Genomic DNA, 41,143 nt, shown 5'->3' with positions numbered 1-41,143 from the left:
GGGGTGAGCGGGAAGGGGGGGGCTGGTGCCCCGAAGACTCAGATCGGGCTCAGTTGTAGGCACGCATCTGCCGCGAGCCAGAACAATTGTTCGCGCACTGTTGTTGCCTTGGTCCAGCCGCGGTGATCCCAGTCGGCGGCGAGGGAGTCGCCGGCGTACAGCAGTTGCGCGAATCGCACTCCACGGAATCGGGCCACGGCGCAGAAGGCCGAGGCCTCCATGTCGACGGTTCGGCAGCCTTCTTCGACTCGGCGGGAGACGCGGGCACGGGTCTCGCGGTAGAGCGCATCGGTCGTCCAGGAACGCCCGGTGACGAAGTCGACTCCGGCGTCGGTCAGTACGGATTGCAGCACGGCCACGCCTGCCGGGTCGGCGTCGACCACGCGGCCCGGCGGCAGGTAGTGGAACGAGGTGCCCTCGTCGCGGACGGCGCTGTCGACCACCATCACATGTCCCATGCCCAGGTCATCGGACAGTGCTCCCGCGCCGCCGACGGCCACGAACTGGGTGCATCCCATCGCGATGGCCTCTTCGAGGAACAGTGCCGCCAACGGCGCACCGACGCCGGGGTGGAACACGGCGAGCTTCTCACCGTGTCGTTCGATCTCGTAGACGGGGTGTTCGCCGTGCTCGGAGCGCATGACCGACACGACTCGGGCGTCGCCCTTCGCGCAGATGCTCTCGATCACCTCGGAGAAGAAACAGACGACGGCTTTCGGCGGAACGTCGACTCCCTTGGCCACCATCGACGGGTCGATGACGCCCGTTTCGTCCAGATCGTTCTCGGTCAGCGCGATGTCCATCAGGTGATGTTCGCACGAGGCGACGCTCGGCCCTGCACGACCGATGCCGTACATGTCTGCGGGTCCCGATAGACTCTCCCTGGCATTTCGCTCCATCGAAGGGACCTATTCCTCGTGTCCGCTAGCTCTGTACCCACAGACACCGTCTCCAACGCCGTCGCCACCCCCGACGTTGCGCAGCCGTACAAAGAACTCGGACTCAAGGACGACGAATACGTCCGCATCAAGGAAATCCTCGGCCGTCGGCCCACCGACGCCGAATTGGCGATGTATTCCGTCATGTGGAGCGAGCACTGCTCGTACAAGTCCTCGAAGGTGCACCTGAAGTACTTCGGCGAGACCACCACCGACGAGATGCGCAAGCCGATGCTCGCGGGTATCGGTGAGAACGCGGGCGTCGTCGACGTCGGCGACGGTTGGGCCGTCACATTCAAGGTCGAGAGCCACAATCACCCGTCGTACGTCGAGCCCTACCAGGGTGCAGCGACCGGCGTCGGCGGCATCGTCCGCGACATCATGGCCATGGGTGCCCGCCCGATCGCCGTCATGGACCAGCTGCGATTCGGTGCCGCCGATGCACCCGACACGCGCCGTGTCCTGAGCGGGATCGTCGCAGGCGTCGGCGGCTACGGAAACTCCCTCGGCCTGCCGAACATCGGCGGCGAGACGGTGTTCGACGCCTCCTACGCCGGTAACCCCCTGCTCAACGCTCTGTGTGCCGGCGTCATGCGCGTCGAGGACATGCATCTGGCGTTCGCGTCGGGCCTGGGCAACAAGATCATTCTGTTCGGCGCACGAACCGGTCTCGACGGCATCGGCGGCGTGTCCGTCCTCGCGTCGGAGACCTTCGATGGGGATGAGACCGGCGGGGGCCGCAAGAAGCTCCCGGCCGTGCAGGTCGGCGATCCGTTCACCGAGAAGGTGCTCATCGAGGCCTGCCTCGAGCTGTACTCCAACAAGTTGGTCGTCGGCATCCAGGATCTCGGCGGTGCCGGATTGTCCTGTGCCACTTCCGAACTCGCGTCCGCGGGCAGCGGCGGCATGCACATCGAGCTGGAGAAGGTGCCGATGCGCGCCACCGGCATGACGCCCGCCGAGGTGCTCTCGAGCGAATCCCAGGAGCGCATGTGCGCGGTGGTGACGCCCGAGAACGTCGACGCGTTCATGGCCGTCTGCCGCAAGTGGGACGTCCTGGCCACCGTGATCGGTGAGGTCACCGACGGTGAGCATCTGCAGATCACGTGGCACGGCGAGACCGTGGTCGACGTTCCGCCGAAGACCGTTGCGCACGAGGGACCGGTGTACAACCGTCCCGTGCAGCGACCCGCCACCCAGGACGATCTGGTCGCGAACACCACGGCGTCGCTGAAGCGTCCGGAAACCGGTGACGAGCTGCGGGCGACGCTGCTGAAGATGATCGGCTCGCCGCAGCTGTGCAGCCGTCGATTCATCACCGAGCAATACGACCGCTACGTGCGCGGAAACACCGTCCTCGCCGAGAACGCCGACGCAGGCGTCATCCGAATCGACGAGAAGACCGGTCGTGGAATCGCTTTGGCCACCGACGCGTCGGGCCGCTACACCGCACTCGATCCTTACCAGGGCGCGCAGCTCGCGCTCGCCGAGGCGTTCCGCAACGTCGCTGTCACCGGCTCGACGCCCAAGGCCGTCACCAACTGCCTGAACTTCGGCTCGCCCGAGGACCCGGGCGTCATGTGGCAGTTCCAGCAGGCCGTGCGCGGACTGGCCGACGGCTGCGTCACCCTCGGTATTCCCGTGACCGGCGGCAACGTCAGCTTCTACAACCAGACCGGTGCAGAGCCGATCCTGCCGACGCCCGTCGTCGGTGTACTCGGCGTCATCGACGACGTGCATCGCCGCATCCCCACCGGCCTCGGACTCGAGCCCGGCGAGACGCTGATCCTGCTCGGTGACACCCACGACGAGTTCGACGGGTCCATCTGGGCGCAGGTCGAGCACGACCACCTCGGCGGCGTGCCGCCCAAGGTCGATCTCGCCCGTGAGCAACTGCTGGCAGACATCTTGCTCTCGTCCTCGCGTGACGGACTGGTCTCGGCAGCCCACGATCTGTCCGAGGGTGGCCTCGCGCAGGCCGTCGTCGAAGCTGCTCTGGCCGGTGAAACCGGTTGCCGCATCATCGTTCCCGAGGGTGCCGATCCGTTCGTGACACTGTTCTCCGAGTCCTCGGGCCGCGTACTGGTCGCCGTACCGCGCACGGAAGAGACTCGCTTCACCGGCATGTGCACCGCCCGCGGTCTGCCGTGGGTGCGCATCGGCGTCGTCGACGAGGGCTCGGATTCGATCGAGGTGCAAGGGCAGTTCTCCGTCCCGATGACGGAACTGCGCGAGACGTTCGAGAGCACTCTTCCCAGACTCTTCGGCTGACCGAGGTGGGGGGACACACATCGGAGCAGCCGCTCGCCGAGCCCGACTCCGCGCTCGAGCAGAACGAGCATCACCGCTACCACCTGCCGACGGTCGAGTTCTCGGTCCCCTCACCGGACAAGCACCCGTTCGTCATGTGGGCCTGGGGCCTGCTGCGCCTGGACTTCACCGGAATTGCGTTCGGCGCGTTGTTCTTCTGCTGGTCGTTGACTCCGTCGCTGCTCCCGCGGGGATGGTTGTTCCAGGGCATCATCGGCGGTATCAACGCGGCCATCGGCTACGCATTCGGCGTGGCGGTGGGATGGGCCGTCACCCGTTGGTGGCTCTCGTCCCGATCGTGGTGGCCGTTGCCGCGCAAGATCGAACTCGCCGTCAAGGTCGCCGTACCCGTCCTCGCGATCGCAGCGTCGATGATCATGTTGGCGATCTCGGCGGAATGGCAGCGTGAGCTGGCCGCACTGATGGACGCCGAGGGCACCACCACCACGGGATACTTCCGAACCGGTGCACTCAGTATCGCCGTTGCGGCGCTGTTGATTTCGGTGTGGCGGGTGTTGCGCGACCTCGTTCGGCTGCTCGCCCGGCAGATAAACCGCGTCGTGAAGATGCCACGCGAAGTTGCCAACGCGCTCGGAGTCGTCGTCCTCGTCGTGCTGTCCGTAGCGCTGGTTCAGGGCGTCCTGCTCCGGGCCGTCTCCGAGGTCACCAACTCGGCCTTCAGCCTGCAGAACGACGAAACCCGCGACGGCGCAGAACAACCCGTGGCCGACGAACGCTCCGGTAGTCCGAACTCGTTGGCACCGTGGGACACCCTTGGATTCGAGGGCCGCAACTTCGTCTCCAGCGGACTGCGCGCCGACGAGATGGAGCGGGCGACCGGCCGTCCCAGCCTCGAGCCGATCAGGGCGTACGCCGGCCTGGAAACCGCCGAGACCCAGGACGAGCGACTGAACATCGTGGTCGCAGAACTCGAACGTACCGGGGCATTCCAGCGCGCGGCTCTCGTCGTCGTTCCGACCACCGGAACCGGATGGGTCAATCCCACCGCCATCGAAGCCGAAGAGCTCATGTTCGACGGCGATGTCGCCACCGTCGCATCCCAGTACTCCTACCTGCCGAGTTGGATCTCCTTCATCGCGGAGGGCGACAAGGCCGCGCAGGCGGGCAGAGGTCTGATCGACAAGGTGCACGACCGCTGGCTGCAGGAACCGGAGGCCACCCGCCCCAAGTTCTACGTCTACGGCGAGAGCCTCGGCACCCAGGCGGGCGAGGGCGCGTTCGACGGGTTGGCCGACATCCGGGACACCACCGACGGCGTGCTGTGGGTGGGGCCACCGAACAACAACCGCATCTGGAGTCAGTTCGTCAGCCGACGCGACCCGGGAAGCCCCGAGGTTCGGCCGGTCTACTCCGAGGGACTGACGGTCCGATTCGCCGACAACTCGTCGGGCATCCCGCCGGAGGATCAGCCCTGGTACGAACCGAGAATCCTCTACGTCCAGCACGCGTCGGATCCGGTGGTCTGGTGGTCACCCGATCTGCTGTTCGAGCGTCCCGACTGGTTGTCCGAGCCACCCGGTCCGGACCGGCTGCCGAGTATGCGGTGGTTCCCGGTCGTCACCTTCTGGCAGGTGGCCGCCGACCTGACCAACGCTGCGGGCGTTCCCGACGGGCACGGCCACAACTACGGAACCCTCGTGCTCGACGGCTGGGTTGCCGTCGCCGCGCCGGAGGGGTGGACCGACCGCGACACCGAACGAGTCCGCGGAGTCATGGAGGAATTCGCCGGCCGAGACGGTCCCGAGAAGTGACCACCGAGGCGTTGGCGATCGGTGCCGCGACGACGGCGTGGAGCACGGTCGTGCTGCCCTCGACAGGCCTCGGTGCCCGTGGACGGGCGGTGGCCAATGCCTCGTTCGCAGTGGCCGTTGCGGCGGTCTCGGGCCGCAGCGCCGCGCAACTGGGATTGCGCAATACGGTTGCAGGCGTGAAGTGGGGCGCGGCGGCATCGGCCGTTCCGGTACTCGGATCGGCCGTCGTGGCCGCGATTCCTGCGTTGCGACGCCGGGTTCGGCCGTCCGAGGACGAGCTGGCCGAGTGGGTTCTGTTTCGGATTCCGGTGGGGACGGTCCTCACCGAGGAGTTGCTCTTTCGCGGCGTGCTCGACGCTGCATCGCCCGCTCTGTCGCCGATCTTCTTCGGGCTCTGGCACATTCACCCGGCCCGGGCGGCGGGTGACACCGTGGTCGGGACGGTCGTGGCGACGGCCGCGGCCGGGGTGGTGTTCTCGTGGCTGCGAGCCCGCAGCGGCAGTGTGCTCGCGCCGGCCTTGCTGCATTACTTCCTCAACGCCAGCGGCGCCGTTCTGGCGCATCTCGCTGCGAACGACAGGAGTTCGACGTAGTGCCACCACACAAGGAAGTCGGCCCCGCCGAGGTACGCGACGCCGTGCTGGCCGTCGAGGACTGGATCAAGGGCGAGGCGGACAAGCCTGCGCGGGCGCAGATCGCCGCAGCGGTACGAACCACTGCCCGAACCCTCGGCCAGAACGCGCCGGGATCCTCGGTGGAGGTGCGGGTGCCGCCGTTCGTCGCGGTGCAGTGCATCGTGGGGCCGCGCCACACCCGCGGAACTCCGCCGAACGTGGTCGAGACCGATGCGCTGACGTGGCTGCAGGTGGTGACCGGAATCCGGAATTTCGCCGACGCACTCGCCGACGGCTCGATCGATGCGTCGGGCAGTAGGGCGGCCGAGGTGGGGCGCTGGCTGCCACTGATGTCCATCAGGTGATCGGCTCCAATTCGGACACGCGTTCACCTGCTGGGAATCTCCCGTCCACACGATGCGTTGACTCGGGCCGTGTGCCCGTAGACTCGGGCATGGCCCCCCGCCCCGTACCCCCAAGGGAGCAATGCCCGTGACCAACGCCGATTTGTCGGTCGACAGTCCGAATCTTCTGGTAGGCAAACCGCTCGACGAACCGGAGAACGAGCCGCGCGAGGAGTGCGGAGTCTTCGGAGTGTGGGCACCGGGCGAGGATGTGGCCAAGCTCTCGTATTACGGCCTCTATGCGCTGCAACACCGTGGTCAGGAAGCTGCCGGCATCGCCGTCTCCGACGGTTCCCAGGTGTTGGTGTTCAAGGATCTCGGGCTCGTCAGCCAGGTGTTCGACGAGCAGACACTCGGTGCCATGCCCGGGCACGTCGCCATCGGACACTGCCGCTACTCCACCAGTGGATCGGTCACGTGGGAGAACGCGCAACCGATCTTCCGCACCACCACCGCCGGGACCGGGATTGCGCTCGGCCACAACGGAAATCTGGTGAACTTCGCCGAGCTCGCCACCAAGGCACGCGACGCAGGGCTGATCAGCGACCGGCTGCAGGGCAACGGCACGTCGGATTCCGACGTGGTGACCGCGCTGCTGGCCCACAAGGCCGCCGACTGCACCATCGAGCAGGCTGCGATGGAGTTGCTGCCGCAGCTCCAGGGTGCCTTCTGCCTGACGTTCATGGACGAGCACACCCTCTACGCCGCGCGCGACCCGCACGGCGTCCGTCCGTTGTGCCTCGGCCGCCTCGATCGCGGCTGGGTGGTGGCCAGCGAGACGGCAGCACTCGACATCGTCGGTGCCGCGTTCGTCCGCGACATCGAACCCGGTGAGCTCCTCGCTATCGATGCCGACGGCGTTCGGTCCTCACGATTCGCGGCCCCCGAGCCCAAGGGCTGCGTGTTCGAGTACGTCTACCTCGCTCGGCCGGACAGCGTCATCGGTGGCCGTTCGGTGCACTCGACGCGTGTCGAGATCGGACGACGCCTCGCCAAGGAGCATCCGGCCGACGGCGACCTGGTGATTCCGGTGCCCGAGAGCGGAACTCCCGCTGCGGTCGGTTTCGCGCAGGGCTCAGGCATTCCGTACGGCCAGGGCCTGATGAAGAACGCCTACGTGGGCCGCACGTTCATTCAACCGTCGCAGACCATCCGCCAGCTCGGTATCCGACTCAAGCTCAATCCTCTCAAAGAGGTCATACGGGGCAAAAGACTGGTGGTGGTGGACGATTCGATCGTTCGCGGCAACACCCAGCGAGCCCTGATCAGGATGCTGCGCGAGGCCGGTGCGCTGGAGATTCACGTGCGTATCGCGTCGCCGCCGGTGCGCTGGCCCTGCTTCTACGGCATCGACTTCGCTTCTCCCGCAGAGCTGATCGCCAACGGTGTCGACTCCGAGGACGGGATCCTCGAAGGCGTCCGCCAGGCCATCGGTGCCGACTCGCTGGGGTACATCTCCATCGACGGCATGATCGCCGCGTCGGAGCAGCCCGAATCACGCTTGTGCGCAGCTTGTTTCACGGGCAAGTACCCCATCGATCTGCCTGCGGACAATGCGCTCGGCAAGCACGTACTCGAAGGTCTGTTGTCCTCGGCGGCCGGGCAGCCGGTGGACAACGACGCGAATGTGAGCGCTCTTAGTCGTCCGTGAGCTGGGCGTTCCTGCAAGGGAACAGCGGGGTTTTCTCAATGCCACATATTGGAAACAGTCCGTCGGTACTGTCCCGAGTTACATAGGACACACCGATTTGGATAGAGGCATTCAGATGACCCTGTCGCCCGACGACGGACGCATGCAGCGCTACAGCGCGGCATCGAAGACTGCAGTGCGCAAGCACGGCAGGAAGACCGCTGCAGTGGCAGCACTGTCGGTACTCGCACTGACGGCCGCAGCCTGCGGCTCGGGACGCACCGACGCCGGAGGATCCGGCGACAGCGGCGGCGAGACCATCACGGTCGGCACCACCGATCAGGTGACATCGCTCGACCCGGCCGGCTCGTACGACAACGGTTCGTTCATGGTGATGAACCAGACGTATCCGTTCTTGATGAACTTCGCGCCCGGTAGCTCCGAACTCGAGCCCGACGCGGCCGAGAGCTGCGACTTCACCGAGCCGACCGTCTACACGTGCACGTTGAAGGACGACCTGAAGTTCGCCAACGGCAACCCGCTGACGAGCGAGAGCGTGAAGTACTCGTTCGATCGGATCGTCGCGATCAACGACCCCAACGGCCCCGCGTCGTTGCTCACCAATCTCGACAGCATCGCCACGCCCGACGAGAAGACCGTCGAATTCACCCTGAAGGCTGCGAACGACCAGACCTTCCCGCAGATTCTGGCGACCCCGGCAGGACCGATCGTCGATCAGACCGTCTTCCCGGCCGATTCGATTCTCGACGACGACGCCATCGTGGCGGGTACTCCGTTCGCGGGCCCGTACTCGATCTCGAGCTACGCCAAGAACTCCCTCGTCAGCTTCGCCGCGAACGGTGACTACAACGGCATTCTCGGAACGCCGAAGACGTCCTCGATCAACGTCAAATACTACACCAGCTCCGACAACCTCAAGCTCGACGTGCAGAACAAAGCCATCGATGTCGCGTGGCGCTCGCTGACCCCGACGGACGTCGAATCGCTCGGCAGTGTGGACGGACTGACGGTGCACGAGGGACCCGGCGGCGAATCGCGCTACATGGTGTTCAACATGAACACGATGCCCGGCGACACCCCGGAGCAGAAGTTGGCCGTGCGCAAGGCAATTGCGTCCTCGGTCGATCGTCAGGCGCTGTCCGACGGCGTCTACAAGGGCACCTACACCCCGCTGTACTCCGTGGTTCCCACCGGACTGGCCGGCGCGAACACCGCCTACGGCGATGTCTACGGCACCACGCCGAACCGCGACGAGGCGGCTGGATTCCTCTCCGCCGCAGGCATTGCCACTCCCGTTCAGCTCAACCTGCAGTACAACCCGGATCACTACGGTTCGAGCTCGAGCGAGGAATACGCCGCGATCAAGAGCCAGCTCGACGCGACGGGCCTGTTCAACGTGAACCTGCAGTCCACCGAGTGGAGCACCTACACCAAGGAACGCGTCGCCGACGCCTACCCGGTGTACCAGCTGGGCTGGTTCCCGGACTATCCCGATGCAGACAACTACCTGACGCCGTTCTTCGCGCCGGACAACTTCCTGCAGTCGCACTTCGAGAGCCCGGCCATCACCTCGCTGCTCGATCTCGAACGCACGACCGCCGACGAGGACGCTCGGATGCAGATCATCGGTCAGATTCAGACCGAGCTCGCGACGAACTACCTGCCGACGCTTCCGTTGTTGGAGGGCAAGCAGATCGCCGTCGCCACCGACGAGATCAGCGGTGTGGACGAGACTCTCGACGCCTCGTTCAAGTTCCGTTTCGTCACTCTCGCCAAGAGCTGACCGGTGCCCACTACCGCGGACGCGCCGGTAGGGGAGAAGCAAGCGCAGCAGGCGAGCGCGCCGTCACGGTACGGCGCGCTCGCCCGCTATCTCGGGGTCAGATTTCTGCTGATCATTCCGACTGCCTGGATTCTCGTCACCGTCGTCTTCTTTCTCATGCGTGTGATCGGTGATCCGATCACCGCCGCCCTCGGCGGCCGCCTACCCGCCGAACAGATCGCCCAGCGCAAGGCCGAAGCCGGCTACGACCGGCCGATCCTGACGCAGTACTGGGAGTACCTGACCGGATTGCTGCGCGGCGATTTCGGCCGCTCGGCCACCGACAATCGCGCGATCAGTGACGTTCTGCTCGTCAACGGTGCTGCGACACTGGAATTGGCGTTCTGGGCACTGCTGGTCGCCTTCGCGGTCGGCATCCCGCTCGGCTTCTTCGCCGCCACCCATCGGGACCGATTCGGTGACGCCTCGCTGCGCATCTTCGCGATCCTGGCGTATGCGGCACCGGTGTTCTTCGTCGGCATGCTGCTCAAGCTGCTGTTCGCGGTCAAGCTCGGCTGGCTGCCGGTGGCTGGACGAGCCAGCACGAACGTGGAACTGGCACTGCAGAACGTCTCGCCCAAGACCAACATCCTCATCGTCGATTCGTTCCTCTACGGAGAGACGAGCTACACCGTGGACGTGCTCGAGCATGCGGTACTTCCCGCACTCGCTCTGGGTCTGCTGACGGCCGGAGTGTTCCTGAGGCTGGTGCGCGTCAACCTGATCCAGACCCTGCAGGCACCCTTCGTCGACGCCGCACGCGCTCGCGGATTGAGCGAGGGCACGGTGACGCGACGGCATGCGTTCCGTAACGCCATGATTCCCATCGTCACCGTCATCGGCCTGCAGATCGCCGTACTGCTCGGCGGGGCGGTGCTGACCGAGACAACCTTCGAGTGGCAGGGCCTGGGCTACGAACTCGCCCGGTACCTGCAGGCCCGCGATTTCGTTGCGGTGCAGGGCATCGTGACGTTCCTGGCCGTGGTGGTCGCCGTCGTCAGCTTCGTCACCGACGCGATCGTCGCACTCATCGACCCGAGAGTGAGGTTCTGATGAGCACCGAAGTCGTGCTGTCCGACGTCCCTCCCACCCGTCCGCACCGCCGAGGATTTCCGGGCGTCGCGTTCGTCAAGTCCACGTCGGGGTTGCAACGCGTCACCCTGATCGTCGGGTTGGCCCTGATGGTCGGGTTCGTTGTCGCCGCAGTGTTCGCTCCGCTCCTCGCGCCGTACGGGTTCTCGCAGACCAGCGACGCCGGGCAGGATTTCGCCCGCCAGGCGGCTCCGTCCGCGCAGCATTGGTTCGGCACGTCGGTCCGCGGCGAGGACGTGTTCTCCCGCGTGATCTACGGTGCGAGAACAGCATTGATGGTGATCGCATCGTCGTTGGTGCTCTCGCTGATCATCGGTGTTCCGCTCGGCCTGGCCTCGGGCTACATCGGCCGTTGGTTCGATCGCGTCCTCGTACTGTTCATGGACGCGATGTACGCCTTTCCGTCGCTGCTCCTCGCGGTGGTCATCTCGATCGTCGTCGCAGGCGGACAGTCGTCCAGTTTCGGCGGTATCGCGTCCGCGGCAATCGCCATCACGGCGATCTTCGTGCCGCAGTACTTCCGCGTGGTACGCAACGCCACGGTGGCGGTCAAGACCGAACCGTACGTGGACGCCGCCCGGGTCACCGGGGCCGGTACTCCACGAATCCTGTTCCGGCACATCCTCGCCAACGTGGTGCAGACACTGCCGGTCATCATCACCCTCAACGGTGCCGAGGCCATCCTGACCCTCGCCGGGCTCGGATTCCTCGGCTTCGGTATCGAACCCACCTCCGCCTCGGAGTGGGGCTACGACATCAACAAGGCGCTGCCGGACATCTCCAACGGCATCTGGTGGACGTCGGTGTTCCCCGGCCTGGGCATCGTGCTCGTGGTGCTCGGCCTGACCATGGTGGGCGAAAGCGCAAGCGAGACACTCAATCCGCTGCTGCGCACCCGCAAGAAGTTCAAGAAGGCGGTGAAGGTATGACATCGAGCGTTGTGACTCCACGCGAGTCCGCACTGTCGGTGAAGTCGCTGTCCGTCACGTTCGCCACCGATGCCGGCGAAGTCGACGCCGTCACCGAGGTCTCGTTCGAGGTGTATCCCGGAGAGGTCCTGGCTGTGGTGGGTGAGTCCGGATCGGGCAAATCCGTCAGCGTCCGGTCCGCCATCGGACTGCTACCCGACACCGCACGCGTCGAGGGCCACGTGGTTCTCGGTGGCCAGGACGTGACGACGCTGAGCAACAAGGCGTGGGCGCAGTTGCGCGGCAACAAGATTTCGATGGTGTTCCAGGAACCGGGTAGCGCCCTCGATCCGCTGTTCACCATCGGATATCAGATCGTCGAGGCGCTGCGTGCGCACACAGGCGCGGACGGTAAGCGGATGTCGGCCAAGGACGCCAAGTCGCGAGCCGTCGAACTGCTGTCGATGGTGGGTCTGCCCAGTCCCGAGCAGCGGTTCTCGTACTACCCGCACGAGCTCTCGGGCGGGCAGAAGCAACGCGTCATGATCGAGATCGCCATCTCGTGCGAGGCGAAGGTCATCATCGCCGACGAGCCGACCACCGCCCTCGATGTCACGGTGCAGGCCGAGATCCTGGAGTTGCTCCGCGATCTCAAGGACCGGCTCGGCTGCGCCATCGTGCTGATCACCCACAGCATGGGCGTCGTCTCGGATCTGGCGGACCGCGTCGTCGTCATGCAGAACGGTCGCGTCGTAGAGGAAGCCCCGGTGGCGCAGCTCTTCGACGCACCCGCGGACGACTACACCAAGAAGCTGCTGGCCGCGGTGCCCACACTGGCCGCGGTGGAGTCCGACAAGACGGTCGACACCTCGGGTGAACCGGTACTCGACGTCTCGCGTCTGGTGGTGCAGTTCTCCGGCGGCGTCGGCTCACCTGCGTTCAGGGCCGTCGACGACGTCTCGCTCACCATCCACCGCGGCGAAACCCTCGGACTGGTGGGAGAATCCGGCTCGGGCAAGTCCACGATCGGCAGATGTGTTGCAGCACTGCAGAAGCCGACGAGTGGCAGCGTGACGGTGATGGGACAGAACATCGCAGGCGTGAGCGAACGCAAGCTCAAGCCGCTGCGCAAGCGATTCGGCTTCGTCTTCCAGGACCCGTCGGCGTCATTGAATCCGCGACTGACCGTCGGGCAATGCATCGCCGAGCCGATGATCGTGCACAAGTACGGCTCCACGGATGCGATCGCCGCGAGGACCACCGAACTGCTCGACGCCGTACAACTGCCGTCGGGCACCGACAAGCGCTACCCACACGAGCTCTCCGGTGGGCAGCGGCAACGCGTCAGCCTGGCGCGGGCACTGGTGCTCGGTCCGGATCTGGTGGTGGCGGACGAGCCGACCAGTGCCCTCGACGTCTCGGTGCAGGCAGCGGTGCTGGACCTGTTCGAGGCGCTACAGCAGGAATTCGGTTTCGCGTGCCTGTTCATCAGTCACGATCTCGCCGTGGTGGACCGCGTCGCGCATCGGGTGGTGGTGCTGCGCAACGGGGGAATCGTCGAAGAGGGAACACCGTGGAAGATTCTGCGATCCCCGGAGGCGGACTACACGAAGAAGCTGTTGGCTGCGATTCCCGGCAAGCGCCTGCACACGTGAGTTCTTCTCCTGACCGGGCACTCCGGTACCGTTGGGGCCGCGCCGCACCGGGCGCTGACATGAACTAGTACACAGGCTGGAGCCGAATGACCGAGGAATCCCAACCCACGAGCGCAACTCACTCGGGCGGTGCCTCCTACGCGGCGGCCGGGGTCGACATCGCCGCAGGAGACCGAGCAGTGCAGCTGTTCGCGCCGCTCGCCAAGAAGGCCAGTAGGCCCGAGGTGATGGGCGGTCTCGGCGGTTTCGCCGGTCTCTTCGCACTCAAGGGCGACTACCGCGAGCCTGTCCTGGCGGCCTCGACCGACGGCGTCGGCACCAAGGTCGCCGTCGCGCAGGCCCTCGGCAAGCACGACACCCTCGGCCTCGACCTCGTGGCCATGGTCGTGGACGATCTCGTCGTCTGTGGTGCCGAGCCGTTGTTCCTGCAGGACTACATCGCCGTGGGCCGCGTCGTTCCCGAGCAGGTCGCCGAGCTGGTCAAGGGCATCGCAGAAGGCTGCATCATCGCCGGCTGCGCATTGCTCGGCGGCGAGACGGCCGAGCACCCGGGACTGATGGCCGACGGCGATTACGACCTCTCGGCAACCGGCATCGGCGTCGTCGAGGCGGATTCGATCCTCGGACCCGAGCGGGTGCGTCCCGGTGACGTCGTCATCGGCATGGGATCGTCGGGTCTGCACTCCAACGGCTACTCCCTCGCCCGCAAGGTGCTGCTCGAGATCAACCACATGGATCTCGGCGGACACGTCGAGGAATTCGGCCGCACGCTCGGTGAAGAACTGCTCGAACCCACCAAGATCTACGCCAAGGACTGCCTCGCGCTCGCAGCCGAGACCGACGTCCGCACGTTCTGCCACGTGACCGGCGGCGGACTGGCGAACAACCTCTCACGGGTCATGCCCGAGGGTCTTGTCGCCGAACTCGACCGCACCACCTGGAGCCCGGCTCCGATCTTCTCGCTGATCGCTCAGCGCGGACGCGTCGAGCGGGCCGAGATGGAGCAGACGTTCAACATGGGTGTCGGCATGGTGGCCATCGTGGCACCCGAGGACGTCGACCGAGCACTTGCAGTGCTGACCGCACGCCACATCGACTGCTGGACTCTCGGCACGGTGAAGAAGGCGACCGGTAAGGACGTCGCCGACGAGCGTGCGTTGCTGCTGGGTAACCATCCGCGGTTCTGACCGCGGCAAGGTTCTGATCGTCCGAACATCGGGCGAACAAGTGAGGGGGAGCCGCTGTGCGGCTCCCCCTCAGTCGTTGTCGTGCACAGTACTAGCGTCGCCAGTCCTCGTACTCGTCTTCCTCGACTCGGGAATGCACATCCGAGTCAGAGTGGATGCCACGATGGGAGTTGGACGAACCACCGGAGAGCTCTCTTTGCAGACTCTCCAAGTCCGTTGTCGGCGAGCTGTACTTGAGCTCACGAGCGACCTTTGTCTGCTTTGCCTTAGCCCTGCCTCGGCCCATGGCGGTGCCCCCTCGCGGACTTGCGGGGCGGCCTGGGGAAATTTGGCGGCCCCGTTAGAGTTGGTATTTCTTCCTGGCACACACTCTAGCGCGCGAATCGCTGCGATGCGCATACGGCACCACGTGTTGGGGGCGCGCATGGTGATGCGACACGCCCGGGCCGGGGGTCGATGCCGCCTGTACCTGCGCATATCCGTGCAGAGGCAAACTATCTTCGTTCTGCGACACGAAATCGGTAGTGCTGCGCGTCATGGTCGCCGCAACGATTCGAGCGCTGCAGCGGCGTCGCGGTACACCTTCGGTGCCAATCCCGGCGCGTCCAGCAGAGTCTGCATCGCTGCGTGATCCCTCCCCTCGAACAGCATCCGCACCGTCACCCCGTGCTCGGGGACCGACGTCACGCTCACGGCGTCACCGCCGCCGAAGACCCCGGGTTCGAGCACTCGGAGATACGCACCCACATCACCGCGCGCGGTGAAGCGACGGATCCAACCGGGCTCGCCCATCCACCGTGCGAACGTTCCGCAGGGCTTGCGGGCGATCGTCACCTCCAGCTCCACACTGCCCACTCGCCACCGCGAGCCGATCACCGCATCGGTCACCGGGACACCGGTGGTCCGCAGGTTCTCACCGAAACGTCCGGGAGGAACGGGCGTGCCCAGCTGATCGGCCCAGTACCTCGCCTCGTCCTCGTCGTAGGCATAGACGGCCTGATCGAGTCCGCCGTGGAACTTCGTGTCGCGGCAGTGATCACCACCGATGCCGAGCTCGTGGACGTCCACCGGCCCGTCGACGGGCCGTTTGTCGATGCCACTGTCGACCACCGCGCGGCGTCCGAACGGAACATCGGCGTGCACAACGCAGACAGCGAGAACGGTGCCGATCACCGGCCGCGCAGGCGGTCCACCGCAGCGCGACCGGCCTGGACGTCGTCGTACGACGGGATCGAATCGGGATCGATCGACGCCGCACACGGACCCGCCTCGAGGGCGGTATCGACCGGAACGGTCCGCTTGAGCAGAGCCAGTGCGATCGGCCCCAGCTCGAAGTGATCGATGACGGTACCGAGGCGGCCGACGGAGCGTCCGCCCGCGGTGACCGGATCGCCGGTGCCGGGCCGACCGTCCGCAGAACCGTCGAGATGCAGCAGCACCAGGTGCCGCGGCGGGCGACCGAGATTGTGCACGCGGGAGACGGTCTCCTGCCCGCGGTAGCAGCCCTTCTCCAGATGCACCGCGCCGAACTCGGCGGCGCTGCCGATCCAGCGAACCTCGTGCGGGATGGTCTTCTCGTCGGTGTCCACTCCTACGCGCGGACGCAACGATTCCACGCGCAACGCGTCGAACGCCCAGGTTCCGGCGGGAGCGGCTCCGGCGTCGCGCAGCCGGACGAACCAGTCGGTGATGTTCTCGCGGGGGATCACCACGTCGTACGAATTCTTTCCCGGCCAGGGCATACGCCGAACGAAACCGCCGCCGTCGATCGGCGAAGCACCGTACATCTCGGTCGGAGCAGGCAGGTCGGCCTTGCCGAGCACCGACGACGAGTCGGATCCGAGGACGGTGAGAACGGCGAGTTCGTCGGCCTGGCGGGGTTCGGCCTTGGCCCAGAACACCATCTTCTTCAGAAACGAGAGCAGATCCGGGCCGGCTGCGCGCTCGGTGTCGATGTACGTGACGCCGGCCAGGTCGGTCTGCACGAAGTGATGCTCGATGCGGCCGTTGACGTCGAGACTGAGATTCTCGGCCGAGCTGCCGTCGGCCAGGTTCGTCACGAGTTGGCTCGAGATGGTGTTCAACCAACTCAGGCGCTCGTCTCCGCTGATGGCGAGGACGAAGCGGTGGGACCGATCGATGACGGCAGCGCCGCTGACCGCGTCGCGTTGTTCACCGAACGGATTGCCGTAGTGCCAGGCCACCCCGGCATCGACGCTGTCGTCGGGGGAGGGCACTGCGCCGGGAAGTGTCAGAAGTGGACTCGGGCTGATCGTGACTGTGTCGGACACAGCTCCATAGTAGGAGCCCGTCGGCGAGGCAACTCGATGACCGGTCCCTTTACACCCCCGAAACGGCGACGACACGGCACCGCGACGACGCCTACCTACCGTGTCGATCCATGAAGAAACTGGCGCATCCAGCCGCGCAGATCGGCCTCGCCGCGATCGGCGGCATCGTGTTCGGGTTGGTGGTCGGCGAATGGGCCGCGAACCTGAAGTTCATCGGCGATCTGTTCATCCGACTGATCCAGATGTCGATCGTCCCGCTGGTGATGGCCTCGGTCATCGTCGCCACCGGATCGATGGCAGGAGCGGGAACCGGCAGGATCGCCTTCCGCACCTTCAAGTGGATGATCGGGTTCTCGGTGGTTGCGGCCGTGCTGGCCTGGGTGCTGAGCAGCATCGTCCGCCCGGGCGCGGGCATGGTGTTCACCCAGCAGCTCGATCCGTCGCTCGAGGAATCGGCGGGAGAGGCGCTCGGCTGGCAGGACACCTTGCTCAACTTCGTCAGCACCAACGTGTTCGACGCCATGTCGACGGCGACGATGGTGCCGATCATCGTCTTCTCGCTGCTCTTCGGTATCGCGCTGCGCAGTCAGATCACCAAGACCGGCAACACCCAGGTGCTCTCGTTCATGGACCAGATTCAGCAGATCGTCCTGACGATGATCCGGCTCGTCATGGTCATCGCCCCGGTCGGTGTGTTCTGTCTGCTCGCCGCGCTGGCCGGAGACGTCGGGTTCTCCGTGGTCTCCACCGCACTGAGCTACCTCGGCACCACGCTCCTCGGGGTGCTGATTCTGTTCGCGCTCTTCGTCGTGGTCGTGACGATGCGAACCCGATTGAACCCGTGGAAGCTGCCCAGCAAGCTCACCGAGCAGACGGCCGTCGCAGTGACGACCACGAGCTCGGCCGTCACCTTCCCCACGGTGCTGCGCAACACCGTCGAGAAGGTCGGCGTCAGCCAGAAGGTCGCCAACTTCACGCTGTCGATCGGGCTCACCATGGGCTCCTACGGTGCCGTTCTCAACTATATGATCGTGGTGATGTTCCTCGCGCAGGCAGGCAACATCGAGTTGAGTCTCGGGCAGATCGTGCTCGGCATGGGCCTGGCGGTTCTGCTCAACATGGGCACCATCACCGTGCCCGGCGGATTCCCCGTCGTCGCGATGTTCCTCGCGACCTCGCTCGACCTACCGTTCGAGGCCGTCGGCCTGTTGATCGCCGTCGACTGGTTCGCCGGAATCTTCCGTACGTTCCTCAACGTCAACGGAGACACGTTCGTCGCCATGCTCGTCGCCAACGCCGACGACGAGATCGACCGCGAGGTCTACAACGGCACCAAGGTCGTCGTCGCCGAGGATCTCGACCTCGACGAGTACGCCGACGCGATGGCGGCGGCCGACCGAGCGGATTGATCGAACGCGTCCGCTCCCCTCTAGGGTGACGGGCATGTCGGAGTCGGTAGTGGTGACGTTGGACGGCCGGGTGCACGACGCGAATCGGCCGTTGCTGTTCGCCGACGATCTGGCCGCGGTGCGCGGCGACGGGGTGTTTGAGACGCTGCTCGTGCGCGACGGCACGGCGTGTGCGGTCGAGTTGCATCTGGCCCGACTGGTGGTGTCAGCGAAGGCACTGGACCTGCCCGTTCCCGATCTCGACCAGTGGCGCGCCGTCGTCGAACAGTCCGTCGAACTGTGGGCACGAGAGTCCGAGGACGAGGCAGTCCTGCGTCTGGTTCTCAGCCGCGGACGCGAGGGCGGCGGTGACCCCACCGCGTACGTGACGGTGGGAGCGCTGCCCGAGCGAGTGCGAGCCGCGCGCACCGACGGGGTGTCGGTGATCACGCTCGACCGCGGCTACTCGGTGGACTTCTCGTCCCGAGCGCCGTGGCAGCTCGCGGGGGCCAAGACGTTGTCGTATGCCACCAACATGGCCGCGCTCCGGCACGCGTCCGCTCAGGGCGTCGACGACGTCATCTATCTCAGCAGCGAGGGGCGGGTGCTCGAAGGTCCGCGCTCGACGGTGGTGCTCGCGCGCGGTAAGACTCTCGTCACACCGTCGGTCGAACAGGGCATCCTGGCCGGAACCACGGTCGCCGGGTTGTTCTCCGTAGCCGAGTCCGCCGGTTGGACTTGCGAACGCGGACACCTGTATCCGGCGGATCTCATTGCCGCAGATGGTGTTTGGCTGGTCTCGAGCGTCACTCTCGCCGCGCGGGTCACGACGATGAACGGCGTCCCGCTCGGCACTCGGCGGCACATCGACGACGTTCGATCGATGGTCGATGCCGCCGTGGAGACGGACGAAACTCGGTAGGAGTCCAACGACTCTGCCTAAGGACTCTTCCCTACTACTACTCGTAGTAGTACTGTCGAATTCGTCGCGGGCCAACGCCCTGACCTGCGGTGTTACCCGTCACAGTACGGGTGGAAGAGTTCGGAGCCCTGATGGACGCCTTGGATGTCTCACGTTGGCAGTTCGGTATCACCACCGTCTACCACTTCATACTCGTTCCCCTCACGATCGGCCTCGCTCCGATGGTGGCTGCCATGCAGACCATGTGGGTGATCACCGGCAAGGACTCCTGGTACCGACTGACCAAGTTCTTCGGCAAGCTCTTCCTCATCAACTTCGCCCTCGGCGTCGCCACCGGCATCGTCCAGGAATTCCAATTCGGCATGAACTGGAGCGAATACTCCCGCTTCGTCGGTGACGTGTTCGGCGCTCCGCTCGCACTCGAAGGCCTCGTCGCCTTCTTCCTCGAATCCACTTTCCTCGGACTGTGGATATTCGGATGGAGCAGACTCCCCAAACTCGTTCACCTGGCCACGATCTGGCTCGTCGCCATCGGCGTCAACGCCTCGGCGTACTTCATCATCGCCGCCAATTCCTGGATGCAGCATCCCGTCGGCGCGATCTACAACGAAGAGACCGGCCGCGCCGAACTGACCGACATCTGGGCACTGCTCACCAACAACACTGCACTGGCAGCATTTCCGCACGCCGTGGCCGGAGCCTTCCTCACCGCCGCGACCTTCGTCGCAGGCATCTCCGGCTGGTGGATGGTCCGCGAGGCTCGTAAAGCGAAGACCGAGAACGAGTTCGACACGCTCCCGGCCCCGGCCACCGGGGTCGCTGCGCAGGCTCCGCTCCCGGCCGATGGGGTCACTGCGCAGGCTCCGCTCCCGGCCACCGACTCGCGTTCGATGTTCAGGTCGGCAGCGCGCATGTCCTTCATCGTCATGATCGTCGCGGGCGGCGCCCTCGCCATCACCGGAGACATCCAGGGCAAGCTCATGTTCGAGCAACAACCGATGAAGATGGCATCCGCAGAATCGTTGTGCGACACCGAGACCGGAGCCAGTTTCTCGCTCCTGACCGTGGGCACCCACAACAACTGCGAGTCCGTGGTCCACCTCATCTCGATCCCCGGCCTCACCTCGTTCCTGGCGGAGAACGACTTCGGTGCCACCGTGCAGGGAGTCAACCAACTGCAGGAGCAGTACGAGCAGCAGTTCGGCCCGGGCAACTACAAGCCCAACCTGTTCGTCACCTACTGGGCATTCAGGATGATGATCGGACTGGCCGCAGGCTCGGCACTGCTCGCGATCGCGGGACTGTGGGTCACTCGGGGTGGCCGGATTCCCGACCAGAAGTGGTTCTCGCGGTTGTCACTGCTGGCCATTCCGACGCCGTTCCTGGCGAACAGCGCCGGTTGGATCTTCACCGAAATGGGCCGCCAGCCATGGGTCGTCGCACCCAACCTGTCCGGCGTCGATCAGATTCGGCTCACCGTCGACCAAGGTGTCTCGGACCACCCCGTCGGCCTCGTTCTCGCCTCACTGGTGACGTTCACACTGCTCTATGCCGCTCTCGGTGGTGTGTGGTTCTACCTGCTCCGACGCTACGTGGTCGAAGGGCCTCTCGAACACGACGCGCATCCGCACGTCGACCCACCGGAATCGGAAGACGAAGAGCCCAAACAGCTCTCGTTCGCCTACTAGGGGATAGCAATGTCACTGCCCGAATTCTGGTTCTTCGTCATCGGCTTCTTCTTCGTCGGCTACTTCGTGCTCGAAGGGTTCGACTTCGGCGTCGGAATGCTCATGCCCATTCTCGGGCGGCACCCCGATTCCGCCACGGGGGAGAAGCGTCGACGCACCGTACTGAACACGATCGGCCCGGTCTGGGACGGCAACGAAGTCTGGCTCATCACCGCAGGCGGCGCGCTGTTCGCAGCGTTCCCCGAGTGGTACGCAACATTGTTCTCCGGCTTCTACCTCCCGCTGCTGCTGATCCTGGTGGCACTGATCCTGCGCATCTGCGCCATCGAATGGCGTGGCAAGATCGACGATCCGGTGTGGCGCAGGCGCTGCGACATCGGCATCGGTATCGGCTCGTGGGTACCGGCGGTGCTGTGGGGCGTTGCCTTCGCCAACATCGTGCGCGGCGTAGCCATCGACGAGAACAAGAAGGTCACCGCCGGCTTCTTCGATCTGCTCAACCCCTATGCACTGCTCGGCGGAGCCACGATGGCACTGGTGTTCGCGCTGCACGGCGCGGTGTTCATCGCACTCAAGACCTCGGGAGACGTGCACGAGGACTCGGTGAAAATCGCAGCGCGATTGGCAATTCCGGCAGTTATCGTCGGCGGATCATTCGCTGTGTGGACCCAACTCGCCCACGGCAAGACATGGACCTGGGTACTCGTCGGCGTGGCAGCGGTGGCCCTGCTCCTCGTCGTCGCGCTGACGGCGAGAGTGCGCGAAGGCTGGGCCTTCGTGTTCACCAGCATTGCCATCGTTGCGGTTGTGGTGCTGCTGTTCGCCTCCCTGTTCCCGAACGTCATGCCGTCGAGCACGGATGCCGCCTTCGATCTCACCATCGCGAACGCGTCGTCCAGCCCGTACACACTGAAAGTGATGACCTGGGCCGCAGCGTTCGCCGCACCCGTCGTCATCGGATACCAGGGGTGGACGTACTGGGTCTTCCGCCAACGCATTTCGAGTGCCCACATCCCGGACTCGATCGGACTGACGGTGAAATCGTGACCGCCTCCGCTCGCACGCGGGGACCGGTCGATCCCCGACTGTGGAAATACTCTCGATCCGCGCGGGGCTACCTGATCGTCACGGTTGCACTGTCGACCGTCGTCACGCTCTGCATCATCGTGAGCGCGTTGACAATCGGAACTGTGCTGGCAGGGGTCATCACCGAACCGACGGCCAGATCACTGTCCGCCTGGACGACGGAACTGGCGGTGCTGGCGGGCGCAGTGGCCGTCCGTGTGCTTGCAACCGGAGCTCAGTCCCGCTACGCGCACCGGTCGGCGTCACGTGTGGTGGCCGAGCTGGAAGTGGAGGTGCTCACTGCAGCAACGCGATTCGAGCCTCGCGAGCTCGACCGCGAGCGGGAAGAATTGGTCGTCGTCGTGACCCGAGCAATCGGGGGTCTGCGGGCGTACCTGACCGGATACCTGCCGGCGCTGGTGTCCGCGGCCATCGTCACTCCGCTGGTTCTGATCGTCATCGTCACCCAGGACGTGACGTCGGCGGTGGTCATCGCGGTGACCTTGCCGCTCATTCCGATCTTCATGATTCTGATCGGGTTGCTGACCAAGGGCCGAGCCGCGGCGACGCTGACCACGATGACCAGGCTGTCTGCGCAGTTGCTCGATCTTCTGGCCGGCCTGCCGACCTTGCGCGCGCTGCGTCGCGAACACGGACCGGCCGCTCGCATCCGCGCACTGGGCGACGCGCACCGACAAACCACCATGCGCGCGTTGAAGATCGCCTTCCTGTCGTCGATGGTGCTCGAGTTGCTCGCGACCCTGTGTGTCGCGCTCGTGGCCGTCGGCATCGGATTGCGCTTGGTCTTCGGCGAGATGACTCTCGAATCGGGCATCATCGCGTTGATCCTGGCCCCCGAGGTGTACTTCCCGCTGCGCGCCGTGGGGACCCAGTTCCACGCAGCAGAGGACGGCGTCGAGGCCGCGGAGCGCGCCTTCCGAGTCCTGGACAGGCGTACGACACAGCCGACCGGCCGCCGGACCGTCGACGGTGCGACCGCGGACATCGAACTCGCCGGACTCACCGTCGCGAGCCGGGACGGCGACGCTCCGGCCCAGTTGAGTGCGCTGTGCCGCCCGGGCACCATCACGGTACTGACCGGGCCCAACGGCTCGGGTAAATCGACTGCACTGCACGCGGTTCTGGGACTCACGACGCCCACGAGCGGCGCGGTTCTGGTCGGCGGTGTGCCCGTGGTCGATCTCGATCTCGACCGATGGTGGGCACAGGTTGCCTGGCTTCCGCAGCGGCCGATACTGCTTCCCGGCACGCTCCACGAGAACGTCACCCTCCACGGCATGCCCGACGCCGCCGCACTGGACGCGGCCTGCCGCGCTTCGGGATTCGATGCCGTACTGCGAGAGCACCCGAACGGCTGGAACACTCGCGTCGGTCAGGGTGGAGTCGGTCTGTCGCTCGGCGAGCTGCAACGTCTGGCCCTGACCCGAACGTTCGTCTCCGCTGCTCCGGTGATGGTGCTGGACGAGCCCACGGCGCACCTGGATGCGGCGAGCGAACGGACTGTGCTGCAGGCCCTTCGAGATGCGGCCGATCGCGGCGTCACCGTGGTGATGGTCGGTCACCGGCGCTCGGTACTGCACGCCGCAGACCGCGTCGTCGAGGTGCGAAGCAGCTCAGAGGTGGCACGGGAGTTCGATCATGTCTGATCTACGACGCGCGCTGACCCTGTTCGAGCTCTCCCCACGGCGGGTGGCACTGGCCGTGGCCGCAGGCGTGGCAACTCTCGGCAGCGCACTGGCTCTCGCCGCACTGTCGGCATGGTTGATCACCCGAGCGTGGCAGATGCCTCCGGTGCTGGATCTGACCGTCGCAGTGGTGGCCGTTCGTGCATTGGGCATCTCCCGCGGCGTGTTTCGCTATCTCGAACGATTGACCACACACGACGCGGCCCTGCGCGGTACGACGGCAGCACGCGCGAGGATCTACGAACAACTGGCGAACGGGCAGGGCGCGCTCACTCTGCGGCGCGGTGACGTCCTGGCTCGCACCGGGGCGGACGTCGACGTGCTCGGCGACGTTGTCGTACGCGCGATCGTTCCCATCTGCGTCAGCGTCGTGATGATGCTCGCAGCCGTGGGCCTGGTCTCCTGTATCGCGCCTGCTGCCGCGTCGATCCTGGCGGTGTCCTTGCTGATCGCGGGGGTGGGCGCACCGATCCTGGCGGCGCGGTCGGCACGGGTCGCCGAAGAGGCCGGAGCCGACGCCGACGCGCGGTTCACCGAGACGGCCGTTCGGGCACTCGACCACGCCGCAGAGCTGCGGGTCGCCGGACGACTCGACGCGACGCTCAGCGAAGCCCACAAGGCAGCTCAGGACTCGGTTCTCGCACGCGACCGGGCGGCACGACCGTCGGCGCTGGCCGATGCCGCCGGTCCGTTGTCGATCGGTGCATCGGTGATCGGGTCCTTGCTCGTCGGCATCGGGCTGTACGGACCGACCGGAGGCATCGCAGGTGGCATGACACCGATGGCTCTGGCCATCGTCGTGCTGGTTCCGCTGGCCGCCTTCGAAGCGACGGCGGCTCTGCCCGGAGCGGCCATCGCCCTGATGCGTGGACGAATCGCGGCAACTCGAATCCTCGCCATGCTCGATGCGGCTCCGCCGCAGTGGCGTGGTCATGTGCCCTCTGAGGCACTCGACCGCACCACTGCGCGAAGCGCACTGATCGGACCCAGCGGATCGGGCAAGAGCACGATGCTGCGGGAGTTCGCCGAGGAATGCGGTTCGGAGGCAGCGCTGTTCGCCGAGGACGCGCACCTGTTCGACACCTCGATTCTGGAGAACCTGCGGGTGGTGCGCGGCGATGTGGACGAGCAGGAAGCAATCAGGGCACTGCAGAAAGTCGGCCTCGGTCCATGGCTCGACGCTCTGCCGCTCGGAGTCCACACCACCCTGGTGGGCGGCGCCCAGGCCGTCTCCGGGGGAGAGCGCCGCAGACTGCTGCTCGCGCGGGCCGTGCTCAGCACGGCACCGATCGTGCTGCTCGACGAACCGACCGAGCACCTGGACCGAATCTCCGGCGAATCGATACTGCGCCAGCTGCTCACCACGGACGGAGGATTGTTCGGAGCCGACCGAACAGTGGTGGTCGTCACCCACCAACTGCCGGAGCACACCGACGCCGACCAGGTGATCGACCTCGGCTCGGACAGTGCGAAAAAACTCTTTGCCGACTCGGAAACTCGGGCGTACGTTGTGAAGTACACGAGAGAGGAGGTGGTCTGAAGTTGATGAACTCTAGGACGCGTGAGGTGGCTGTCAGCTAGCCGCAATCGCTGACGGATTCACTGCGAAGACCGCGCGAGCGGCAAGCGAATCCCAGACAGCTACCCGGCCCCCGAGCCCCCGACCTGTCCGGTCGGGACCTGACATCAGGTATGGCTCGGGGGCCGTTCGCGTGCAGTGGGTAGTGCTGAAGAGTCAGCCGATGTAACGAGTCAGGCGCGCGGACAACCGCGGTGCCAATGGGCCGTCGGCGACGACTCGTTCTTCGACGTACGCGAGATCCCCGCCTTCGACAATGCCGTAGAGCCGCTTGGCCCCTCCGACCAACGCACCCGATGTGCTACGGATGACGACATCGGTGGCCAGTTCCCAGGACGACTTGGTGAGTGCATGGCCGTAATACAGTTCGACGACGCCGGTGCTGTGTGTCAGCAACAGCTCGACGACCTCTTCGTCCTCGGAACCCTTGAGCCCGTTGCCACCGCTCATGCGCCAGAACCCGGTTTCGCGGAGATCGGGGTGTGCGAAGTTACCGTCGGAATCGAGTCGCCACGAACGTGATTCCCAGCTCAGGTAGCTACCGCCGTCGTGGGTGACGACGATCTGCTGACCGAAGGGGTAGTCGGTACCGGACTCGGGGTCGTGTCCTTCGCCTTCACCGCGCCACACGCCGACGAGAGGCAACAGAGCGAGCATCGACGGGTGCAGATCGGGGCCGAGGCGGAGGTTGGCCGTGTCGTCGGGATGCGGGATGTCCGGCAGGACCGGAACGTTCCGCGTCGACGCGTCGGCGAACTTCTGCTCGGCAGCCGCTATTGCTTCGTCGCCACTGGTGATGGGGGTGTCGAGCCCCTCGTCAGAACTGCCGGGTCGACCCGCAACCGGTTCTGTCACGATTCGTCGTTGACCAGTCGGTAGACGACATACAGCGAGAACGCGATGATGGCTACTGCCGCAAGCGCCAGCAATACCTCGAAGAAGATGACCACGAGAGCGAGTTTAACCCGCTGCGATCGTCGTCGAGAACAGCGGCCCGAATCCGGGCTGTGTCCTTGGTGACATCTACCCAACTTCGGGGTCGTCAGTGCGCTGGATCACTTGTATTGATGGAGAAAGCCCGGCGAGCAGGTACCTTCTTCGGGGGGCGTCGGGTGCTCGAGGGCGAGGGCTCGACGTTTTTCACTGTGTTCTGTCTCGAAGGCTGGGGAGGTCTCCGTAACAATGCTGCGTCGTAAACGGACATCGTCGTTCGGATCCGTGTCGTTCAAATCGGCGGTGTGTGCACTGGCGTTGGCCCTCGCCGCACCGGCAGCCGCGCTCGCCGCCCCGGATTCGGGATCGGCGGATTCCGGCTCGTCCGACTTCGGGTCGTCGGAGGGCCCGAACATCGACCCCAACAATTACGCGCAGGACTGCCCGGATGTGTTGATGCTCGCCGTGTCCGGTGCCACCGACTCGGATTCGGGGCGCAATCCTCTGAACGAGGAATCGTCGACGGTGGCGTCGAACTGGGTCGGCAACGTCACGGTTCCCACCGGTGAGGTCAATGCAGGCAGCCCGGGCACGGTCGGCTGGCTGTACGTTCCCTACGCATCGACGTACGGCGTCGGTGTGCTCGACGACGTTTCGACCTATCAGAACACCATCGCCGAAGGCATCGCGTCGACGAATCGTCTGATGGACGAGTACAAGACCAAGTGCGGTGACAGGACGAAGTTCGTTCTGGTCGGGTACAGCGTCGGCGGCGAGATACTCGACCGGATGGCCGTCGAGATCGGTCACCGCGATCCCGACGCGCTGGTCACCGCCGACGACATCGCCGGAGTGATGATGGTCGGATCGCCGTACCGGCCGGCCGGGGTGCCGAATTTCGACGACGAGCCCGGCGAGTCGCTCGGTGGATTCATGGACCAGTCGCCACGGGACTACGGAACGTTGACCGACAAGGTCACCTGGTCGTGCCGACCCTGGGATCTCTCGTGCGATGCACCCGACAAGATCGAACTGCTGCAGCTGGCCCTGGGGGTTCTGGGCCAGATGCGCTTCACCCTGCTCAACCCCGGTCAGACGGTGGCCGATTTCGCCCGGACGGTGGCCACGATCGCCACTCGTGCGATCGTCGACATCGCGACGAACAAGTCGTGGCTCGAATCGGACGAAACGCTGCTACAGGTCCTGGTGAAGGTGTCCGACCAGCAGTATCAGGTCGACGACGCCAAGGCGGTGGCGGCTCTGTCCCCCGACCAGCTGCTCGCCGACCTCAACTGGGCACTCGGGCCGGGTGCGGACACCGTCGAGGCCAAGCTGCGCGCCGAGGGCGAAGGAATGGTCGAGAACAACAAGGGTATCGCCGACGTCGTACTCGGGCCGTACCTGCTGCTCGGATTCCTGCAGCACCTGTCGTACTGGTACAACGACCCCAACGACGGTTACGAGTGGGAGAGCGAGAAGATCGTCGCGTGGGTGACGGACCTCGCCCGCACGGAGCGCGAGAAGAAACAAGCACCTGCTCCCGACGCCGCCGCACCGCAGGACCCGCCCGCCGAGGCCCCGGCCGAACCTCGATTGCTGCCGGAGCCGGGGACGGTCACCCAGATCAGCGACCTCGGCGCGTTCCTCGAGTCCCAGGGAATTCCGGTACCGGAAGGGATGTTCCCGCCGCAGTACTCGACGGTTCCCGATCCGGCGGCCCCGGCACCCGTTCCCAACTAGAGGCCTCCGGAAGAGCGAAAAACCCCCGCACCTGCGAGCAGGTGCGGGGGTTTTCTCGTGAGATACGAACGGGCGGAATCAGACTCCGACGGTGACGTTCGCCGAGTGCACGCCTGCGCCGTCGGGAGCGATGACGGTGTCGCCGTTGCCCGATGCCGACAGTGCACGCAGCGTCCACTGTCCGGGGGCGGCGAAGAACCGGAAGTCTCCGGTGCCCGACGCGACGACCTCTGCGGTGAATTCGCCGCTGCCGTCGAGCAGACGCACGAATGCGCCGGCTACGGGCTCACCGTCGCCTGCGAGGACGCGGCCGGTGATGACCGTCTCCTTCTCGACGTCGACGCCTGCGGGGATGGTCTGGCCTTGCACGGGTGCTCCACACATATCAGCGAACCTCCAGCTCGATGGGTGCTCCGACGAGAGAGCCGTATTCGACCCAGCTGCCGTCGTAGTTCTTGACGTCTTCCTTGCCCAGAAGCTCCTTGAGGACGAACCAGGTGTGGCTCGAACGCTCGCCGATGCGGCAGTAGGCGATGGTGGCCTTGCTGTCGTCGTAGCCCTTGGTCTTGTACAGCTCCTCGAGCGCTTCGTCGGACTTGAACGTGCCGTCCTCGTTGGCGGTCGTGCTCCACGGGATGTTGATCGCGGACGGCACGTGGCCACGCTGCTGCGCCTGTTCCTGCGGAAGGTGAGCCGGGGCGAGGATCTTGCCCGAGAACTCGTCGGGCGAACGCACGTCGATCAGGTTCTTGTTGCCGATGGCGTCGATGACCTCGTCGCGGAACGCGCGGATCGACAGGTCGGGTGCCTCGGCCCGGTACTGCGTGGTCTCACGGCTGACGACGTCCTTGGACAGCGCGCGGCCGTCGAGCTCCCACTTCTTGCGGCCACCGTCGATGAGCTTGACGTCCTTGTGGCCGTACAGCTTGAAGTACCAGTAGGCGTAGGCCGCGAACCAGTTGTTGTTTCCGCCGTACAGGACGACGGTGTCGTCGTTGCTGATGCCCTTGGCCGACAGCAGGTCCGAGAACTGTTCCTGGTTCAGGAAGTCGCGGCGAACCGGGTCCTGCAGGTCCTTGCGCCAGTCGAGCTTGACCGCACCTTCGATGTGTCCGCCGTCGTAGGCGCTTGCGTCTTCGTCGACCTCGACGAAGACGGTCTTCGGTGCGTTCAGGTTCTGCTCGGCCCAGTCGGCAGAGACCAGGACGTCGGAGCGAGCCATGGTGTTCCTTTCGGTGTTTCTCTATGGATCGGTGTAGGTCAAGCAGTGGTGCGCGAGGTGGTGCGCAGTCGCGCAGCGAGGGGGTAGATCATGCAGCCGAGGCATACCGCAAATGCGGCGTTGAGGAAGGCCGCGAACAACGCGAAGCCCGTGGCCACGGTGCCGACGACGGGAGCGCCGAGCGCGAAGCCGAGAACTCCGACGGCGGCGAACACGAAGCCCACCAGTTGGGCGAACTTCAACGGTGCCACCGGCTCGCGTTCGCTGGTGGGGGACAGCCTCGGTGCGACGAATGTCGCGTAGATCGTGCCGTACGGACTGTGCTTGGGTCCGCGGACGGCTCCGATTCCGAACACGATCGCCTGTAGCCCGAGCAGGATCGCCGCCGCGGGGACCGAGAACGTGGTGAGGACGAGAACGAGGACCAGGACGGCGGTGGTGATCCATGCGGCGAAGCGCGGTCCGCGAACATCGACCTGGTCGACGGTGGTGTCGGTGGTGGTTCTGGTGTCGGGTGTCGACATCGAGATGTACTCCTGTGCGAGGCCGGGGCACGCCGCATGGGCAGTGCTCGGACGTGGATTTCGATCATCGGGCCGGACATCACGCATGGGCGTGGCGGCAGAAGGAAATCAGCAGCAGCGACAGCAACAACCGCCCAGTCGGCACAGATCAACTGTGCGTCGACTGGTGAGCATCAGCTCGCGGCGGGAGAACACGAAGAGCATCCTACCCGTTACCAGCGTCGGGTCCTACCGTCGGTCTCGGGAGGGCCGGTCAGAGGTCGTCGAGCGCGGACCGTAGCGCCGCAGCGGACGGCACCCCCGCGATTCTGGAGCGCCGTTGCAATGCGCTGTCGAGGACGAACGTCGTGGGCAGTGACAGCACGCCCAGCTCGCGGGCGAGGATCGGATGGGCGTCGATGTCGAGTTCGAGTTCCCGGGCGTCGTTTCGCCCTTCCAACACCTGCCCGACGACGCGTCGCACAGCTGCGCACGGCCCGCACCAGTCCGCCGAGAAGTGCAGCACCGTCGCGGAGTCGGTCGCGGCACCCGCGTCGAGCAGAAGTGGGTACAGAGCGTCGGTCTCGGATTCGGTGGTACGCACTGCCCGCACTGCACCCGATCGGCTGCGGAGAAACAATCCGGTGGCGACGGCCAGTATCGCCACGACGACCAGAACTGTGATCCCTGTCACGGCTTCTCGATCTCGTTGAGGTCGATGGTCACGTTCTCGCCCGACCCTTCGATGACGATCTGCGAGCCCTCCGCGTAGACGTCGGTCGGGAGGAGCCCGAAGGGCAGGCTCTGACGCTCGATGGTCTTGGTGAACAGTCCCAGCACCGTGGGCTCGGCGAAATCGGGGATCGAGAAATCTGCCTGACCCTCCGGGCCGAAATAGAAGTCCGACGCCACGATGGCGACGCTGTCACCTTCGAGCAACAGATCGGCCTTGACGCTCACCGTCGTCTCGAGGGGGCCGACCGGAACCGTTCCGGTCAGCACGACGCCACCGGTCGTGGTCTTGCCCGACCCACCGGAACCGCCGGTACCGTCCGACTTGTCGGCCGGCGGGGCGGAAACCTGCAGGTCGACGATGCCGAGGAACCGGCCGAGGTCCGTCGCCTCGATACGGACGCGGCCGTCGAGCTCGTCCACCGGGATCGCTCGAACGTTGTTGTCGATCAGGTCGGACAGCGCGATGTGCACGCCGCGGAGATTGGCCTCGATCGTCGTCGAGCCGACGTAGTCGGTCGGCACGTCCTGCGCTCGGATCTCGATGTTCTGATAGCGGCCGTCCGCCGCCTGGGTGAGGAACGGGAATCCGTGCACGATCACCTGAGGGTCCGAGGTGAGCTCACCGCCCGCTCGGATCGCGCGGGAGACCCGGTACTCCGAGTAGGCCGCTGCGCCGAAATCGACCACGAGCGCGAGGGCCAGCAGGCTGGCGAGTCCGATGAGAAGTGTGCGCACGGGTCCATTGTGACCGACGGATCGCGTACTGCCCTCTTCGGCCGGTTGTACGGACAAGCTAGTCTGTGTCCTTGACGATCACTCCAATCCAGCCTGGGCTGGACCGGCCAGCAGTAAGAATGGAGACGCAGTGGAGCTCCTACTACTGACCTCCGATCCCCATCCGGAGGGCGTTCTGCCGTCCCTCGCTCTCCTGGCGCATCACGTACGCCCGGTGCCCACCGAGGTGTCCTCGCTTCTCGAAGCCGGTTCGGCAGATATCGCATTGGTCGACGCGCGCACCGATCTCGCTGCTGCTCGTGGTCTGTGTCGCCTGCTGGGGAGTACCGGATCGGCCATCCCCGTCGTGGCAGTTCTCACCGAGGGCGGACTCGTCGCGGTGAACTCCGACTGGGGCCTCGACGACATCCTGCTCCCCGGCACCGGCCCCGCGGAGCTCGACGCTCGGCTGCGGTTGCTGGTCGGCCGTAGCGGGGGAGTTGCCAGCCCGGAGACCTCGGGCAAGATCACGCTCGGCGAACTGGTCATCGACGAAGGCACGTACACCGCGCGTCTACGAGGCCGTCCGCTCGATCTGACCTACAAGGAATTCGAGCTGCTGAAGTATCTGGCTCAGCATGCGGGTCGGGTCTTCACTCGCGCCCAGCTCCTGCAGGAAGTGTGGGGCTACGACTTCTTCGGTGGTACACGCACCGTCGACGTCCATGTTCGACGCCTCCGCGCCAAGCTCGGTACCGAGTACGAGTCGCTCATCGGAACCGTGCGGAACGTGGGATACAAGGCTGTTCGTCCGGCGCGCAATGCCAAGGGTGGACCAGTGGCATCGGATGCTGCCGGCGGGGATTCCGACGATGCGGATTTCGAGTTCGAGCAAGAGAGTACTCTCTCGTAGATGAGTTCGGATCCTGCCTTCGACGTCCATTCGATCGACGGCGGAGCACCGTCTTCCCGAGTTTCCTACGAGATTCATCGAATCCTTTCGCGCGCAACGGAAGCCGACGGCACTGCGCCGTTGTCGGAGCAGGCCGTGAAGGCCGTCGACGACGGTGACGAGGTCGTTCGGTTCGTCGCGACCGAGGGCGATCGTGTGGTGGGCTACGTCGGAATCGCCGACGGGATGGCCGAGGCCGTCGTCGACCCTTCCTTCCGCGGTCACGGTGTCGGGCGCGAATTGGTTTCTCACGCACTCGATGTCGGCTCCGATACCCGTATCTGGGCGCACGGCAATCTGCCCGCCGCACGGTCCGTCGCTGCGGCGCTCGGGCTGCAGGTCGTTCGCGAGTTGCTCCAGATGCGTCGCTCGTCCGGGCATCCCGATCTTCCGGATGTTGTTGTGCCAGAGGGTATTTCGCTCCGAACCTACCGGGGGCATCAGGACGACGCCGAGCTGCTGCGCGTGAACAATGCGGCCTTCTCGTGGCATCCCGAACAGGGTGGCTGGACCGATCGTGACATCGACGCACGACGAGAAGAATCGTGGTTCGATCCGGCGGGCCTGTTCCTGGCGTTCGAGGAGGGCAGTGACCGCCTCCTCGGTTTCCACTGGACGAAGGTCCACCGGGCCGAGGGTGTGGAACCGGCCATCGGCGAGGTGTACGTGGTCGGAATCGACCCGCAGTCGCAGGGTCGTGGTCTGGGGCGGGTGCTGACGCTGGCCGGCCTGCACTATCTACGCAGCAGAGAACTGGGCCAGATCATGCTCTACGTCGAGGCCGACAACACCGCTGCCGTGCACACGTACACCAAGCTGGGCTTCGAGAACTACCACGTGGATGCCGCTTACGCGCGCAGTGCGTGAACGGACACACCGACTGCGGTGTTCATCTCCCGTTCACCTATGCGGGGGTAAACGTCTACCACCTGCCCTTACCTTTCTCGATGGGCGACAACCTACGTCGCCTGGTGCGAGGTTTCTTTCGGAGCCGGCACCCACACAGTCACAGCGCGGCCGCTCAGGTCCGAGCCGTGGACACGGCCTACAGATTCCCCGGAGGAAACAGGTGAACCTCAAGCGCAACGGTGCTCTCATGAGTGCAGTGGCCATCAGTGCCATGTTGCTGACCGCATGCGGTAGCGACGCCAACGTCGCCACCACGGACGGCGCATCCGACTCCTCGGCTACCTGCGAGGGCAAATCCCCGCTGACCGGCGAAGGCTCGTCCGCGCAGCAGAACGCCATGTCCAACTTCACCTCGATCTACTCCGGCGTGTGTGCCGGCAAGGCAGTCGAGTACACCACCAGCGGCTCGGGTAACGGCCGCACACAGTTCGTCGCCGGACTGGTCGACTTCGCCGGCTCCGACTCCGCGATCAAGGACGAGCAGGCAGTCGAGGCGGCCACCCGCTGCGACAGCAACCCGGCGTGGAACCTTCCGCTGGTCTTCGGACCGGTCGCCGTGGCCTACAACCTCGACGGCGTCGACAACATCGCGCTGAACCCGGACGTCATCGCGCGCATGTTCACCGGCCAGATCACCACCTGGAACGATCCCGCCATCGCCGCACTCAACGAGGGCGTCGACCTGCCGGCCACCGCGGTCACCCCCGTCTACCGCTCCGATTCCTCGGGCACCAGCGACAACTTCCAGCGCTTCCTCGCCGCTTCGGCTCCCGAGGCGTGGACCCTGAACCACAGCTCCGACTGGGCCGGCGGCGTCGGCGAAGGTGCCAACGGATCCTCGGGCGTGGCCCAGGCAGTCGCGGCCACCCCCGGCTCGGTCACCTACGTCGAGAAGGGCTTCGCCGACCAGGAGAGCCTCGGCACGGCTGCCGTCGACTTCGGCAACGGACCGGTCGAGCTCACCACCGAGTCGGCTGCCGCAGCCATCGACGCGGCAACGTTCTCCGGCGAGGGCAACGACCTCGTCATCGACATCGACGCGCTGTACGCCAGCAACGAGGCCGAGACCTACCCGCTGGTTCTCGCAACCTACGAGATCGTCTGCTCGGCGGGCTACGACCCCGAGACCTCGGCAGCAGTCAAGTCGTTCCTGCTCAGCGCAGCCAACGAGGGTCAGCAGGGCCTCGAGGAAGCCGGCTACGTGCCGCTCCCCGAGTCCTTCAAGGAGCGTCTGACCACCGCTATCGAAGCAATCGCCTGATTCAATGAGACGTAACCCTGCTTCGGCTCGTGGCAACGCGAGCCGAAGCAGGACCGTCCTCGACCTCCACACGAGACAGTGAGCGGTATGAGCGACACCCACTCGATGACCGGCGTCCCCTCTGCGGCTACCGTGCCCACCGCGGGTGCCGCGCACAAACCGGAAGAACCACAATTGTCAGACAAGAACAAGACGGGGACCGTCACACGTCCCGGTGACAGGATCTTCTCCGGCCTCGCCACGGGCTCGGGCATCTTCATCATCGCCCTGATCGCCGCCGTGGGCATCTTCTTGCTCTGGCGTGCCATCCCTTCACTGTCGAACAACACGGTCAACTTCCTGACCTACAACGGCGCGTGGGACACCTCCAACACCTCGGCCATGGTGTTCGGCGTTCTCGATCTCTTCCTGGTCACCGTCACGGTGTCTCTCTTCGCGCTGATCCTCGCGATGCCTGTCGCACTCGGCATCGCCATCTACCTGACGAACTACGCACCCAAGCGAGTCGCGGGACCGCTCGGTTACGTCATCGATCTCCTGGCCGCAGTTCCGTCGATCGTCTTCGGCCTCTGGGGCCTGTACGTCCTCGCGCCCGCCATCAGCCCGTTCGCAGAGTGGCTGAACGCCAACCTGGGTTGGTTCCCGCTCTTCGGCACCGGCTCGGTCTCCATCGCAGGCGGTGGCACCATCTTCACCGGTGGCATCGTGCTCGCGGTCATGATCCTGCCGATCATCGCAGCGGTGACTCGCGAGGTCTTCATGCAGACGCCGAAGGGGCAGATCGAAGCAGCTCTCGCCCTCGGAGCCACCCGCTGGGAGGTCGTGCGCACCACGGTCATTCCGTTCGGAAAGTCCGGCTACGTCAGCGGCTCCATGCTCGGTCTCGGTCGTGCACTCGGTGAGACCATCGCGCTCTACATCATCATCCGCAGCACTCAGGCAACGTTCGGCGGAACATTGTTCGACGGCGGTTCCACGTTTGCCACGAAGATCGCGCTGGCCGCGGGCGAGTTCAACAACCCGCTCCAAGCCGGTGCCTACATCGCCGCGGGTCTGGTGCTCTTCATCCTCACCTTCGTCGTCAACGCCGGTGCCCGCGCCGCCATCGCCGGAAAGAAGGACTGACCCGTGACCGCAACCATGGACAAGCCCGTCAAGGAACCGACGTTCCAGGGCGTCAGCGCACGGCGTAAAGCGTCCAACCTCACGGCGACGATCCTCGTCAGCCTCTCGGTTCTCGTCGCACTCGTACCGCTCATCTGGGTGCTCTACACGGTGATCTCACGCGGTCTGTCCGCCGTGGTCTCGCCCACCTGGTGGCAGAACTCGCAGGCCGGCGTCACCCAGTTCATCGCAGGCGGCGGCGCTTACCACGCCATCGTCGGAACACTCCTGCAAGGACTGTTCTGCGCCATCATCTCCATCCCGATCGGCATCTTCGTCGCCATCTACCTCGTCGAGTACGGGGCCGGTACACGACTGGCTCGAGTGACGACCTTCATGGTCGACATTCTGACCGGTGTTCCGTCGATCGTCGCGGCCCTGTTCATCTACGCACTGTGGATCGCCACCTTCGGATTCCAGCGCTCCGGTGTCGCCGTCGCATTCGCCCTTGTGCTCCTGATGATCCCCGTGATCGTGCGCTCGGCCGAGGAAATGCTGCGCATCGTCCCGCAGGACCTGCGCGAGGCGTCCTACGCCCTTGGCGTCCCGAAGTGGAAGACCATCGCCAAGATCGTCATTCCCACGGCCCTGTCCGGCATCGTCACCGGCATCATGCTCGCCCTGGCCCGCGTGATGGGCGAGACGGCACCGGTGCTGATCCTGGTGGGATCGGCCACCGCCATCAACTTCAACATCTTCTCCGGGCCGCAGACGTCTCTGCCGCTAATGATGGTCGACCTGCAGAAAGCAGGAACCGGCGTGCTCACCGCTGAGCGCATGTGGGGAGCAGCCCTGACGCTGATCCTGATCGTCGCAATACTCAACATCGGCGCGAAGTTGGTCTCGAAGTTCTTCTCGCCCAAGAACTTCTGACCCACCCGACTCCAGCGAACTCTAAGGAACGAAGAACATGGCAAAGCGTCTCGATCTCAAGGACGTCAACATCTACTACGGCAAGTTCCACGCCGTCTCCGACGTCACTCTGGCCGTACCGCCGCGCAGCGTCACCGCGTTCATCGGGCCGTCGGGCTGCGGTAAGTCGACCGTCCTGCGTTCGCTGAACCGTATGCACGAAGTCACCCCGGGTGCGCGCGTCGAGGGTTCGGTGCTGCTCGACGGCGAGGACATCTACGGCAGCGGCGTCGACCCCGTGGGTGTGCGTCGCACCATCGGCATGGTCTTCCAGCGCCCCAACCCGTTCCCGACGATGTCGATCCGGGACAACGTCGTTGCGGGCCTGAAGTTGCAGGGCGGCCGCGGCAAGAAGGAACTCGACGAGATCGCCGAGCGCTCGCTCAAGGGAGCGAACCTCTGGAACGAGGTCAAGGATCGCCTCGACAAGCCCGGTGGTGGCCTCTCCGGCGGTCAGCAGCAGCGTCTGTGCATCGCTCGCGCGATCGCCGTCTCTCCCGACGTCCTGCTGATGGACGAGCCGTGCTCGGCTCTTGACCCCATCTCCACCCTCGCCATCGAGGACCTGATTCAGGAACTCAAGCAGGACTTCACGATCGTGATCGTCACGCACAACATGCAGCAGGCCGCCCGTGTGAGCGACCAGACCGGCTTCTTCAACCTCGAGGCGACAGGCAAGCCCGGCAAGCTCATCGAGATCGACGACACCGAGAAGATCTTCTCCAACCCGACGCAGAAGGCCACCGAGGACTACATTTCCGGCCGCTTCGGATAACCACACACGAACGAAGAAGCCCCCGCTGAGCACAGGCTCGGCGGGGGCTTCTTCGACATCTGCGCTCGTTGTCCCGATGTGAGAACCGAGTAGCGTTGCAGCGCAGCGCTACTCGGTTCTCGACGAGGGCAGGCCTACGAGGTGGGGATGTTGTTGTGGCTCAGGTCGATGGGCAGCTCACCCGTCACCAGGAAGATCACTCGACGGCCGACCTCGACGGCGTGGTCGGCGAACCGCTCGTAGAAGCGGCCGAGCAGGGTCACGTCCACCGCGGCAGCGACCCCGTGGCTCCACTCACGGTCCATCAACACCGTGAAGAGGTGACGGTGCAGATCGTCCATCGCCTCGTCCTCCTCCTGCAGCTTGGCAGCGCGCTCGGGATCGCGGGTCTCGAGGACCTCACGAGCCGACGCGCCGATCTGGACGGCGAGGCGACCCATCTCGGCGAAGTACCCGTTGACGACCTCGGGGAGGGCGTGGTTCGGGTGCCTGCGGCGGGTGATCTTGGCAACGTGCAGTGCGAGCGCGCCCATACGGTCGATGTCGGCAACGATCTGAATGCCGGCCACCACCGAACGGAGATCGCCTGCGACTGGAGCCTGCAGGGCGAGAAGGGTGAAGGCCTTCTCCTCGCACACCGCGCTGAGTTCGGTGATCCTGTCGTGTTCGGAAATGACCTGCTCGGCGAGCACCAGGTCTGCTTGAAGGAGGGACTGAGTGGCCTTTTCCATGGCCGCACCAGCCAGGCTCGCCATCTCTCCGAGGAGATCGGCAAGCTCGTTCATCTGTTCGTTGTAGGCGACGCGCATGAGCGAAGTTTAGTAGCTCACACCGACCAGTTCCCTGTCCCGAGGGTTAACGGAGCATGAATGAAGTCAGGCGCACGTGTCGTCGGCTGCGTTGGTGTACGAGAGATCCTCCGGAAGGGGCGCACTCTGGGTGGTTCCTTCCACCTGAGTGGGATCGATTTCGGTACCGAACGCCGTCGGGTACTGGGTGTATCCGGGATAGTTCGAGCCGAGCACGACCTCGACGACATTGTTCAGGCTCGGTGCCAACTCGATGGCAGCGCCGGGAATCGCCGACGCGACCGTCGCAGCGGCAGCTTCCTGATCCTGGGAGTAGCGCACCACGGTCTGCGCTGCGGTGCCCGAGAAGTTGCCGACCGTCAGGATCTGGAATCCGTAGACCGCGAGTTCGTCGGACGCCGTCTGAGCCATCCCGGCGATGTCGGATGCGTTGGACACCTGAATCGACACGGTCGACGGGTCAACGGCCAACAGTGGCGCGTCGGGTACGGCGGCAGGTGCGGGTGATTCGGGTGTCACCGGCTCCGCTCGTTCCTCGCCGGGCAACGGAGCGTCGTCGATGATGGCCTGGAAGATCGCACCGATCGCGTCGTCGTTCGGGATCTCGTTGCCGTAGTCGTTGGTGCCGGTGGTGGGGATGGTCAGGAAGGTGACCGCGCCGGCGTCCACGTTCTGCAGCGAGCGTCCCAGTGTCACCAGGTCCTGAGTCTTGACGTTCTCCACGAACGTGTCCGAGGTGAACGCGTTGACGAACCCGTTGAGCTTGCCGGGATCGAGCAGCACGTTGTTCGAGAGCGCGGACCGCAGCAGCGACGACAGGAAACGCTGCTGTCGCTTGATGCGGCCGTAGTCGCCGTTGCCCTCGGACTCGACGTTGCGGGCCCGAACGTAGTTCAGCGCGGTGCGGCCGTCGATACGTTGTGTTCCGACGTTGGGAAGGACATTTCCGAGTTCGTAGTCGAACAGGGGTTGCGCGGTGCAGACCTCGACGCCGCCGACCTCGTCGACCATGGACTCGAACCCGGCGAAGTCCATCCCGACGAAGTGTCCGATGCGTAGGCCCGAGATCTTCTGGATGGTCTTGACCAGACACTTCGGGCCGCCGAGGGCGTAGGTGGCGTTGAGCTTGTCGCCGTAGGCCTCGGGGAACATCTCCCCGGTGTAGGTATTGGTGATGTTGTCGAACTGCTCGCACTCCGGCCGCGTCACGTCGAGGTCGCGGGGGAAGGACACCGCGACGACGCGACTGCGGTCGGCAGGGATGTTGACCAACATGACGGTGTCCGAGCGCGATCCCTCGGCGTCGGCGACGGTTCCGGCTCCCACCTCGCCGCTGGCCCCGGCGCGGGTGTCGGTGCCCACGATCAGGTACGTCTCGTCACCGTACTGGCCTGCGGCGTCGACGACGTCGGTCGAATCGGGATCGAGAGCGGCGACCTGGAGAAATCCTTGATCGGTGTTGCGTAGGTATCCCCACACCACTCCGGTCAAGGCCACCGCCAGGATCGCGACGAGGGAGACCAGGCTCCGGCCGATCATCCGTACCCGACGGCGGCGACGTACCCGACTCATCGCCAACCGCGTCAGAGTCGGTCGATCCGCTGCGGGCGCGCCCACCGGTTCCGGTGCGGCATGCGGCGGCGGAGTCGGCGGCACTGCCCGGGCAGGCGAGGGAGTGGAATCGGTGATGGGGGCGATGACCTCGGTCGGCTCTTCGACTTCGGGACGTTCGTCAGGCACCCGCCGCATCGATCCCGAGCGCGACATCTTGTCCACCAACTCGGCGACCGAGACGGTGTCGGCGTTACGCGGTGATCGTTTGCCGAGCCTGCCGCTGTCTCCGGGCTGCGGTGGTTGCTCTGCGTCCGGTGTTGCAGGACGTTCGGAGCGAGGTGGGCGCTGTCCGGAACGTCCGATTGAAGACAGCGGGCGCTCCCATGGGGCGCGACCCTCGGGCACAGACGGGCCCGACTCTCGATCGTCTCCCACGAATTCGAACCTGGCCTTCCATCACACGCACGCGCCGTCAACTCGGCAATCCCAGCCATAGTACTGACTCGAGCGGCATGGTCCACTCGTGCGAGGTGGGGGCTGCTGGTCAGCCGTGAATCAGCCGCCGGAATGCATCAGATCGGCACCGGCGGGAACGCAGACGTCCTCCGGGTCGTCGAGCCAACCGTCGGGCAACGCAACCGCGCCCGGCGAGCCCTGCCGACCACGGGGGCCTTCGGCGTCCTTGGGAAACGGAACGGTCGGATCGAGTTGCGCCAGAAGGTCGTCCAGTTCGCCGAGAGTGGACACCAACGCCATCGAGACCCGAAGATCCGACCCCGCCGGGAACCCGCGGAGATACCAGGACACATGCTTGCGCAGCTCGCGCAGACCCTTGCTCTCACCGTGATGCTGAGCGAGCAGCTCGGCATGCCGGGCGATGATGGTGGCCACCTCGCCGAGGGTCGGTGGAGTGGGTTCGGGCCTGCCGTTCAGGCGGGCGCTGAGTTCTGCGAACAGCCAGGGCCGACCCAGGCAACCACGCCCGACGACGACGCCGTCGCACCCGGTCTCCGCCATCATGCGAACCGCATCGGACGCCGAGAAGATGTCGCCGTTGCCCAGTACCGGGATGCCGGAGACGTGTTCCTTCAGTCGCGCGATCTCGTTCCAGTCGGCAGTGCCGGAGTAACGCTGAGAGGCGGTTCTGGCGTGCAGTGCCACTGCCGCCGCGCCCTCGCCTGCGGCGATTCGACCTGCATCGAGATGAGTGTGGTGGTTCTCGTCGATGCCGACGCGGAACTTGACGGTGACGGGAATGTCGGTGCCCTCGGTCGCCTTGACGGCCGCGGCGACGATACGACCGAACAGGTTCCGCTTGTAGGGCAGCGCAGCACCGCCGCCCTTTCGGGTGACCTTCGGAACCGGGCAGCCGAAGTTCATGTCGATGTGGTCGGCCAGATCGTCGTCGACGATCATCTTCGCCGCGTCGTACGTGGTGTCCGGATCGACGGTGTAGAGCTGCAGCGACCGCGGGGTTTCGGTGGGGCCGAAGGTCGTCATGTGCATCGTCGCCGGCTGGCGTTCGACGAGCGCGCGTGCGGTGACCATCTCGCACACGTACAGACCCGAGGTACTGCCCGCCCGCTGCAACTCCTGCTCCCTGCACAGCGTGCGGAACGCCACATTGGTGACGCCGGCCATCGGTGCGAGGACGACGGGGCTGGCCAACTCCAGCGAGCCGATCTGCAGTGTCATGAGAGAAGCCTTTGGAACGGAGGGAACGTGATCATGGTGACGGCGGTGGGCCGAGAGCGACGGCCCGAAAACAGTGGTGCCCGGCACCGAAGTCGGTACCGGGCACACCAGCCGATCTGAGCTTACGACGCGCGTGCTTCGGCCTTCGCGCGTTCGCGGGCGAGGGAGCGGTCGCGCATCTCCTCGAACTTGGTGGCCTGACGCTCGAGGTCTTCGAGGAACGCGGCGAGTTCCTCGCGCTTGTTCTCGCCGCGGCCGGTGAAGTCGTTGCGC

The 41,143-nt window shown here is 65.4% G+C and carries 36 protein-coding genes and 1 pseudogene; 23 read left to right on the top strand and 14 right to left on the bottom strand.

Annotated elements, in window-relative coordinates:
• Positions 1–38: 38 nt before the first annotated feature.
• The gene (locus CH296_RS04230) at positions 39–803 is read right to left on the bottom strand and encodes a nucleoside phosphorylase (RefSeq protein ID WP_230596830.1); all 765 of its coding nucleotides are present in this window, start codon (positions 801–803) and stop codon (positions 39–41) included.
• Between the two features lie 114 nt (positions 804–917).
• On the opposite strand from CH296_RS04230, the gene purL reads away from it, so the two are divergent.
• The 10 genes from purL to purM all read left to right on the top strand — a co-directional run bounded on the left by purL (position 918) and on the right by purM (position 14,353).
• Positions 918–3,209: a phosphoribosylformylglycinamidine synthase subunit PurL gene (gene purL / locus CH296_RS04225; RefSeq protein ID WP_094628480.1), complete on the top strand. Its 2,292-nt coding sequence runs from the start codon at positions 918–920 to the stop codon at positions 3,207–3,209.
• A gap of 83 nt (positions 3,210–3,292) precedes the next feature.
• Positions 3,293–5,020, top strand: a complete 1,728-nt coding sequence (locus CH296_RS04220; RefSeq protein WP_256980326.1) for an alpha/beta hydrolase — start codon at positions 3,293–3,295, stop codon at positions 5,018–5,020.
• On the top strand, positions 5,017–5,613 hold the full coding sequence (locus tag CH296_RS04215; protein ID WP_094684102.1) for a CPBP family intramembrane glutamic endopeptidase: 597 nt from the start codon (positions 5,017–5,019) through the stop codon (positions 5,611–5,613). The genes CH296_RS04220 and CH296_RS04215 overlap by 4 nt, the downstream gene beginning before the upstream one ends.
• Positions 5,613–5,999, top strand: a complete 387-nt coding sequence (locus CH296_RS04210) for a sterol carrier family protein (protein WP_032395916.1) — start codon at positions 5,613–5,615, stop codon at positions 5,997–5,999. The genes CH296_RS04215 and CH296_RS04210 overlap by 1 nt, the downstream gene beginning before the upstream one ends.
• Before the next feature lie 127 nt (positions 6,000–6,126).
• The gene (purF, locus tag CH296_RS04205) at positions 6,127–7,689 is read left to right on the top strand and encodes an amidophosphoribosyltransferase (RefSeq protein ID WP_032396301.1); all 1,563 of its coding nucleotides are present in this window, start codon (positions 6,127–6,129) and stop codon (positions 7,687–7,689) included.
• A 142-nt stretch (positions 7,690–7,831) separates the two neighbouring features.
• Positions 7,832–9,472 carry an ABC transporter substrate-binding protein gene (locus CH296_RS04200; protein WP_045200295.1) on the top strand — a complete coding sequence of 547 codons (1,641 nt, stop codon included), beginning with the start codon at positions 7,832–7,834 and terminating at the stop codon, positions 9,470–9,472.
• A 105-nt stretch (positions 9,473–9,577) separates the two neighbouring features.
• A complete protein-coding gene (locus tag CH296_RS04195; protein ID WP_045200293.1) occupies positions 9,578–10,564 on the top strand; it encodes an ABC transporter permease in 987 nt (328 codons plus the stop codon).
• Entirely contained in the window at positions 10,564–11,532 is a 969-nt protein-coding gene (locus CH296_RS04190) for an ABC transporter permease (protein WP_032395914.1), read from the top strand. The genes CH296_RS04195 and CH296_RS04190 overlap by 1 nt, the downstream gene beginning before the upstream one ends.
• Entirely contained in the window at positions 11,529–13,166 is a 1,638-nt protein-coding gene (locus CH296_RS04185) for an ABC transporter ATP-binding protein (RefSeq protein ID WP_094684101.1), read from the top strand. Before CH296_RS04190 ends, CH296_RS04185 begins: the two co-directional genes overlap by 4 nt.
• 86 nt (positions 13,167–13,252) lie before the next feature.
• Positions 13,253–14,353 carry a phosphoribosylformylglycinamidine cyclo-ligase gene (gene purM, locus CH296_RS04180; protein ID WP_032376541.1) on the top strand — a complete coding sequence of 367 codons (1,101 nt, stop codon included), beginning with the start codon at positions 13,253–13,255 and terminating at the stop codon, positions 14,351–14,353.
• Between the two features lie 91 nt (positions 14,354–14,444).
• Here the strand turns inward: purM and CH296_RS04175 are convergent, their stop codons facing one another.
• From CH296_RS04175 to CH296_RS04165, 3 genes are all read right to left on the bottom strand, one after another.
• On the bottom strand, positions 14,445–14,639 hold the full coding sequence (locus CH296_RS04175; protein WP_082073787.1) for a DUF3073 domain-containing protein: 195 nt from the start codon (positions 14,637–14,639) through the stop codon (positions 14,445–14,447).
• A 248-nt stretch (positions 14,640–14,887) separates the two neighbouring features.
• Positions 14,888–15,526 carry an MOSC domain-containing protein gene (locus CH296_RS04170; protein ID WP_032395912.1) on the bottom strand — a complete coding sequence of 213 codons (639 nt, stop codon included), beginning with the start codon at positions 15,524–15,526 and terminating at the stop codon, positions 14,888–14,890.
• A complete protein-coding gene (locus CH296_RS04165) occupies positions 15,523–16,644 on the bottom strand; it encodes a folate-binding protein YgfZ (RefSeq protein ID WP_094628474.1) in 1,122 nt (373 codons plus the stop codon). Before CH296_RS04165 ends, CH296_RS04170 begins: the two co-directional genes overlap by 4 nt.
• Positions 16,645–16,754: 110 nt before the next feature.
• On the opposite strand from CH296_RS04165, the gene CH296_RS04160 reads away from it, so the two are divergent.
• From CH296_RS04160 to CH296_RS04135, 6 genes are all read left to right on the top strand, one after another.
• Positions 16,755–18,053: a dicarboxylate/amino acid:cation symporter gene (locus CH296_RS04160; RefSeq protein WP_094684100.1), complete on the top strand. Its 1,299-nt coding sequence runs from the start codon at positions 16,755–16,757 to the stop codon at positions 18,051–18,053.
• A 34-nt stretch (positions 18,054–18,087) separates the two neighbouring features.
• Complete coding sequence (locus tag CH296_RS04155; protein ID WP_094684099.1) at positions 18,088–18,954, top strand: aminodeoxychorismate lyase; 867 nt, start codon at positions 18,088–18,090, stop codon at positions 18,952–18,954.
• A gap of 131 nt (positions 18,955–19,085) precedes the next feature.
• Positions 19,086–20,642, top strand: a complete 1,557-nt coding sequence (locus tag CH296_RS04150; protein WP_094628484.1) for a cytochrome ubiquinol oxidase subunit I — start codon at positions 19,086–19,088, stop codon at positions 20,640–20,642.
• A 9-nt stretch (positions 20,643–20,651) separates the two neighbouring features.
• Positions 20,652–21,689, top strand: coding sequence for a cytochrome d ubiquinol oxidase subunit II (gene cydB, locus CH296_RS04145; protein WP_094684098.1), 1,038 nt, complete (start codon positions 20,652–20,654; stop codon positions 21,687–21,689).
• On the top strand, positions 21,683–23,374 hold the full coding sequence (cydD, locus tag CH296_RS04140) for a thiol reductant ABC exporter subunit CydD (RefSeq protein WP_094684104.1): 1,692 nt from the start codon (positions 21,683–21,685) through the stop codon (positions 23,372–23,374). The genes cydB and cydD overlap by 7 nt, the downstream gene beginning before the upstream one ends.
• Entirely contained in the window at positions 23,367–24,953 is a 1,587-nt protein-coding gene (locus CH296_RS04135; RefSeq protein WP_094684097.1) for an amino acid ABC transporter ATP-binding/permease protein, read from the top strand. Before cydD ends, CH296_RS04135 begins: the two co-directional genes overlap by 8 nt.
• Positions 24,954–25,148: 195 nt before the next feature.
• On the opposite strand, the gene CH296_RS04130 is transcribed toward CH296_RS04135, so the two are convergent.
• On the bottom strand, positions 25,149–25,790 hold the full coding sequence (locus CH296_RS04130; protein ID WP_045200287.1) for an FABP family protein: 642 nt from the start codon (positions 25,788–25,790) through the stop codon (positions 25,149–25,151).
• Between the two features lie 384 nt (positions 25,791–26,174).
• Between CH296_RS04130 and CH296_RS04125 the strand changes: the two genes are divergently transcribed.
• On the top strand, positions 26,175–27,665 hold the full coding sequence (locus tag CH296_RS04125) for a cutinase family protein (RefSeq protein ID WP_094684096.1): 1,491 nt from the start codon (positions 26,175–26,177) through the stop codon (positions 27,663–27,665).
• A 78-nt stretch (positions 27,666–27,743) separates the two neighbouring features.
• Here CH296_RS04125 and CH296_RS04120 read toward each other — a convergent pair whose 3' ends face one another.
• The 5 genes from CH296_RS04120 to CH296_RS04100 all read right to left on the bottom strand — a co-directional run bounded on the left by CH296_RS04120 (position 27,744) and on the right by CH296_RS04100 (position 30,860).
• Complete coding sequence (locus CH296_RS04120; RefSeq protein WP_032395905.1) at positions 27,744–28,049, bottom strand: DUF1416 domain-containing protein; 306 nt, start codon at positions 28,047–28,049, stop codon at positions 27,744–27,746.
• A 1-nt stretch (position 28,050) separates the two neighbouring features.
• Positions 28,051–28,887 carry a sulfurtransferase gene (locus CH296_RS04115; protein ID WP_032395904.1) on the bottom strand — a complete coding sequence of 279 codons (837 nt, stop codon included), beginning with the start codon at positions 28,885–28,887 and terminating at the stop codon, positions 28,051–28,053.
• Positions 28,888–28,925: 38 nt separating this feature from the next.
• Positions 28,926–29,411: a DUF4395 domain-containing protein gene (locus tag CH296_RS04110; protein WP_032396296.1), complete on the bottom strand. Its 486-nt coding sequence runs from the start codon at positions 29,409–29,411 to the stop codon at positions 28,926–28,928.
• 253 nt (positions 29,412–29,664) lie between these two features.
• Entirely contained in the window at positions 29,665–30,084 is a 420-nt protein-coding gene (locus CH296_RS04105) for a thioredoxin family protein (protein WP_094682062.1), read from the bottom strand.
• Positions 30,081–30,860 (bottom strand): LmeA family phospholipid-binding protein, encoded by a 780-nt coding sequence (locus tag CH296_RS04100; RefSeq protein ID WP_045196641.1) that lies wholly within the window; start codon positions 30,858–30,860, stop codon positions 30,081–30,083. The genes CH296_RS04105 and CH296_RS04100 overlap by 4 nt, the downstream gene beginning before the upstream one ends.
• Before the next feature lie 130 nt (positions 30,861–30,990).
• Here CH296_RS04100 and CH296_RS04095 point away from each other — a divergent pair, with 130 nt between their 5' ends.
• From CH296_RS04095 to pstB, 6 genes are all read left to right on the top strand, one after another.
• Positions 30,991–31,752: a response regulator transcription factor gene (locus CH296_RS04095; RefSeq protein ID WP_032395901.1), complete on the top strand. Its 762-nt coding sequence runs from the start codon at positions 30,991–30,993 to the stop codon at positions 31,750–31,752.
• Positions 31,753–32,658: a mycothiol synthase gene (gene mshD / locus CH296_RS04090; RefSeq protein ID WP_094645708.1), complete on the top strand. Its 906-nt coding sequence runs from the start codon at positions 31,753–31,755 to the stop codon at positions 32,656–32,658. It begins immediately after the preceding gene.
• Positions 32,659–32,860: 202 nt separating this feature from the next.
• A complete protein-coding gene (gene pstS / locus CH296_RS04085) occupies positions 32,861–33,961 on the top strand; it encodes a phosphate ABC transporter substrate-binding protein PstS (protein ID WP_032395899.1) in 1,101 nt (366 codons plus the stop codon).
• 87 nt (positions 33,962–34,048) lie between these two features.
• A complete protein-coding gene (pstC, locus tag CH296_RS04080) occupies positions 34,049–35,086 on the top strand; it encodes a phosphate ABC transporter permease subunit PstC (protein WP_045196637.1) in 1,038 nt (345 codons plus the stop codon).
• 3 nt (positions 35,087–35,089) lie between these two features.
• On the top strand, positions 35,090–35,998 hold the full coding sequence (gene pstA / locus CH296_RS04075; RefSeq protein ID WP_032395897.1) for a phosphate ABC transporter permease PstA: 909 nt from the start codon (positions 35,090–35,092) through the stop codon (positions 35,996–35,998).
• 37 nt (positions 35,999–36,035) lie between these two features.
• Positions 36,036–36,812, top strand: a complete 777-nt coding sequence (gene pstB, locus CH296_RS04070) for a phosphate ABC transporter ATP-binding protein PstB (protein WP_032395896.1) — start codon at positions 36,036–36,038, stop codon at positions 36,810–36,812.
• 134 nt (positions 36,813–36,946) lie between these two features.
• Here pstB and phoU read toward each other — a convergent pair whose 3' ends face one another.
• The 4 genes and pseudogenes from phoU to CH296_RS29435 form a co-directional block, all read right to left on the bottom strand.
• Complete coding sequence (phoU, locus tag CH296_RS04065) at positions 36,947–37,621, bottom strand: phosphate signaling complex protein PhoU (RefSeq protein WP_032395895.1); 675 nt, start codon at positions 37,619–37,621, stop codon at positions 36,947–36,949.
• 66 nt (positions 37,622–37,687) lie between these two features.
• The gene (locus tag CH296_RS04060) at positions 37,688–39,610 is read right to left on the bottom strand and encodes an LCP family protein (RefSeq protein ID WP_094632561.1); all 1,923 of its coding nucleotides are present in this window, start codon (positions 39,608–39,610) and stop codon (positions 37,688–37,690) included.
• A 120-nt stretch (positions 39,611–39,730) separates the two neighbouring features.
• Positions 39,731–40,870: a tRNA dihydrouridine synthase DusB gene (gene dusB / locus CH296_RS04055; protein WP_032395893.1), complete on the bottom strand. Its 1,140-nt coding sequence runs from the start codon at positions 40,868–40,870 to the stop codon at positions 39,731–39,733.
• 122 nt (positions 40,871–40,992) lie between these two features.
• Positions 40,993–41,143 (bottom strand): annotated as a pseudogene (locus CH296_RS29435) (acyl-ACP desaturase); the annotation flags it as partial.

Origin of the sequence: Rhodococcus sp. 14-2496-1d, assembly GCF_002259365.1 — a bacterium.
GTDB lineage: Bacteria > Actinomycetota > Actinomycetes > Mycobacteriales > Mycobacteriaceae > Rhodococcoides.
Note: the sequence above shows the minus strand (reverse complement) of the source record. Positions and strands in the feature narration are given on the sequence as shown.

Bases quoted from the DNA above. Each gene is read 5' to 3' on its own strand.
- CH296_RS04125 (WP_094684096.1), top strand. From the start codon at position 26,175: ATGCTGCGTCGTAAACGGACATCGTCGTTCGGATCCGTGTCGTTCAAA.
- cydB (WP_094684098.1), top strand. From the start codon at position 20,652: ATGTCACTGCCCGAATTCTGGTTCTTCGTCATCGGCTTCTTCTTCGTC.
- CH296_RS04150 (WP_094628484.1), top strand. From the start codon at position 19,086: ATGGACGCCTTGGATGTCTCACGTTGGCAGTTCGGTATCACCACCGTC.
- CH296_RS04110 (WP_032396296.1), bottom strand. From the start codon at position 29,411: ATGTCGACACCCGACACCAGAACCACCACCGACACCACCGTCGACCAG.
- mshD (WP_094645708.1), top strand. From the start codon at position 31,753: ATGAGTTCGGATCCTGCCTTCGACGTCCATTCGATCGACGGCGGAGCA.
- CH296_RS04155 (WP_094684099.1), top strand. From the start codon at position 18,088: ATGTCGGAGTCGGTAGTGGTGACGTTGGACGGCCGGGTGCACGACGCG.
- CH296_RS04160 (WP_094684100.1), top strand. From the start codon at position 16,755: ATGAAGAAACTGGCGCATCCAGCCGCGCAGATCGGCCTCGCCGCGATC.
- CH296_RS04115 (WP_032395904.1), bottom strand. From the start codon at position 28,887: ATGGCTCGCTCCGACGTCCTGGTCTCTGCCGACTGGGCCGAGCAGAAC.
- CH296_RS04120 (WP_032395905.1), bottom strand. From the start codon at position 28,049: ATGTGTGGAGCACCCGTGCAAGGCCAGACCATCCCCGCAGGCGTCGAC.
- phoU (WP_032395895.1), bottom strand. From the start codon at position 37,621: ATGCGCGTCGCCTACAACGAACAGATGAACGAGCTTGCCGATCTCCTC.
- CH296_RS04190 (WP_032395914.1), top strand. From the start codon at position 10,564: ATGAGCACCGAAGTCGTGCTGTCCGACGTCCCTCCCACCCGTCCGCAC.
- CH296_RS04230 (WP_230596830.1), bottom strand. From the start codon at position 803: ATGGACATCGCGCTGACCGAGAACGATCTGGACGAAACGGGCGTCATC.
- CH296_RS04200 (WP_045200295.1), top strand. From the start codon at position 7,832: ATGCAGCGCTACAGCGCGGCATCGAAGACTGCAGTGCGCAAGCACGGC.
- purM (WP_032376541.1), top strand. From the start codon at position 13,253: ATGACCGAGGAATCCCAACCCACGAGCGCAACTCACTCGGGCGGTGCC.
- CH296_RS04175 (WP_082073787.1), bottom strand. From the start codon at position 14,639: ATGGGCCGAGGCAGGGCTAAGGCAAAGCAGACAAAGGTCGCTCGTGAG.
- CH296_RS04135 (WP_094684097.1), top strand. From the start codon at position 23,367: ATGTCTGATCTACGACGCGCGCTGACCCTGTTCGAGCTCTCCCCACGG.
- CH296_RS04185 (WP_094684101.1), top strand. From the start codon at position 11,529: ATGACATCGAGCGTTGTGACTCCACGCGAGTCCGCACTGTCGGTGAAG.
- pstB (WP_032395896.1), top strand. From the start codon at position 36,036: ATGGCAAAGCGTCTCGATCTCAAGGACGTCAACATCTACTACGGCAAG.
- dusB (WP_032395893.1), bottom strand. From the start codon at position 40,870: ATGACACTGCAGATCGGCTCGCTGGAGTTGGCCAGCCCCGTCGTCCTC.
- pstC (WP_045196637.1), top strand. From the start codon at position 34,049: ATGAGCGACACCCACTCGATGACCGGCGTCCCCTCTGCGGCTACCGTG.